General features: G+C 41.6%; 41 protein-coding genes and 2 tRNA genes (1 of these 43 running past the window's edge). 20 read left to right on the forward strand and 23 right to left on the reverse strand.

From position 1 onward, the window contains the following. Positions 1 to 153: the start of a DISARM system helicase DrmA gene (gene drmA, locus QUB80_RS21885; protein ID WP_289791703.1), read on the reverse strand. Its footprint begins 3,384 nt before the window's first position; the window shows 153 of its 3,537 coding nt (coding positions 1–153); the start codon lies at positions 151 to 153; the stop codon falls past the left edge of the window. Positions 154 to 488: 335 nt separating this feature from the next. Here drmA and QUB80_RS21890 point away from each other — a divergent pair, with 335 nt between their 5' ends. Together QUB80_RS21890 and QUB80_RS21895 are read left to right on the forward strand one after the other, a co-directional pair. Beyond that, positions 489 to 788 (forward strand): type II toxin-antitoxin system RelE/ParE family toxin, encoded by a 300-nt coding sequence (locus tag QUB80_RS21890; protein WP_152590399.1) that lies wholly within the window; start codon positions 489 to 491, stop codon positions 786 to 788. Between the two features lie 25 nt (positions 789 to 813). Then, positions 814 to 1,908, forward strand: coding sequence for a HigA family addiction module antitoxin (locus QUB80_RS21895; RefSeq protein WP_289791627.1), 1,095 nt, complete (start codon positions 814 to 816; stop codon positions 1,906 to 1,908). A 259-nt stretch (positions 1,909 to 2,167) separates the two neighbouring features. Here the strand turns inward: QUB80_RS21895 and tnpA are convergent, their stop codons facing one another. The 3 genes from tnpA to drmD form a co-directional block, all read right to left on the reverse strand. Further along, positions 2,168 to 2,584, reverse strand: a complete 417-nt coding sequence (tnpA, locus tag QUB80_RS21900; RefSeq protein ID WP_289791628.1) for an IS200/IS605 family transposase — start codon at positions 2,582 to 2,584, stop codon at positions 2,168 to 2,170. A 382-nt stretch (positions 2,585 to 2,966) separates the two neighbouring features. Further along, positions 2,967 to 7,124 (reverse strand): Eco57I restriction-modification methylase domain-containing protein, encoded by a 4,158-nt coding sequence (locus QUB80_RS21905; protein ID WP_289791629.1) that lies wholly within the window; start codon positions 7,122 to 7,124, stop codon positions 2,967 to 2,969. Between the two features lie 59 nt (positions 7,125 to 7,183). After that, positions 7,184 to 10,429 carry a DISARM system SNF2-like helicase DrmD gene (gene drmD / locus QUB80_RS21910; protein ID WP_289791630.1) on the reverse strand — a complete coding sequence of 1,082 codons (3,246 nt, stop codon included), beginning with the start codon at positions 10,427 to 10,429 and terminating at the stop codon, positions 7,184 to 7,186. A gap of 614 nt (positions 10,430 to 11,043) precedes the next feature. Between drmD and QUB80_RS21915 the strand changes: the two genes are divergently transcribed. Next, complete coding sequence (locus QUB80_RS21915; protein WP_289791631.1) at positions 11,044 to 11,871, forward strand: hypothetical protein; 828 nt, start codon at positions 11,044 to 11,046, stop codon at positions 11,869 to 11,871. Between the two features lie 88 nt (positions 11,872 to 11,959). On the opposite strand, the gene QUB80_RS21920 is transcribed toward QUB80_RS21915, so the two are convergent. Further along, a complete protein-coding gene (locus tag QUB80_RS21920) occupies positions 11,960 to 12,121 on the reverse strand; it encodes a hypothetical protein (protein ID WP_289791632.1) in 162 nt (53 codons plus the stop codon). 162 nt (positions 12,122 to 12,283) lie between these two features. On the opposite strand from QUB80_RS21920, the gene cas12k reads away from it, so the two are divergent. Next, positions 12,284 to 14,191 carry a type V CRISPR-associated protein Cas12k gene (gene cas12k, locus QUB80_RS21925; protein ID WP_289791633.1) on the forward strand — a complete coding sequence of 636 codons (1,908 nt, stop codon included), beginning with the start codon at positions 12,284 to 12,286 and terminating at the stop codon, positions 14,189 to 14,191. A gap of 514 nt (positions 14,192 to 14,705) precedes the next feature. Here the strand turns inward: cas12k and QUB80_RS21930 are convergent. Together QUB80_RS21930 and QUB80_RS21935 are read right to left on the reverse strand one after the other, a co-directional pair. Beyond that, a complete protein-coding gene (locus QUB80_RS21930; protein ID WP_289791634.1) occupies positions 14,706 to 14,843 on the reverse strand; it encodes a hypothetical protein in 138 nt (45 codons plus the stop codon). Between the two features lie 359 nt (positions 14,844 to 15,202). Further along, positions 15,203 to 15,276, reverse strand: a tRNA-Pro gene (locus QUB80_RS21935). Positions 15,277 to 15,462: 186 nt separating this feature from the next. Here QUB80_RS21935 and lipA point away from each other — a divergent pair. From lipA to QUB80_RS21955, 4 genes are all read left to right on the forward strand, one after another. Further along, positions 15,463 to 16,350 (forward strand): lipoyl synthase, encoded by an 888-nt coding sequence (gene lipA / locus QUB80_RS21940; protein ID WP_289791635.1) that lies wholly within the window; start codon positions 15,463 to 15,465, stop codon positions 16,348 to 16,350. A gap of 172 nt (positions 16,351 to 16,522) precedes the next feature. Further along, positions 16,523 to 17,449 (forward strand): NAD(P)H-dependent glycerol-3-phosphate dehydrogenase, encoded by a 927-nt coding sequence (locus tag QUB80_RS21945; RefSeq protein ID WP_289791636.1) that lies wholly within the window; start codon positions 16,523 to 16,525, stop codon positions 17,447 to 17,449. Between the two features lie 545 nt (positions 17,450 to 17,994). Continuing rightward, on the forward strand, positions 17,995 to 19,245 hold the full coding sequence (sigC, locus tag QUB80_RS21950) for an RNA polymerase sigma factor SigC (RefSeq protein ID WP_289791637.1): 1,251 nt from the start codon (positions 17,995 to 17,997) through the stop codon (positions 19,243 to 19,245). Between the two features lie 344 nt (positions 19,246 to 19,589). After that, positions 19,590 to 20,045 carry a Fur family transcriptional regulator gene (locus QUB80_RS21955; protein WP_016877311.1) on the forward strand — a complete coding sequence of 152 codons (456 nt, stop codon included), beginning with the start codon at positions 19,590 to 19,592 and terminating at the stop codon, positions 20,043 to 20,045. A gap of 128 nt (positions 20,046 to 20,173) precedes the next feature. On the opposite strand, the gene QUB80_RS21960 is transcribed toward QUB80_RS21955, so the two are convergent. Together QUB80_RS21960 and cobN are read right to left on the reverse strand one after the other, a co-directional pair. Further along, positions 20,174 to 21,388, reverse strand: a complete 1,215-nt coding sequence (locus QUB80_RS21960; protein ID WP_289791638.1) for a peptidoglycan-binding domain-containing protein — start codon at positions 21,386 to 21,388, stop codon at positions 20,174 to 20,176. Between the two features lie 10 nt (positions 21,389 to 21,398). Beyond that, on the reverse strand, positions 21,399 to 25,328 hold the full coding sequence (gene cobN, locus QUB80_RS21965) for a cobaltochelatase subunit CobN (protein WP_289791639.1): 3,930 nt from the start codon (positions 25,326 to 25,328) through the stop codon (positions 21,399 to 21,401). An 84-nt stretch (positions 25,329 to 25,412) separates the two neighbouring features. On the opposite strand from cobN, the gene QUB80_RS21970 reads away from it, so the two are divergent. Then, a complete protein-coding gene (locus QUB80_RS21970; RefSeq protein WP_289791640.1) occupies positions 25,413 to 27,629 on the forward strand; it encodes a GAF domain-containing sensor histidine kinase in 2,217 nt (738 codons plus the stop codon). Positions 27,630 to 27,841: 212 nt separating this feature from the next. Beyond that, complete coding sequence (locus QUB80_RS21975) at positions 27,842 to 28,522, forward strand: N-acetylmannosamine-6-phosphate 2-epimerase (RefSeq protein ID WP_289791641.1); 681 nt, start codon at positions 27,842 to 27,844, stop codon at positions 28,520 to 28,522. Between the two features lie 80 nt (positions 28,523 to 28,602). On the opposite strand, the gene QUB80_RS21980 is transcribed toward QUB80_RS21975, so the two are convergent. Beyond that, on the reverse strand, positions 28,603 to 29,070 hold the full coding sequence (locus QUB80_RS21980) for a GNAT family N-acetyltransferase (RefSeq protein WP_289791642.1): 468 nt from the start codon (positions 29,068 to 29,070) through the stop codon (positions 28,603 to 28,605). Positions 29,071 to 29,161: 91 nt separating this feature from the next. Beyond that, positions 29,162 to 30,070: a hypothetical protein gene (locus QUB80_RS21985; RefSeq protein WP_289791643.1), complete on the reverse strand. Its 909-nt coding sequence runs from the start codon at positions 30,068 to 30,070 to the stop codon at positions 29,162 to 29,164. Positions 30,071 to 30,196: 126 nt separating this feature from the next. Between QUB80_RS21985 and QUB80_RS21990 the strand changes: the two genes are divergently transcribed. Then, the gene (locus QUB80_RS21990) at positions 30,197 to 31,105 is read left to right on the forward strand and encodes a metallophosphoesterase family protein (RefSeq protein ID WP_289791644.1); all 909 of its coding nucleotides are present in this window, start codon (positions 30,197 to 30,199) and stop codon (positions 31,103 to 31,105) included. Here the strand turns inward: QUB80_RS21990 and mazG are convergent, their stop codons facing one another. Both mazG and QUB80_RS22000 read right to left on the reverse strand, forming a co-directional pair. Then, complete coding sequence (mazG, locus tag QUB80_RS21995; protein WP_289791645.1) at positions 31,106 to 31,933, reverse strand: nucleoside triphosphate pyrophosphohydrolase; 828 nt, start codon at positions 31,931 to 31,933, stop codon at positions 31,106 to 31,108. Between the two features lie 38 nt (positions 31,934 to 31,971). Then, a complete protein-coding gene (locus tag QUB80_RS22000; protein WP_289791646.1) occupies positions 31,972 to 32,577 on the reverse strand; it encodes a metal-binding protein in 606 nt (201 codons plus the stop codon). A gap of 89 nt (positions 32,578 to 32,666) precedes the next feature. Here QUB80_RS22000 and QUB80_RS22005 point away from each other — a divergent pair. The 4 genes from QUB80_RS22005 (at position 32,667) to QUB80_RS22020 (ending at position 37,668) form a co-directional block, all read left to right on the forward strand. After that, positions 32,667 to 32,739: transfer RNA gene (locus tag QUB80_RS22005), tRNA-Val, on the forward strand. A gap of 328 nt (positions 32,740 to 33,067) precedes the next feature. Next, positions 33,068 to 35,017, forward strand: coding sequence for an RNA/DNA-binding domain-containing protein (locus QUB80_RS22010; protein WP_289791647.1), 1,950 nt, complete (start codon positions 33,068 to 33,070; stop codon positions 35,015 to 35,017). Between the two features lie 390 nt (positions 35,018 to 35,407). Next, positions 35,408 to 36,814, forward strand: a complete 1,407-nt coding sequence (locus tag QUB80_RS22015; protein ID WP_289791648.1) for an NYN domain-containing protein — start codon at positions 35,408 to 35,410, stop codon at positions 36,812 to 36,814. 152 nt (positions 36,815 to 36,966) lie between these two features. After that, on the forward strand, positions 36,967 to 37,668 hold the full coding sequence (locus QUB80_RS22020; protein WP_289791649.1) for an HAD family hydrolase: 702 nt from the start codon (positions 36,967 to 36,969) through the stop codon (positions 37,666 to 37,668). A 93-nt stretch (positions 37,669 to 37,761) separates the two neighbouring features. Here the strand turns inward: QUB80_RS22020 and QUB80_RS22025 are convergent, their stop codons facing one another. Continuing rightward, positions 37,762 to 38,391: a CPP1-like family protein gene (locus QUB80_RS22025; protein ID WP_289791650.1), complete on the reverse strand. Its 630-nt coding sequence runs from the start codon at positions 38,389 to 38,391 to the stop codon at positions 37,762 to 37,764. A 686-nt stretch (positions 38,392 to 39,077) separates the two neighbouring features. Between QUB80_RS22025 and QUB80_RS22030 the strand changes: the two genes are divergently transcribed. After that, positions 39,078 to 39,797: a response regulator transcription factor gene (locus QUB80_RS22030; protein WP_289791651.1), complete on the forward strand. Its 720-nt coding sequence runs from the start codon at positions 39,078 to 39,080 to the stop codon at positions 39,795 to 39,797. 600 nt (positions 39,798 to 40,397) lie between these two features. On the opposite strand, the gene QUB80_RS22035 is transcribed toward QUB80_RS22030, so the two are convergent. After that, entirely contained in the window at positions 40,398 to 40,595 is a 198-nt protein-coding gene (locus QUB80_RS22035) for a DUF2811 domain-containing protein (protein ID WP_289791652.1), read from the reverse strand. Positions 40,596 to 41,121: 526 nt separating this feature from the next. Between QUB80_RS22035 and QUB80_RS22040 the strand changes: the two genes are divergently transcribed. After that, positions 41,122 to 42,378 (forward strand): MFS transporter, encoded by a 1,257-nt coding sequence (locus QUB80_RS22040; RefSeq protein WP_289791653.1) that lies wholly within the window; start codon positions 41,122 to 41,124, stop codon positions 42,376 to 42,378. Between the two features lie 284 nt (positions 42,379 to 42,662). On the opposite strand, the gene hisIE is transcribed toward QUB80_RS22040, so the two are convergent. After that, the gene (hisIE, locus tag QUB80_RS22045; protein ID WP_289791654.1) at positions 42,663 to 43,313 is read right to left on the reverse strand and encodes a bifunctional phosphoribosyl-AMP cyclohydrolase/phosphoribosyl-ATP diphosphatase HisIE; all 651 of its coding nucleotides are present in this window, start codon (positions 43,311 to 43,313) and stop codon (positions 42,663 to 42,665) included. 139 nt (positions 43,314 to 43,452) lie between these two features. After that, positions 43,453 to 43,641 carry a ChaB family protein gene (locus QUB80_RS22050; RefSeq protein WP_289791655.1) on the reverse strand — a complete coding sequence of 63 codons (189 nt, stop codon included), beginning with the start codon at positions 43,639 to 43,641 and terminating at the stop codon, positions 43,453 to 43,455. 108 nt (positions 43,642 to 43,749) lie between these two features. Here QUB80_RS22050 and hemL point away from each other — a divergent pair, with 108 nt between their 5' ends. Beyond that, positions 43,750 to 45,048 (forward strand): glutamate-1-semialdehyde 2,1-aminomutase, encoded by a 1,299-nt coding sequence (gene hemL / locus QUB80_RS22055; RefSeq protein ID WP_289791656.1) that lies wholly within the window; start codon positions 43,750 to 43,752, stop codon positions 45,046 to 45,048. A gap of 132 nt (positions 45,049 to 45,180) precedes the next feature. Here hemL and QUB80_RS22060 read toward each other — a convergent pair whose 3' ends face one another. After that, on the reverse strand, positions 45,181 to 45,342 hold the full coding sequence (locus QUB80_RS22060; protein ID WP_289791657.1) for a metallothionein: 162 nt from the start codon (positions 45,340 to 45,342) through the stop codon (positions 45,181 to 45,183). A gap of 305 nt (positions 45,343 to 45,647) precedes the next feature. Between QUB80_RS22060 and QUB80_RS22065 the strand changes: the two genes are divergently transcribed. Beyond that, positions 45,648 to 47,255, forward strand: a complete 1,608-nt coding sequence (locus tag QUB80_RS22065; RefSeq protein WP_289791658.1) for a serine/threonine-protein kinase — start codon at positions 45,648 to 45,650, stop codon at positions 47,253 to 47,255. A 275-nt stretch (positions 47,256 to 47,530) separates the two neighbouring features. Here the strand turns inward: QUB80_RS22065 and recA are convergent, their stop codons facing one another. The 5 genes from recA to nuoB form a co-directional block, all read right to left on the reverse strand. Continuing rightward, complete coding sequence (recA, locus tag QUB80_RS22070; RefSeq protein ID WP_289791659.1) at positions 47,531 to 48,607, reverse strand: recombinase RecA; 1,077 nt, start codon at positions 48,605 to 48,607, stop codon at positions 47,531 to 47,533. A gap of 257 nt (positions 48,608 to 48,864) precedes the next feature. Next, positions 48,865 to 49,821, reverse strand: coding sequence for a lysophospholipid acyltransferase family protein (locus QUB80_RS22075; protein ID WP_289791660.1), 957 nt, complete (start codon positions 49,819 to 49,821; stop codon positions 48,865 to 48,867). Between the two features lie 447 nt (positions 49,822 to 50,268). After that, the gene (locus QUB80_RS22080; protein ID WP_289791661.1) at positions 50,269 to 50,907 is read right to left on the reverse strand and encodes a Coq4 family protein; all 639 of its coding nucleotides are present in this window, start codon (positions 50,905 to 50,907) and stop codon (positions 50,269 to 50,271) included. A 263-nt stretch (positions 50,908 to 51,170) separates the two neighbouring features. Continuing rightward, complete coding sequence (locus tag QUB80_RS22085) at positions 51,171 to 52,472, reverse strand: alpha/beta hydrolase family protein (RefSeq protein WP_289791662.1); 1,302 nt, start codon at positions 52,470 to 52,472, stop codon at positions 51,171 to 51,173. A gap of 195 nt (positions 52,473 to 52,667) precedes the next feature. Continuing rightward, the gene (gene nuoB / locus QUB80_RS22090; RefSeq protein ID WP_289791663.1) at positions 52,668 to 53,360 is read right to left on the reverse strand and encodes an NADH-quinone oxidoreductase subunit NuoB; all 693 of its coding nucleotides are present in this window, start codon (positions 53,358 to 53,360) and stop codon (positions 52,668 to 52,670) included. A gap of 515 nt (positions 53,361 to 53,875) precedes the next feature. Between nuoB and QUB80_RS22095 the strand changes: the two genes are divergently transcribed. Beyond that, positions 53,876 to 57,664, forward strand: a complete 3,789-nt coding sequence (locus tag QUB80_RS22095; protein WP_289791664.1) for an eIF2A-related protein — start codon at positions 53,876 to 53,878, stop codon at positions 57,662 to 57,664. The last annotated feature ends 7 nt before the right edge of the window (positions 57,665 to 57,671 follow it).

The raw sequence follows: 57,671 nt of genomic DNA on the forward strand, positions 1-57,671 counted from the left end.
TGGAACAAGGAAACCTGTAAGATACCATTTTGATGGTGCTTGGTCGAGAATTTCTTCTGCGTGGTCAATATCATCAGGGGTGGGGCCTATAAGGTCGAGTTGTAAGGCTTCGATGAGGCGCGATCGCACTTCGCTAGGAGTGGCCGATATCATCATGTATAGTTTTTAACTCTTGTATAACAGATAAAAATAACTATTGTCCGTACATATTCATAAAGAAATTAAAAACTTGACCTTAATCGCGTCTAGTAGTACAATTGTTCTATATAAAAATTAGACTCAAAGCAAAGTGTTCTATTAAATAAAAACGCCAAAACCCTTGACAAAGTAGCTTTTAATTAAATTTCATCATTATCTGACAAACTTTTACAAACAGCTTAAAACTCTTGTCTCATTAAGATTTACAATTTAAATATCAGTGATTCACCCCAAGACTGAATCGAATCATAATATAATGCAGAATCCACTGCATTTACTTGGGGGGAGCTTTGCGTTTTATCTTTAAGAAAAAGAAACTCGAAGCACTTTATACAGAAGAAAAAGATGCTCATAAATACCCAGGTGTGGTTGATGACTTTTTTGAGGTCATGGCGATTATTGATGCTGCTGTAGACGAACGAGACTTATATGCTCAAAAGGGATTGCGATTTGAGAAACTCCAAGGAAAACGAGGGAAAGCAGGACAGCGTTCCTTACGTTTAAATGACCAGTGGCGCTTGATTTTGACAGTGGATAAAGATGAACAGGGTAATTACCTGACCATTATCGATATTGAGGATTACCACTAACCAATACAGCAGGGGAGACAAGAATATGAGCCAGAATTTAACACCAGCAAGAGTACCAACACCTGGAAAAATTTTAAGTCGAGAATTAGAAGCGCGTGGCTGGACGCAAAAAGATTTAGCTGAAATTATTGGTCGTCCAGTTCAAACTATCAACGAAATTATTCGGGGAACCAAGCAAATTACACCAGAAACCGCAATTGAATTGTCGCAAGCTTTGGGTACTTCTGCTGAGTTTTGGACAAACTTAGAAGCAAAATATCGGCTTCATCTAGCGGGAAAAGAAAAAAAGCAGGAGGAAAAGGAGCAAAGTATAACTCGTAAAAGTCAATTATATACAATTCTTCCCATGTCTGAAATAATCAAAAATGGGTGGATAAAAAAAACAGATTCTATTGATAGTCTAGAACAGCAAATATGCAATTTTTTCTCCATACACTCCTTAGATGAAATACCTAAGTTAAGTGTTAATTTTCGTTGTTCAGAACATAGAATACCAGAAGATATTTCTCGCATAGCTTGGGTAAAACGAGTTGAGAATCTAGCTAAACAACAGAAAATTAGAAGCTTTGACCGGACAAAATTAGAAAATGCCATACCAGAAATTCTTGCTTGTGCCGAAAAAGTAGAAAATATTGTGCTAATTCCTAAATTACTAGGAGATTTGGGTGTACATTTTGTAATTGTCCCGCATTTGAGTAAAACCTATTTAGATGGTGCAGCTTTTTATTTAGAGAGTAACCCAGTTATTGCACTGACACTAAGATATGACCGAATTGACTCATTTTGGTTTACTCTCCTGCATGAATTAGCACATATAGTTTTAGGCCATAAAGGCAGCTACTTAGACAATTTAGACGCTTTAGAAGAGAACGAAGAGGAAATAGAAGCGAATCAGAAAGCTGCTGAATGGTTAATACATCCTCAGCCATATAAGGATTTTATTATCAGGAGCAAAAAAGTCTTTTCTCGTAAAGGTATCGAAGAATTTGCTCAGACTCAAAGCAGGCATCCAGGTATAATTCTTGGTCGCTTGCAATATGACAAATTAGTTCCTCATAAAAATTTAAGAGTGTTATTAGTAAAAGTTAGCCCCTTTTTCCAAAATTCAATTGATAATTAGACAGAGCGACAGACAGGGATTTAAAATCCCTGTCTATTAGATAAAATCCATTAAAAATGGATTGTAATTGTGAATATTTTAAGATAGATATATTGTTTAATTCTGCTACCGCATATAGGAATCCGACTTGATTATTGAAACTACTTACGTGGTGCGCGAAGCGCGATAGGTAGGGAACAGGGTAAGAATCAATAAAAGTGTACTGATTTTTTTCATGAATCAAATATGATTCCTATATATACCCAATAAATTTGATAATTTAGTTCTCGGTGTTCTTTGGCTCTAAATAAGGATGTGTCGTTAGTTGAGAATGATGAATTTTTTGATTTTGTACATAGATAACTACATCTTTAAGCTGCTTATAGCCTAGAGAAAAAACACCATATCCTTCTTGCCAAGCGAATTTATCAGATGAAGCATTAGGACTATGATTTAGATGATGAGAACTACTTCCTTTGATTTTCTTGACAAATTCCGAAACTGCCAAACTTGGTGGAATAGTAACAACAACATGAATGTGGTCTTCAATACCGTCAATTGCATGAATTTGACAATTTAATACTTGTGCCTTGCCAAGAATATAATTATAAAGGTGCTGTTCTTTATTTGATGTGATGAGTGGTTGACGATTTTTTGTTGTCCATACCAAATGATAATATAGCCGCCACAAGGTCATAGATTATTTTAATAGACATCTATATTTCTTAAAATGCCCACTTTTATATAAAGCTTATCAACTATCTCAGAAATATTTATAAAAATAGCTATAGAGCTAATTATTCAGTAAATCAATCATTGACCCATTAATTAATCACCCAGCCAGCCAGGATTATAAATCCCTGTCTGAAAGCTGAAGTCGTCTGAAGATGACTATCTCAACCGCCAAGATAAAATTTAGTAATTTAGTCCTCTTAAAGAGGACTTCCGTTATTAGACAGAGATTATAAATCTCTGTCTGTCTGTCGGTTTGTCGGGATAGTTGGGATATTCGGGATAAAGACATCACCCCATATTAGAAAATGCGATCGCTATTTTTTATAAATGCAAAATACTGTAAATTAATCTACCTTCATCCCTGGAATAGTTACCCGTTCATGTTCATTTTTACGCTTTCTTTTAGCCTGTACTCCTTTCCCCTTACTCTTATTCGCAGCCTTACCGCCTAGAATTTCTGCTTCGGCGCGTTTTTGATTTAAATCAAGCAAGCGTGCTAAAACTTCATCATGAATTTCTTCGCGCCAACGATAACGCCAGGGTTTTTTCTTTTGTCGTCCACTGCTGTTTTCTGTGTCTTCTTCCTCTACCCTTCGGGAAGCCGCTTCCGCGTCTACGTAGTCGAGAATAAAATCGCAGTCGGTGGGGATATCTGACCAGCCGTAAGCGTCAAGGACGGCTTTATCCATTGCGGTGTGGAGTTCGCGGAGTTTGAGGATTTCGGGGTCGTATTCGTCGGGGTCGTGGAAGCGGTTGTAGGTGTCGGTGAGTCCTTGGTTGTTGCGAACCATTAAGGCGGCGCGGTATTCGTAGTATTCTTTGCCTATGGCTTCTAGGGTGGGGTTTGTTTCCCAATTTTCGTGGAAGGGGAAGGTTTCAAAACAATCGGAGGGAGTATAGCGGAGGTCATCTTTCATGGATGAACCTAAAAATCTTGCCCAAATTTCGTGAATGCGAGATTGAAGTATACCTAAGAATGAATATCGTTGGTCTGCAAACACTACTAAACCTTCAGAAAAAACAATGTTAGAAGGTAAAAATGTAAATGAACCATGTTGACCAACACGAGAAATAACTAACACACGTTCGAGAGATGCGATCGCTTTCACTAAACCAGGTCGTTTCTCTGCATATTGCCACCATCTAATACGGAGAGCATCTCTTTTTTGTGTATCCCGTTCAGGCTTAACTTTTTCCTTAACGAGCTGCATCAAATTAGGATATTCCCATGCTTCATCTTCGCTCATATCAAAAAAGTTAATCACATACCGATGATGTTCATGAGTCGGACTAGAGTTAACCTCTTCCCCACCGATATAAGGAAAAATTCGCTCTTGATTTTTAGGGTTTTCCTCAATCAAACGGTGCATTTCTGCAATAGATGTAGCGTCTGGGTTGGAATCATCAAATGTAAAACCCATACCCAACACGATGCTACCTTGAAAACTTTTATCAGCATTCGCTAACAATACAGCAGGGTTGTTATTACCACCAGACTTAAATAAAAATGCTGAGATGAAATCAACTTTTTTGCCGTCGAGCATTGGTTGTAAAAGTTTATTATTTTGATTAGCATCCACACCCGCCCGGAAATCAATTTCCGGTCTAATAGCAGAAGTCGGTTGAAACTGACTAGAATTTTCACCAATATTTTCATCAATCCTCTTCAGAGGATTTCCGCTTTGAGACGGGGAATTGATTCCCTGGCTTTCTTGTTTAATTTTTGTATGTTCTTGTTTAATAACATGAACCACACTCACAACAACGGCGGCTAAACCTGGCCACTTTAACCGCTTTTGAGCATTGTAAATAGTACCGCCATTCTCACAGATATATCTCAATCCAGTGCTACGAGTGTCACCTTGAGCAATAGTATTTGTAGCAATCAAACCAAAACAACCGGATTTTCGTAAAAGTGCAAATGCCCTGCGGTAAAAGTGAGCGACTAAATCAGAATTACCATGTGATTCTGGGTTAACCACTTTCAACCAATCCATATATCCATCCGCATGGGCATTTATTGCTGTATTCTTACCCGCAAATGGTGGATTACCTATAATTGCATCAAACCCTGGATTTTCTCTATCAAATACCTCTGGAAATTCAATCTCCCAATTAAACGGCTTCACAGATTTATCTGCTTGGCGTAATTGTTTACTAATACTTAAAGCCTCTGCACTCTCATCTGGATTTCGCCGCCATTTAAAATACTTCTGAAATAATCCATCTCTCTCCTCTTTCCTAGCTTTATCTTTCTCCGCAGCAAAGAAAGAAGCAATCACTAAATCACCTTTAAGACGAGCATCATGTAATAATTCCTCCGTTGCTTGATAAAAAGCACGCTTCGTATCGTAATTATCGTCACCTAAACTTTGAATTTCATCACGGTTAAATTTAACTTTTTTTATCTGTTCATTAAATAAAGGTAATTCTTTATCATCATAGGTAGTATCTTTTTCCCAGTTAAACTTAACAAGTTGGTCACGGGTTAAACCTACCAATGAATCACCGCATTTCAAAGCATGATCTAAAAATGTAAAAGGATGCTTTTTTGCTAAAGTTACCAACCACAAAGATAACTTCGCCAAATTCACCGCAAAGGGGTTTTTATCTACACCATACAAACAACGCTGCGCCACCAAACGCCGCGCATACAGTAATGGTTCTTCATCCGATGGAACCTCGGAAATCATGCCATGCTGATTCCAAGCTTCCACCAATTTTTCTGCCAACTGACGACAAGTTTCTACCAAGAACGCGGCTGATCCTACGGCTAAATCGCAGACCTTCAAAGCTAAAATTTGCTCTGGTGTAGGACGTTCGCCCAACGCTTCTAATACAGGTCTGAGGGTTTCTTTAACAATCGGTTCTGTCAACGCACGGGGCGTATAATGAGTACCACTGCGTCGCGGTTCTTCCCCTGGTTGCAAGTACAATGAACCAGTAGCCAGTAAAGCGGGTGTTTGCGGCGATATCTTCCGTCCTAAAGCTGCAATTAAATCCTCGGTGGTTTTCGCTTGCTTTAGCTCAGTCAGTGATTTACCAGAAATTTCACAACCTGCAACTTCTTTTAAATATTTCGCTCTGTCATTGGCTTTGGTGTTTAAAACCTCATCGACGCTAACAACGACAGTTACAGAGGTTTTCGCACCCTTGGGTTTACTCCATACACCAATTGATTTTGAAGTAGCATTATTGACCTCATAGCCCATTATCGCGGAGTACACTGACCCAATTTGTTCCACATCTAGAGAACGGTATGACAAACGTTCACCATCAAGAACGAGTAAACCTTGCAATACTTTGTGAATGACTCCATCAGAAATGCGTGGCGGTTCAATCAACTCCCATTCTTTATAGGTAGTATGGCGAGAACGACCTTCTAAAAATGCGTACTCATCCGGGTCAAAAAGCTGTCCGTGACGTGCTGGCAAATATAAGTCAGCATGACAGCCGCCATCGTAAACTAAGCGAAAAAGACTGAGTAACCACGCCCAAGCACCATAACGCTGTTCCATTGTGTCAGGATAAATACCTGCATCCTCGCGCAATCTCTCATAAAGTCCAGTTACCGAATAGTTGCGCGTGTAAATCGAACCTTGCGGCATTAAACCCTCATCTTCCGCATACAGCAGAAACACCAACCGCAGCAAAACTGTAATTAATCCACCGTAGATATGTTGGGGGTCGTTTTGGGCAATGTCATCAAGCAAGATTCCTTTAGCATGGTCATTCGCAGCTTGAAAACCCCGCAGTAATTCCCACAGTGCATCAAGTACCTGTTCTGATAACTTGGTAGAAACTTCGTTTTGGTACTTGCGGCTATTTTGCAGCAAGGCTACTAAACGGCGGTCTGTTGGCGCATTGAACACTCGCTGTTCTTCCAACAACATCTGCATTGCACCCAAAATCAACCGTCCCGATACTTCGCACATCGCCTGTACCGGAAAGGTCAGGTGTCCAGAAGATTCACCGCGTGGGGCATATACCAAACGTAATTCTGTACCATTACACAAAATACCTACAGGAATTTCTTTCTCCCGCAACAGTCGCTCAAACTTCGCCTGGGGGCTGGCGTGCCATCCTGTAGATTTGATATTCTCGCTGACTCTATCAAGGTCAGTACCAGGGGAAATGACCTGTACCAGCATCAACCAACCACCATTATCCGGGTCAGGTACGGCATAGGTTGGTTGTAAGGTTTCACCGTATTCTGGTAGCGATACCGCCAAATCCTCTGGACTCTCGACTAAATCTGTCGGTTGCCAACCCAGAATTTCAACTGTGAAGGTGGGAAAGTCAGAAATTACGCAGGTGTTGTTGCTGCCGTCATCGGAAGAATCTCGGCTGACTATTTCGCTTAACCGTTGCTGTAACTCAACAACGTTGCGATTTACCGACATTTGGGCATTATTTAACGCCGTTGGCGATACTACCAACCCCACTGGCTGAAGGAAGCCCAACCATTCCTTATGCGCTTGAATTTCCCTATCCTTAACCACGACCGCCTCATTTGTTAGGGTCGTTGTTAGTGTTCCCATTTTTGTAGGTATGATGCTTGTCAACCCGAAACTGGCCACAAATAAATCAATCCCACAGGTTCAACTCGCACCGCCCGCACTTCGTAGGAAGCTTCAATTCGGACAGGTTCTGAATTAATCTCTTCAGCCAGTGCTTTCAATCGCTTTTCCCAATGGCGGCGGTCTGCTTCTAACTGCCGTTTTTCCTCGGCTGGGAACTCTGCAAACGGAATCGATAGCTGGATAGCTTTGGTATCTTCAATTTCCTGCTTACGTTGGCTAATACGCTGCTGCTGCTGTTCGAGAATTTTTTTCATCTCCACAGCTTCTTTTTTGCCCCGTTCGGTTAACTTTTTCTCAGCCCTTTGAGCCAAAATATTGGCACGACGTTCTAAATGGGGAATCAAATCAGCAATATCTTGAGTAGCATTCTGTTTCAGCAGTTCTTTAACCGTCTGAGATGCTTTTTGCAAACGAGGGGAAGCTAAAGAATCTTCCAATAAAGCCAGTACGTTGTCTTTCTCCCCTTCGTTTAACGGTTGTAGTTTCTTGCGTCCCCTAGCGGCTGGGTCTGACCATTCCGCCGCGATCGCAATTACTTCGTCATGCAGCCGTGACGCACCCTGTCCGTAAACCGATAACCGTCCCAAGGCGAGAACTTTAGGAATTGGGTCATCAGTTAGACAAACGCAAGCGCGAGTTAATTCATCATGTAAAAACCCTTGCGCTAAAAATCTCCCTAAAAGACGCTGTACAACCCGATGTTCTAAATGCAGGTGAACTACATCCCCATCCAATGAACCAGGGTCACGAAATACCACTGGACGAATCGCTGCTTCCCTTCGCCATTCCCAAGGCTTTTGTCCTTTCTTGCGTGGCGGTCTTAAGGTATCAAGAGTATTCGCCCACGTCGGGTCTGCGCGTTGGTCAAGGGGTGGAAGCGTCCAGCGTGCAGTAGCCGAATCTTGACAAGCTTCTTGACTATCAACTGGGGCCAGAGGAGTTGCACCGAGAATTTCCAAAGAGGCGGAAATAGCATTGCGGAAGTGTTCATCACTCAGTCCCAACCAATCCCGCGAGGTTTTCAACATCTCTTGCAACTGAGATAATTCCTTGGTTAATTCTTCCTTCCGCAGTCGATTTTCTTCGAGTTCCTCGTTAATGATTGATAAGTTAGGTAAATCAGCTTGTTCGATGGATGCAGTTATACTATTTACCTGATTGTGGCGAATACCACCTTCCAGCAACCGCGATAAATTCTTCTGCACAACTGGCGAAAGCGTCCCCAATTCCCTTTGAATTGTTTCGGTCTTCTTCACCAGCACTTTCAATACTTTGTCCTCTGTCCGTTGCGCTAAAACAAAGTAGTAGCAGTGAACAACAGGCGATCGCTGTAATTTCCTGTCAATACGACCGTTGCGCTGTTCCATTCTCGACGGGTTCCAAGGCACATCAAAATGGAATAAGTCAGCGCAATTGTTTTGCAGGTTTACCCCTTCCCGCGCTGCATCCGTGGCTATGAGAATGCGGAGAGGGTGACGCGATGGGTCGGAGTTAAAAGCATTTTTAATGGCTTCCCGGCGTTCTTCACCAATGCCACCATGAAACACATCGATGCGATCGCGTTCTCTGTCTGAGCCTGCGATCGCTTCTTGGAGTTTTTGCTGTAGGTAGCGTTTAGTATCTGTGTATTCCGTAAATATAATGGCTCGCTTCTCTAACCAAGCAGCATTAGTTTTACCCAAATCAGGGCAGATATTTTGTTTAATCGATGCCACTAATTTTTCAACTCGTGGGTCTGCTTGATATCTAGCTTTGTTTGCTACATCGGTCATCTCTTCTAAGATTTCCAATTCCCTACTGCTTAACCCAAAGCTTGCAGCCTGTCCAGTAGCAACCGTTACCTGAGTATCTTCTTCTGCTTGTACTTCTTCTTCTGCTAGTTCCGCGCGTTCATCGTCAGCACCAGGGGGTTCTAACAGCAAAGGTAAATTTTCGATGGCGTTTCCAGAACGGCTAGCCCTGAGCGAAGCCGAAGGGTTAGCAGCTTGCTTTTCAATCGCCGCACGATGAACTTTCAAAGTTCGTGCAAAAGCTTCGATGGAAGACAATAGACGCTTTTGCAGCGAAGTGATTACCAGCATCGCCGCATTTTGGGTTGACTTCGATGCTTCCTTCAGCCGTTCTTCCCGCAGACTGCGATATTCTTGCAGCAACCGCGACAGTTTCAATTCGGGTGCATCTTCTGGAAGATTATCTATGACGATAGGAATTACGCGTCGTTCAGGAAACTCTTCGCCAATCTCCCGTAAATCTTGCTTTAATCGCCGTACCATCACTGTGTCCAGAAGCTTGCGATCGCGCACAGGGACACCTCGACAAAACCGTTGCGGATCGAGGATTTCTAATAAAGCTGCAAAACTATTGGAATGACCATTATGAGGAGTAGCAGAAAGGAACAGCTTATGTTCAAACCTGGGCGCTATATCGCGGACAGTGCGTGTTAACTGAGAATCTACAGCATACTTTGCACCACTAGCTGGGGCGGCATTGTGTGCTTCATCAAGAATCAGCATTGAGCCGCCTGCAAAATCTCCTAACCAATCACGCAAAGGAGCAGCATAGGTTTCATCGCGTAACAAAGCATGAGAAATAATGAAGCGGCTGTGAGTTGTCCAAGGGTTAATCCCATAACCCCGTTCTTGACGACGACTAGCTACAAACTCACGGTCAAAAATCACAAAAGTTAGCCCGAAGCGGCTTTCCATTTCTTCTTGCCATTGCCGTACAACTGACGGCGGACAGGAAATCACGACACGGCGAACTTTTTGCCGCATCAACATTTCTCTTAAAATCAGCCCTGCTTCAATGGTTTTCCCCAAACCAACATCATCAGCGATAAACAAACCAACTCTCGGCATTAACAAAGCCTTACGTAGCGGTTCAAGTTGGTAAGCTTTGACTTCAATACCTGCTCTGTAGGGTGCTTGAAAAAGTTTCGGGTCAGTTGAGGTAACGCAGTTCCACCGTAGAGTGTGGAGATAAGCCGAAAATAAACGGGGATTGTCAAAACCTCGGTTTACTATAGATTCCCAGGAAGTTTTACCTATGATTTTCGCGTCAACTTCCCTTTCCCAAAGAACTTCTAACTGTTCCCCTAACGCATCATCTTCTAAACATGAGAGGCAAACTAAAGTGTCTTCCTTCACAGAAGGTTTAGCCACTACATCTTCTACAAGATACTGCCGCGATCGCACCCGCACAATTTGCCCAGTAACAACACTCATCCGCTACAATCCTTTGCCCTGCTGAAACCCCTACACCAACCTCAGAGAAGCTACTTTTTGCATGAAAAATCACCTGTGAAGCGATCGCTTACAGTGACAAATACGTATATATTTATGAAAAGCTACCTAATTTATGTGTAATTTTACACTTATAAATTAGAGATCTAAAGAAGTTTATATAAAAAAGTACTTTTTTACACAAACTTTACATACGTAAAATTAGCTATTAAACGTTAAAGAAATATAAAATAAATAAGCATAAGCCTTGTTTAGACTATGCCAAGTTCAAATACCATTATTGTCTTAAAGGTGAAAAATCCTATATTTACCTAAGTCTAAAATATAACATTATAATTTTAGTTACTGCTAATTTTCCCACCTGTGATTTGTATCACTTTAAACTACAGTTACTATATTTGATTGAAACTTTAATCTACGAGAACGACTTCTTAGAGGATGATCTGGTAGCAAGTAACGATAGCAGGCTCAAGCCAGATAGCTTTTAAGTACTTTGTTTGCAGTGGTATCTAAAGAAGGAATAGTGATCGCATCACAAACAATCCTAACCTATTGGCGCTCGATCACTCATAATAGCTATGAAATAGTCACGATTCGTGAGTTACTGTGCCGTTAAGAACATTACTCATGTGCGTCGTCTGCTTGCCAGCATATCTTTGGCTTACCCGATTCAATTAGTCATCCTCAGCACCATTTTTACTATTTTGGGTGAGCGTTCCCGTTCTTCTCATATACGTTCTATGCTGGAACGCTGGTTATGGTGTGGAATGTTTGGTGAAGTATATACACGCTTCAATGAAGCAAGAGCTGGGAGAGACGTTATTGAAGTACCAGAATGGTTAGCAGGTGGTTCACTACCACTCACCATTGTGCAAGCGGATTTTTCTTTTGATAGGTTGATTAGCGTCAGAAAACGTTACGGCGCAGTATATCAGGGTTTAGCTGCTTTACTACGACGTGAGGGGGCAATTGATTGGTGTACTGGGGAAGAAATCAATGATGTGATTTATTTTGAAGAACAGATAGATTCGCACTACATTTTCCCTGTGGCGTGGTGTCGCAAGCAAGGCATTGATCCCAAAAAGTATAACTGCTTGATTAACTGCACACCTTTAAGCGCCAAAACAAACAAGAAGATTGGTAGTAAAGCGCCTTCAGTTTATTTAGAAGAGTTTGAACGTTCTGGTACATCAGCTAAAAGACTGGATGAAATACTGCAATCGCACGCTATATCTCCAAAAAGTTTGCGGCAAGATGACTTTGAAAGATTTTTTCAGATGCGGGCAAACAATTTATTGACGCTAATTGGAAAGGCTATGGGCAAAAGTTTAAGTTTTGAATCCTTTCAGGATTTTGTTGGAGAGCATCATAACGGGAATAGCAGAGAGTATAAGCTTTATCCCGAAATTATTACGAACTCTTAAGCTACCAGCATTAGAATCACCGACTTTACTCAATAGAGGAGTGTGTCACAGCAAACATAACTGATCGCAAACACATCCCTCAATTTTCTTATTGCTGCTTTTCTGAGGACTCTTTTTTTTGCAACCAATCTCGAATTGCTTCCTCCAAAGCCGCAGTTTGCGTCACTTCCAGACGCGCACAGGCGATTTCAAACGCGATTTTTAAGTCTTTAGGGAGCCTCCCCCTAACCTCTCTAGTTTCTTCTGCCATCCTAATTTGCAGCCAAAGCTTGCGGCTTTTATTTTTGCACAGCCTCTTAGTAAAAAAACGTTTGCGTCATTGCGCTATTGCGTCATTGCGCTATACTTAAAGAAGTAAAAAAACAATTAACAACCCTGTCAGTTTTACCGAACCCACAAAACTGAGGACACCATGAGCGTGATTACAATTCAATGTCGCTTGGTTGCTGAAGAAGACACCCTCCGCCAACTGTGGGAACTGATGGCTGAAAAAAATACACCACTCATCAATGAATTATTAGCACAGGTAGGAAAACACCCAGAATTTGAAACCTGGCTAGAAAAAGGCAAAATACCTACCGAATTCCTCAAAACACTTGTTAACTCCCTCAAAACTCAAGAGCGTTTTGCTGGTCAACCTGGACGCTTTTACACCTCAGTGATCGCTCTAGTAGATTATGTATATAAATCCTGGTTCGCTTTACAGAAACGAAGAAAGCGCAAAATAGAAGGCAAAGAACGTTGGCTGAAAATCCTCAAAAGTGATGAAGAACTGGAACAAGAAAGCCAATTAAGCCTAGATGTAATTCGTACTAAAGCTACTGAACTTCTTATCAAATTTACCCCCCAGTCCAAGCATAATAACAACCAGACAAAGAGCAAAAGAACTAAAAAATCTGCAAAGTTACAAAAATCTTCACTGTTTCAAATTCTTTTAAACACTTACGAACAAACACAAAACCCTCTTACTCGTTGTGCGATCGCATATCTGCTGAAAAATAACTGTCAAATTAGTGAACTCGACGAAGATCCAGAAGAATTTACTAGATATAAACGCAAAAAAGAAATAGAAATTCAGCGATTAAAAGACCAGCTTCAAAGTCGTGTACCTAAAGGTAGAGATGTAACAGGAGAAGAGTGGTTCAAGATTTTAGAAATTGCTACAGCCAATGTACCCCAAAATGAAAATGAGGCAAAAGCTTGGCAAGCAGCACTTTTAAGAAAAAATGCTGCTGTCCCCTTTCCTGTTGCTTACGAATCTAACGAAGATATGACATGGTTAAAAAATGACAAAGGTCGTCTCTTTGTTCGGTTCAATGGCTTGGGAAAACTAACCTTTGAGATTTACTGTGATAAGCGTCATTTGCACTACTTTAAACGCTTCCTAGAAGATCAAGAACTCAAACGCAATCATAAAAACCAATACTCAAGCAGTTTGTTTACTCTGCGTTCAGGAAGGCTTGCTTGGTCACCAGGAGAAGAAAAAGGTGAACCTTGGAAAGTTAATCAACTACATCTTTACTGCGCTTTAGATACTCGGATGTGGACTATTGAAGGAACTCAACAAGTAGTTGATGAGAAAAGCACAAAAATAACCGAAACTTTAACAAAGGCAAAACAGAAAGATGACCTCAACGTTCAACAGCAAGCTTTTATAACTCGACAGCAATCAACAGTAGATCGGATTAATAACCCTTTCCCTCGTCCCAGCAAGCCTAATTATCAAGGTCAACCCTCAATCCTAGTTGGTGTTAGTTTTGGTCTAGAAAAGCCAGTAACACTAGCTGTAGTGGATGTTGTTAAAAATGAAGTTCTAGCTTATCGCAGTGTCAAACAACTACTGGGTAAAAACTACAACCTTCTCAACCGCCAGCGACAACAACAGCAACGCCTATTTCATGAACGTCACAAAGCCCAGAAACGGAATGCGCCAAATTCCTTTGGTGAATCTGAATTAGGTCAATACGTTGATAGATTGTTGGCAGATGCAATAATTGCGATCGCCAAAACCTATCAAGCAGGCAGCATAGTTATCCCAAAACTCTGTGATGTGCGTGAGCAAATCAGCAGTGAAATCCAATCCAGAGCAGAGAAAAGATGTCCTGGTTACAAGGAAGCCCAACAAAAATACGCCAAAGAATATCGTATGAGCGTTCATCGCTGGAGTTACGGCCGATTAATTGAGATTATTAAATCCCAAGGTGCAAAAGTTGGAATTTCTACTGAAATTGGTACACAGCCAATCAGAGGCAGTCCACAAGAAAAAGCGCGAGATTTAGCCACCTTTGCATACCAAGAACGTCAAGCCGCTTTAATTTAATTCACTAATCCGAACCTTGAAAATATAATATTGTCATAACAGCGTCGCAGTTCATGCTCTTTTGAGCCAATGTACTGTGAAAAATCTGGGTTAGTTTGGCGGTTGTCAGATCGTCATGCTTTCTGACCCTGGTAGCTGCCCGCTTCTGATGCTGCCATCTGTAGAATTCTATAGATGGGATAGGTGCGCTCCCAGCAATAAGGAGTAAGGCTTTTAGCTGTAGCCGTTGTTCTCAACGGTGTGGGTTACCGCAGTGGTGGCTACTGAACCACCCCCTTCGTCGGGGGAACCCTCCAAAATATTTTTTTGGCGTGTCAAAGCGGGGGCAAAATCCCTGGAGTCCCGCCAAAACTTTAAAACCCTTGTGATGTCTTAATTTCAGAAACTAGTGTGTAAATTGATTTAGTTTTTTGATGCGAGACGAGAGAAGCTTTTTAAGGGATATGCCAAATTTGTATCTGAAAAGCTTTATTTGCAAGGGGTCTAGACGGCAAGGTTTCAACCACCATTCCGGCTAGGGGTGGGTTGAAAGAACCTGTTCGCGCTTACCAATGGCAACTACTAAAGTTTCAACCACCATTCCGGCTAGGGGTGGGTTGAAAGAATCCATCATTGAGCCAAAAAGCTGTGCCATGCAAGTTTCAACCACCATTCCGGCTAGGGGTGGGTTGAAAGGCGCGATAAAGAATTGACTGCTTTAGGACTTCTAAAGTTTCAACCACCATTCCGGCTAGGGGTGGGTTGAAAGCAAATTTTTGTTGTTACTATGTAAAATATTTAGTTTGAATAAGGAGGGTTGAAAGGCGCACTTCGTTCGGGAATATTCTGAACTTTTTAGCATATTCTACAAGTGTAGTAGAATCAACTCCACCACATCACTGTCGCGACATTAATTTGCGAGAACTCATTATAATTAGATTGACTCTAAAAAACAGTCAAACCGACACTAATGTGCAAAAAAACGACATTAATTTGCGAAATGCGACATATAATTTGCGAATGTACAAAAAATCGGGATGACTGGATTCGAACCAGCGGCCCCTTCGTCCCGAACGAAGTGCGCTACCAAGCTGCGCTACATCCCGGCACAGTAATGCCAATATAAATAGAGAGTATCATAAGCTTGGGGAAATTACAAATTAGGGGATAGAGGACAGGAAACAGAAGATTATTTCACACTTCATATTTCATACTTCACACTTCAGCTCCGCTTTTGTCGGAACTTGCTACCATTAACTTTGATAACTAACTTTAAGTGGTGAAGGCAAATTGTGACTGTAAAGCCAGACTGGTTGCGGGTAAAAGCGCCTCAATGGGAGCGTGTGGGTAATGTTAAGGAGATTTTGCGGGATTTAGCCCTGAATACGGTGTGCGAGGAAGCGTCCTGTCCGAATATTGGTGAGTGCTTCAATGCTGGTACGGCGACATTTTTGATTATGGGGCCAGCTTGTACGCGTGCTTGTCCTTACTGCGATATAGATTTTGAGAAAAAACCCAAACCCCTAGACCCGACGGAACCTGCACGACTGGCGGAAGCAGTACGCCGCATGAAGCTAAATCATGTGGTCATCACTTCTGTAAACCGTGATGATTTGCCGGATGGAGGTGCATCCCAGTTTGTTGATTGTATTGAAGGAATTCGCGCCATTTCACCCAACACTACCATTGAAGTATTAATTCCCGATCTGTGCGGTAATTGGGAAGCGCTGGAGTTAATTTTGCAAGCACAGCCAGAAGTTCTCAACCACAACACAGAAACGGTTCCGCGCTTGTATCGCCGCGTGCGTCCCCAAGGTAATTATGATCGCACGTTGGAATTACTGGAGCGTTCCCGCCAACTGGCACCGTGGATTTATACAAAATCCGGAATTATGGTGGGACTCGGCGAAAGCGATGAAGAAATTCGCCAAGTCATGAGAAATTTGCGATCGGTGGATTGTGATATTTTAACGATTGGGCAATACCTCCAACCCAGCCAAAAACATTTGAAAGTAGATGGATTTATCCACCCAGATCAATTTGCTGCCTGGAAAGCATTTGGCGAAGAATTGGGGTTTTTACAAGTTGTTTCTTCTCCATTGACTAGAAGCTCCTATCATGCAGAACAAGTCAGAGAATTGATGGCACGTTACCCCCGTAGAAGAGGACAAGGAGAGTGAGAGACGTGGGGACGAAGGGACGCGGAGACGCGGAGAGTGGGCGAGTGGGAGATTATTTTTACTACTAACCACTGTACGGACGGGTTTTATTAGTAATCTCTCAAAATAACGAAATATCTAAAATAAACCCGCCCCTACTAACCAATGAGTAATGACCAACGGCCAATGACCAATGACTAATTCCAAATCAGTAGTAATTCTGGGTACGGGTGCTTGGGGAAGTGCTTTGGCAACTTTGGCATCAACGAATGGTCACAAAGTCCATGTTTGGTCGCGTCGGGGTTCCAAAACTTTGGCGGAGGTATTAGAGGGTGCTGATATAATCCTTTCAGCAGTTTCGATGAAGGGTGTAAGAGATGTTGTTTCTGGGCTGAAGTCTTTATCCCTTTCTCCAGAAATAATTTTTGTCACGGCAACGAAAGGTTTAGATCCTCAAACCACCTGCACGCCTTCACAAATTTGGCAAGAAGCTTTTCCCCATCATCCAATAGTGGTGCTTTCCGGGCCGAATTTATCTGCCGAAATTCAACAGGAATTACCAGCTGCAACGGTAGTTGCCAGCAGCGTTATCAGTGCTGCTGAGGATGTGCAGCTAGTATTTTCCTCTCATCGTTTCCGGGTTTATACCAATACGGACACCTTAGGAGTAGAACTAGGGGGAACACTGAAGAATGTGATTGCGATCGCTGCGGGTGTGTGTGATGGTTTGCAGTTGGGAACTAATGCCAAAGCTGCTTTAGTTACCCGTGGTTTAACAGAAATGGTTCGTATTGGTGTGCATTGGGGTGGAAAAAAGGAAACATTTTACGGTTTGTCTGGTTTAGGCGATTTGCTTGCTACTTGTAACAGTCCTTTGAGTCGCAATTATCAAGTTGGTTATCAACTAGCCTGTGGTAAAACTTTGGCAGAAATTCTTGCTCATTTGCAAGGAACAGCTGAGGGCATCAATACGACTAAAGTATTAATGCAGCGATCCAAGCAGCAAAACATTTCCACGCCAATTACCGAGCAGGTTTATCGTTTACTTCAGGGTGAAGTTACTCCCCGACAAGCGCTTGAAGAACTAATGCTGCGAGACATCAAGCCGGAATATCACTAGTAAATTGCTAGTAGTTTTCAGGTGAATCGACATAAATGTTTTAGTCATTTGACTGAAATCTTAGTTAATTCCCCGTACAGTAACTATTTTTTGGTTATTTTCCCTTAATCACTATCCACTATCTCCTAGCAACTAACTACTATCAATTCCCAAGAAACCCTGACGAAAAATTGTTCAAACCTTCAGGAAATTACTCACATAACTATGTAGATATGACTATGCTTGTGAAAAACAAGTGTCTTACTGATGTGTATTTATACGAGGTTTAAAAATTAACAAATATGAGCAATTGAGGTTTAAACATTAACTAAAAAATTAATAATTTTAAGTCTAGCTAGGTCTTTGAACCGTTTTACTTCAACTCGGATGAAAGCCATAGCAGACACTTTTGTTGAATGTAATAAATAATACCTGTTTGGTTTTTTGAAAAAAAACCTCAAGGTTACTCAAAACAATGTTAGTTCTTCGTAAATCACGGGAACAATAGCAACAGTTGATTAGCTAACCGCAATCTATTGTTACCTGGAGTCATTGAGACGATCCTTATGCCAGCAACATCTTTTTACGCAGACGCCGCCTACGAAACCCAACAGTCACCCCAGATGTTTGACTCAGATATCACAATTGATGAGAGTGAACTGCCGCTAGACGATCTGGAAGAGTTGGAGATGGTTTCTACCGATCCGGCTAGTTTCGCTCCTAGCGTTAACCGTCGCAGCACAGACTTGGTACGTCTATATCTTCAGGAAATTGGTCGGGTTAGACTGTTAGGACGGGATGAAGAAGTTTCAGAAGCTCAAAAAGTCCAGCGCTACTTGCGGTTGCGGATAGTTTTGTCTAATGCTGCCAAGCAGGGAGATGAAATAGTTGCACCGTATCTGCGCATCATTGAAATTCAGGAGCGTTTGGCATCGGAACTGGGACATCGTCCTTCTATAGAACGGTGGGCTCGTGCTGCTGGTGTGGACGTGTTCGAGCTCAAGCAAACTTTAGGACAGGGAAAACGTCGCTGGGCTGAAGTGGCTAAGTTGACTGTGGAGGAACTGGAGAAAATTCAAAGTGACGGACTCCAGTCTAAAGAACACATGATTAAAGCCAATCTCCGCCTGGTGGTATCAGTTGCTAAGAAGTATCAAAATCGTGGTTTGGAATTATTAGATTTAGTCCAAGAAGGCACTTTGGGCTTGGAGCGAGCTGTGGAAAAATTTGATCCCACTAAGGGATATCGCTTCAGCACTTATGCTTATTGGTGGATTCGTCAAGGTATCACGCGGGCGATCGCTACTTCTAGCCGCACAATTCGTCTGCCGGTTCACATTACAGAAAAGTTAAACAAAATTAAAAAAGCTCAACGTAAAATCGCTCAAGAAAAAGGTCGCACTCCAACTCTGGAAGACTTGGCACAAGAATTAGAAATGACACCTGCTCAGGTGCGAGAAGTTTTGTTAAGAGTTCCCCGCTCTGTTTCTTTAGAAACCAAAGTTGGTAAGGATAAGGACACAGAATTGGGCGAATTGCTCGAAACTGATGGTGTGACGCCAGAGGATATGTTAATGCGAGAATCTTTACAAAAAGATTTACAGCACCTTTTGGCAGATTTAACCAGTCGCGAACGGGATGTAATTTTGATGCGGTTTGGCTTGGCAGATGGACATCCTTACTCGCTAGCGGAAATTGGACGCGCTCTTGACTTATCCAGGGAACGAGTTCGTCAAATTGAATCAAAAGCACTACAGAAGTTGCGCCAACCCAAGCGCCGTAATCTGATTCGCGACTATTTGGAATCCCTTAGTTGACAAATGGTCAATGCTCAGTTGTCAATAGTCAACAGTGAACAAACTCTCATTTATCTACTGTTGACTATGGACAAATCATTATTGATAGATTTGTCCCATCCCCGTTCCCAAAGTCTCTCATCGCTCTACAGCAAATTATTTGCATTTAAGTCCATATAAACTAAAAGTTGTTATCTCTCAAGATATTTTGAGTACGGGGATCGCATTTTAATCTATTGTTAATCGAGCTTCAATAGCTTTTACCATCATTTTTAGTAAATAATTGCAATAAGCATTCTTTGTTGCAAATTGGTCTAAACTTTTGCTATATTCTCAGCTGACAGGGTTTGTTGAGAAAAACTTGTATGACGGTTTACAGCGCTACTTCACTTAAGGCAGAATTGAACGAACGAGGCTGGCGTTTAACTCCCCAGCGAGAAACAATTCTACACATTTTTCAGGATCTTCCGCAAGGAGAACATCTCAGTGCAGAGGATTTGTATCATCGACTAGAAACCAAAGGAGAAGGAATTAGTCTGTCAACTATTTATCGAACTTTGAAGTTGATGGCACGGATGGGGATTTTGCGGGAATTAGAGTTGGGAGAAGGTCATAAACATTATGAATTAAATCAGCCTTACCCCCATCATCACCATCACCTGATTTGTATCAGGTGTAATACTACCATCGAGTTCAAAAACGACTCCATTTTAAAAATTGGTGCGAAAACTGCTCAAAAAGAGGGTTATCACCTGCTTGATTGCCAACTATCAATTCATGCTATCTGTCCGAAGTGCCAACGGTCTTTGATGCCTGTGTAACACTTAAGTTAAGATGATTGGGGCAAATGCTGATATAGATTTATAGGCAGTTTTTGAGCAGTTTAAAACTAACGGCGAATGGAGGTAGGCAAGCTGTTAAGCACTGTTACCAACAGAGAGTGTAGGTGTTAGAAGCGTCCGCTTCTAACATCACTCAAGCTAATACCATAAAACTCTTGAGCTAGTTTAATGGCTCGCTTGGTTTCATCTCCCATGACGCCATTGAGAACGCCTTTATAAAAGCCGCGATCGCGCAGTCGTCTTTGGATTTCCAAAACTTCAAATTCACTCTTAGCAGCAGTCTTGACGGTATTATGTAATTTGGCTCTGGTAGTTGGCCCTGCAATACCACTTACTGCCAGGAAATTATCAGCTTGAAAACGCCTGACTGCATCCGCAGTATAAGGCCCGTAGTAGCCATTTGGCTCTCCCTGCAAATAACCGGCTTGGATTAACTGTTCTTGAAGAACTCTAACTGGCTCACCGCGATCGCCTTGGCTGAGATTATCTCTTTGTTTAACTGGTTTGGCAACTTCTTGTGTGCCACCAACACCCAATGGGGGCAATTTGCGGAGAGTATTAGGTCCTACAACACCATCAACATCTAATCTGTAAGCTACTTGAAATCTTTTGACAGCTTCTTCTGTAATTGGGCCAAATATACCAGTAGATTGACCAAAATAAAAACCCGCTATTCGCAAACGTTCTTGCAAAATCCTAACTTGTTCACCTTCGTCGCCTTTTTGTAATAAATTGGGGCTACGACGCTTATTGTTAGTAGAAGCATTCAGAGTATTTACTGTTTGAGCTTTGTTGCTTACAGTTCTGGCAACTTGGCTTTGGGTTTTTACAGTGCTGGTTTTTTTGCTTTGGGTATTGGTATTATTAACTTTTTTAATTTGAGTACTTGCAGTACTAGTTTTTTTGCTTTGGGCTTTAACCGTACCTTTCTGCCAGTTCTCTAATTTTTGTAAAGTTGTTGATCCAGCGATACCATTTACTTGCAAACCAGCTGCTTTTTGGAAACTACGGACAGCAGCTTCGGTATCAAAGTCGTAGACTTGTGTAATTGAAGCTTGATAAAAGCCTGCATTCTTTAGTCTTTGTTGCAAAGAGCGGACAGAAGGGCCTTGATCTCCTCTTTCTAATGCTAAAACACTAGTGACAGCACTGAGAGTAGACAGGGTAACGAGCAAGGGCAGCATATACTTCCAAGCCTTACCAGAGAGTCGTCTCCAGTCAGGCGCTGGTGCGCTCTTTAACAAAGAATTGAAATTAATCAATTCATTCTGTAAGGGTTCTTCGTAGGCAGAAGCTACGTACAAATATGCAAGATTGTCCATATGATGTTTCCTACACCACGGATTTTTGTTCGATAACTGCTTCAGCTTGATGAATTAAGTTTCTCAAATTTTCCAAAGTTTGTATACTGACATCCTGCCAGAAGCCGCGTTTAAATGCTTCCAGTAATCTTTCAGCAATATCACGCAGAGCGTAGGGGTTTTTACTCTGGATGAATTCACTGACAGTAGGATCAAACAAGTAAGCTTGGGCTATTCCTTCATACATATAGTCTTCTACACATTTAGCTGTCGCATCGTAGGCAAATAAATAATCTACTGTTGCCGCCATTTCAAATGCACCTTTGTAACCGTGGCGCATGACTCCAGCTATCCATTTGGGATTGACGACACGAGAACGATATACCCTAGCAATTTCTTCTTTTAGTTGACGAACTCGCGGTTTGGCAGGAATAGAATGATCGCCAAAATAAGTTTGGGGATTCTTCCCTTGTAAAGAACGTATTGCTGCGGTTAATCCACCTTGAAATTGGTAATAATCATCCGAATCGAGTAAATCGTGTTCACGATTGTCTTGATTGTGCAGTACTATTTGCATTTGCTGCAATCGCCTCTCGAATGCTTCTGGAGATGATATTCCTTCTCCTCCTCCTATTGATGTGTAAGCATAGCAACTCCAGTTAATGTAAGCACGTGCTAAATCCTCCTCATCTGTCCAATTTTGCGATTCAATTAAGCCTTGTAGCCCAGCACCGTAAGCACCTGGTTTAGAACCAAAGATGCGGTAGTGCGATCGCGCTTGGGCTTGTTGTTGACTCAAACCCTGTGTTGTCCAAAATTCTGTTTCTTTTTGAATTTGTGCTGCTAAAGGGTTTTGTTCTGGTGGTTCATCTAATGCTGCTACTGCTGCCACTGCTTGATTAAATAAATCAATCAAATTGGGAAAAGCATCCCGGAAAAAACCAGAAATTCGCAAAGTAACGTCTACGCGGGGACGTCCTAATACTGAAAGTGGCAAAATTTCAAAATCTACTACTCGTCGTGCGGCACCATCCCAAACAGGCTGTACACCTATTAAAGCTAGTGCTTCGGCAATGTCATCACCTCCAGTCCGCATTGTAGCAGTTCCCCACACTGATAACGCAAGTGTTTTTGGATACTCTCCATTTGCTTGGGTATAAACCTCAATCAGAGTTTCAGCAGCTTTCCTGCCAATATCCCAGGCTATTTCTGTCGGAATAGCACGAATATCTACTGAATAAAAATTTTTACCCGTTGGTAAAACTTCCGGACGTCCCCGCGTCGGTGCGCCAGCAGGAGCGCTAGGAACATATTTACCATCCAGCCCGCGCAATAAGTGGGTGATTTCTTGGTGAGTTTGTTGCAGCGAAGGAATTAGACGCAAGCGTATCCAGTCGAGGGCGGAAGAGAGGGGGGGGGTAGGGGCAGTGCCTTGGGAGCGCCCTGAAGTGGGAGATAATAGATTTTCTATGAGTTCTGCGGCGTGTGCTTCTAAAACTTCAACCGCGTCACCGACGGTACGACAGGTGCGTTGATATTTTGCGAGTAAAACTTGCTGGCTAATTGCTGATAATTCTGTGCTGAAATCTGCTGTGAGAGGATCGAAATCTAAGCCTAAATCTTGAGCTAGAGCACGGGTGAATCCGATTTGATGGCGATTGGGATGACGAGCGATCGCGACAATTAAATCCCGCAGTTGTCTTCCAGTTGGACATTGCCCAAAAATATGCAAACCATCGCGGATCTGAGCTTCTTTTAACTCGCAAAGATAACCATCAATGTTGTTAATGGCTAATGGTTGATTGCTAATTGTTAATTGTTCTTGGCTATTAGCCATTAGTGATGAACTATTAGCCACTTTTAAATCGAGATGAAGATTTTCTTTGATAACTAGTTCCTGGATGCGATCGCAAATTGCAGGCAAACGTTCCGGATTTAAACTTTCTGCTTCATAATACTCATCAATTAAATTTTCCAACTGTTGCAAACCACCGTATAGTTCTGCTCGCGTTAGTGGTGGCGTCAGGTGATCCACAATTACAGCTTGAGCGCGACGTTTGGCTTGCGAACCCTCACCAGGATCGTTGACAATAAACGGGTACAAATGAGGAAGCGCTCCCAAAGCAACTTCTGGATAACAATCACCAGATAACGCCACACTTTTACCTGGTAACCATTCCAAATTTCCATGCTTCCCCACATGAACTACCGCATCCGCACCAAAATATTCTCTCACCCAATAATAAAAAGCTAAATAAGCGTGAGTTGGTTCCAAATCCGGTGCATGATAATTCAAACTGGGATCGACATCATACCCACGCGCCGGCTGAATTCCCACAAAGATGTTGCCGAGTTGAATACCGGGAATGGGGAATAAAGAGGACACGGGGACACGGGGACACGGGGACACGGGGAACTGTTTTCTCTCCGCGTCCCCGCGTCTGATTGTCTCTGCGTCTTCACAAGCTATTTCCCACCGCTCACAGATACTCTGCTGCACAACTTCCGGTAAAGAAGCAAAATACTCCTGATACTCTTGCCAAGAAACACTTTGTCGCACTTGACGTAATTCCTTACCTTCTGGATCGTTTGTTACTCCACTAAGAAGATTATGTATTAATTCATGACTAGACTTAAGTATATTTTCCACATGATATCCTTCCATCTGTAAAGACTTAAGGATTTCTACACAACTTGCTGGTGTATCAAGTCCTACACCGTTAGCCAAGCGTCCATCACGGGTGGGGTAATTCGCTAAAATCAAAGCAACGCGACGTTGTTCGGGTGGCTTGGAGCGCAGGCGTACCCAGTTGGCTGCTAAATCAGCGACAAATTCAATGCGATCGCGCACAGGTTCATAAACAACCACATCCGTTTCTAACTGCGGATGGCGTTTTTGTAGTGCCTTAAAAGATATAGCCCGGCTAATAATACGTCCATCGACTTCTGGCAGCGCCACATTCATGGCGATATCGCGGGGTGAAAGTCCTTGGAATGTAGACTGCCACTGTTGCACCGAACCACTGCTGAGAATCGCCTGTAAAACAGGCACATCCAATTTTTGCCACAGGGCAATTTGGGGTGTTTCTGTTTCTAAGCGTGCTAGAGAAAAGCTGGTTGTATTCAATAGCAGAGCTATTTGTTCAGAGTCTTTGGGTTGGAAAAACTCGCTCAACTCATCTTGAACATCGGTTTCACGCAACGAAGAAACAAAAACTGGCACTGGTTCTAAATTTCGCTTTGCCAATGCTTCGCACAGAGCATCAATGACTTTAGTATTTCCCGCGAGATAATGGGCGCGATAGAAGAGAATACCTACTTTGGGAAGAGTTGGGGAAGGGAGATGACTGGAACTTGGAATTTCGAGCTTGGAACTTATCTCCGTCTCTCCCCTATCTCCCCCATTTTCCTGCCATTCATATAACCCAACGCGGTAAACTGGCTGGGGAGGCGGTGGATTAAATGAACTAAATTGGCAAGTATCGGCAATAAATTTGAGAGCGTTAACAATATTTTCTACGCCACCTTCAAGGAAATAGCGCCATATTTTATTAACAGTATTCAAAGGTAGAGTAGAGTGAGATATTAAATCGGGATCTAAAGCATCATCCCCTGGTATTACAATTAGGGTTGTACCATGACGTTGGACAATTTCCCGCACTACTTCTAACCCATAAGCCCAGTAGGAACGTCCTCCTAATAGTCGCAGAATAATTACTTGGGCAAGCTCCAAAATTTGCTCGGCATAGGTATCTATATCTATTTGATGCTGCAAGCTTAATAGGTTTGCAACTCTTAATGCAGGGAAACTAGGAGGCAACTTAGAAACTGCCTGTGCCAAAGTTTGAATGTCGGTATCAGCCGCTGTAAGAAATACAATAGGAGCAGGAGTTTGTTCTAAAAATCTAACGCCTTCTGATTGAGGACTCCACCCTACCGATATGGCACTAATACGATGCATAATGCTGTATTACCGTCTTAAACTGTAGATTAGAACACATTGAAAAATTTTAATTAACTGGGTACAGCCCCTCTTACCTTGAATATGCTTAATTCTCCTGATTTGAGCTTTTCTCGAACCTTGCCTTTGGATGTATTTAATCAGCTTGGCGAATTGTTAGAACAGATGGCTCAAGCAGTGGAAAACAGAGCTTTGGTATTGACAGAAGCTGTACTTGCGACAATTCATACACCAAAGGAGTGGCAGACACAAAGATTTGCGGTTGTTATTTCTGAGGGGTTTAGTGTGTTGATGGTGGGTTCTCCACAACAGGAGCAGCAGGGGCAACCTCACCCCGATGCCACCCCCGTCAATGGAACGACAACTCGCTTCATCCAAGAGCAGTCATTCAAAGAGAATTTTCCACACAAAGAACCTCCGGATTTGACAGAATCAATAGAAATTCCCACGTGCCAGCCTTTTTCAGACTCTTTGTGGAATGTAGAGTTAACATTTGATATTGAGGCGATCGCCTCTTTTATGGTGGAATTGAGGGATGTGTTTGAGCGTGACTCTCAGACATACCAAAATATTGAACATTATCGTCAACTTCTCGCTCCAAATGATGGTAAGCTCCAAAGTCAGTTTACGCTATTATTGTTAAACTATTTTTTGCCGCAGCCAGGTCAAGAACTTACAAAGCCACAAGCTGCTATCTTCTCTTCTGTTTCTATCTGTCAGCCAGTGGAAGATGCTCTGCAAAAACAACTTGCTCAAGAGCGGCTCTTAAACCAGGTAACAACTCAAATCCGGCAAAGTTTAGACATATCTGTGATTTTAGTAACAGCAATTGAGCAAGTACGGGAGTTTTTGGAATTAGATCGATTGGTAATCTGTAAACTACCTTCTTTAAAAGGAGTTAAGCTTTTCAATCCTGCTGAGTGTTTTAATCCCCCAGTACTTCAAGCTAGTTCACAAAGTAACCCTCTTTTGGGTACACCAAATACTATCAATCACACTTTAGTTGGAATTAAGAAAGAGGTTTTTCCCAGTAACCAATCACCAATATCTAGTACGCAGTCTTCTTCCTCAACTCCGAATTTTAGTGAAGTTAACAAAATTTTAGAATTTTCATCTTTTTCTAGCTTATTTTCGCACTCAGGCTGTGTTATTTACGAGTCCCGTGCGAGTGATACCATTCCTTCAGTATTGTTGAGTAAACAAGACAATTGCTTTACACTGAATTCTTCATGTTGGAATAAGTATCAGCAAGGCTTTACTTTGGCTGTAGACGATGTCGAAAAAACTTACGCCCTAGAAGAGTGTCTTTTGAGCTTTTTAAGGAATATACAAGTACGGGCAAAATTTGTAGCTCCCATTGTATTCGAGGACAAACTTTGGGGACTTTTGATTGCTCATCAGTGCCATGCCCCATACTCATGGAGTGAGAGTGAAAAAAGTTTGCTAACTTCTGTGGCTGAACAATTGGCGATCGCTATTCACCAATCTGAGTTAACGCGATCACTCACTCAGGAAAAACAAACTTTAGAGCAACGAGTCATTGAGCGCACAGTAGCTTTGCACGATGCTTTAGTCGCGGCTGAAGCCGCCAGCCGCCTCAGAAGTGAATTTCTTGCTACCATTAGCCACGAATTACTCACACCTTTGACTTATGTGATTGGTATGTCTTCCACTTTACTACGCTGGTCGTTTGGAGAATTGAACGAGCGGCAACGCGATTATCTACAAACAATCCACGACAGTGGAGAGCATTTATTAGAAATGATTAATGATATTTTGGAGTTATCCCAAATTGAAGCAGGCAAGGCAGTCCTAAATATTACAGAATTTTCTTTAGTGGACATAGCAGAGACTACAATAGCATCGCTTTTAGAAAAAGCCACAAGTCAGCAAGTTAATCTTAGACTGGATTTACCCCTGGATCGACAACGCGATCGCTTTATTGCTGATGTTAGGCGAGTGGAACAAATATTGTGGAATCTTTTAAGTAATGCGATCAAGTTTACACCAGAAGGTGGTAATGTCACTTTACGGCTCTGGGTGGAAAATGATACTGCTGTGTTTCAAGTGGAAGATACTGGCATTGGTATTCCTAAAGAACAGTTGCCACTCCTGTTTGAAAAATTTCATCAACTCGATCCACCCTACCGTCGCCGTTACGAAGGTACAGGGCTGGGTTTGGCATTAACTAAACAACTGATAGAACTACATAGAGGTCGAATTGAAGTAGAATCTACAGTTGGCGTTGGCTCAATTTTTACTGTATGGATACCAATCCAGCCAAAACCAGTCTTGAGTTAGTTGGTAGGGGCGGGTTTTGCCGATGATTTTTCGGTTGAAACAGACAATTTATCTTCTAAACCCGCCCGTAAAGTTGTTGGTAGTTGGTGGTTATTTAGTTATTAGTTGATTATTTATTACTCTCCTTGTCCCCTTGTCCCCCCTTCCCCCACTCTCCCTCTCTTCCCCTCTCCACGTCTTTGCGTCTCCCACTCCTCATCTATTTCCCCTCTATGTCTCTAGAATCCTTACGCCGCGGACTAATTGTTTCCTGTCAAGCCCCAATAGAATCACCACTCCACGATCCATTCGTAATTGCAGCAATGGCACAAACTGCTGTCAATAATGGTGCGGTTGGAGTGCGTATTGATACGCCTGCGCATATATATGCTGTACGACAACGTGTTCAAGTACCAATAATTGGGTTATGGAAGCAAGTCATCACTGGATACGATGTATACATTACTCCCCAGTTTCACCATGCGGCTGCTGTTGCAGAAGCGGGAGCTGATATTATCGCCATAGACGCGACGACTAGAAAACGCCCTGGTAGTGAAAATTTAGCAGTTACTATTGCTCGGATTCATGAGAAATTAGCCAAACCAGTCATGGCAGATGTAGATACAATCGAAGCGGCAAAGGCAGCCGTAGACGCTGGTGCAGATATTGTGGGGACTACTCTTTGTGGCTACACTGCTGCAACCAAGCATCTTTCTCCCCCTGCTTGGGAACTTTTAACTCAGATGGTGGAAAAGCTACAAGTTCCCGTAATTTGTGAAGGCGGTATTTCTTCTCCTCAAATGGCGCGTAGGGCAATTGATTTAGGTGCATACGCTGTAGTTGTTGGTACTGCAATAACGGGAGTTGATTATTTAGTGAGAGATTATACATCAATCTTAAATACTGAGTCTTGAGTATGGGAGTATCCCAAATGTTTGAGTTTATTTTTCAACGCAGAGTCACGCAGAGGAGTACAAGCAAGGTAGCTGATGAATTACAACAGCAAAATCTCAAATCCAAACTCTACAGAGCGATTAGAATCATGCAGTTCTCGCATTCCAATTCGTTGAAAGCCAAGGTGCTTGTAAAGTTGATGGGCAGCAGTAAAACGAGTGTCGCTCCAGAGGATGAGACGGAGTTTCTCTGCGCCGCGGGCATGAGCGATCGCTATTTCTACCAATCGTCTTCCCCAACCTTGTCGGCGTAACGAGGGATGTACATATAAGCTTTTCAACTCGGCATGATCGGGGTGAAGCAGAACAGCTCCCGTTGCCAAGATGTTTCCTTTATCTTCAATTACCCAGAATTCTCCACCGTTAGCACGAAAATAATCTCCTGGATTAAGCAGATGAGTATCTTCATTTTCAGCATCCAGAACACAGCCATATTCAGCGTAAATTTCTGCTATTAGCTTCAGTATGTCAGGAACATCAGATGAGATTGTAGGACGAATAAAAAGCATTTGCACTGTAACTAAAACTAACTTTAGTTTTTGAGGGCAAAGTTGCAGTCAAAAGCCCTACATTCAGAGTTAATAGAACATTTGCTATTAATTATCTTCGTTTAAAAATTACCATTTCATTACCAACCACCGGGCTACGCGCCACCAGCCTGTTTTGAGAGTCGGTAATTTCTAGATGGGTGAAGTCTAATTCTTGAGAACGCTGGAAAATCTCAGCAGCTAGTTTGTTTTGTTGAGATTCTTTGAGAGTGTACCAGTCATCACTAATTTTCATAGTGAGAGTACTCGTGAGAAAGTTGGCTTGAATTGATTGTATTAGTCCGGAGGCAATGCGATCGCTTACTTGTGCTACTTGATTTTCAATTGCCGCAATCAAAGTTTGTTCTGGCGTTAATACTAATGTCGGTGTCGGTGTCGGTGTCGGCGTGGCAGTTATTTCGGGTTCTGGTTCTGGAGATGGAGGAGGAGTAATTTCTTCTGTTGGCGGCGGCGCTTCTTGTGTTGATGGTGATGGTGTCTGTGTTGGCAGTGGCTCTGGTGAAGTCGTTATGGTTGGTGAAGGTACTTCTTCTACAGCAGGAGTTTCTTGTGCCTGCTCTGAAGATGGCGGAACTGTTGCTATTTCTGTTGGTTTACTAGTAAAGATATTTGAAGTTGTCCAAATTAAAATTACGGTAGCAACAGCAATAACTCCTGTCAAAACAGTGTCGGATAAATTAGCAGACAAATTTGCTGGTAAAAAAGAGCGGATTTTGGCTAATAATCCACTCCACCCAGATTGAAGCGGCTGCAAAACACTGGAGGTTTCCTCAGTACCACCAGGAGGTTCTGTCTCCAACTTTTCAACCGTTGTTTCTAAAAGAGCGATCGCGCCTCTCAACATTTGGATAGTTTTAGCCTTCCAAAACGGTTGAGCTTTTTGGTATTGTCTTTGCCGAAGTCGATTTTCCTCCGGTTCTGGGGAAGAAGATGGTTGTGGATTTTGATTGTCTTGTGACATGGAACTTTCACCCAGAGCAGCTAATCAAAAACATACATATTAAATTCCTGCTTCAGCCTCCCCTGCCTTAATGTATCACTTCATTGCTTCGGCTAAACTTATCAAAATATTGATTTGGATGAGATTATGAAGCTAAAACGCCGTCAATTTTTATTTTTAAGTAGCCTCAGTGCTTTTGGTATAGGATTTTTAGGTGTTATCAGCCGTTATTTCAGTAACAATACTGATGAGCTAGAAACAGCAGTAGCCGCTGCTCCAGCTAAAAAAGACTTGTTACTACGCTTTGTTTCTGTTGCAGATACAGGCACTGGTGCAGGAGGGCAGTATGCTGTCGCTAGGGCAATGACTAATTATCACAGCAAAAATCCCTATAAATTAGTCGTCTTAGCTGGCGATAATATCTACAATAATGGCGAAATTGAGAAAATTGGTGCAGTTTTCGAGCGTCCCTATGCTTCTTTGCTCAAACGAGGTGTAAAGTTTCAAGCTGTTTTAGGCAATCACGATATTCGTACTGTCAATGGCGATTTACAATTAAAATATGTCGGCTTTAATATGAAGGGACGTTATTACACTTTTCGCCAAGACAAAGTACATTTTTTTGCTTTAGATACTAATGGTAATGCTGATTGGAAAAATCAGTTGATTTGGCTCGAAAAAGAATTAAGCCGCAGTAATGCACCCTGGAAAATTGTCTTTGGTCATCATCCAATTTATGCATCGGGTGTTTATGGCAGTAATCCACAGTTTATTAAAAATTTCACTCCTTTATTTCAAAAATATGGCGTTCAACTTTATATAAATGGTCATGAACATCATTATGAACGCACCCGGTCTATTAATGGTACGACTTATTTAATTTGTGGTGGTGGTGCAGGTACTCGTCCTGTAGGAAAAAATGAGTGGACAGAGTATTCTGCTGAGAGATTGAGTTTTGCAGCCTATGAAGTGTATCCAGATAGAATAGAGATTAGCGCTATTGGTACTGATAACCGCATTTTTGATCGAGGCATTATTCCACTGCGAGCAGCATAATTATCCTTTCTTCAATTGGGCTTTAGCTTGCTGCCACAGAGCTTCTAACTCTTGGAGAGTGTAATCAGAAAGGGGGCGATCGGCAAAAGCCTCCATTTTTTGTAACCTTTGAATAAAGCGTTGATTTGTTCCTTGTAATGCTTCGCTGGGATCGAGGTTATACCAACGGGCAAGTTGGAGAACAGAAAACAGCAAGTCGCCTAATTCGGCTTGTTGTTGTGCTGGTGTTTCATGGGCTAAAGCGTGCTGAAATTCCTGTAACTCCTCGTGAAACTTATCCCACACCCCATCAATATTTTCCCACTCAAATCCTACCGCAGCCGCCTTCTGGGAAATTTTCATTGTTGCCATCAAAGGGGGAAGTTTACGGGCATAGTTACTGAGCTTCGCACTGAGTTTTTGACTCTCTGGAGACGGTTCTCCTTTTTCTGCCGCTTTAATTTGTTCCCAGTTTTGCCGTACTTCTTCCACACTTTGTACTGAAACTTCGCCAAATACGTGGGGATGGCGGCGAATCAATTTTTGAGCAATACCTTGAGCTACTTCCTTAAGGTTAAATTGCTCATACTCATTGGCAATTTGTGCTTGCAGAACAACTTGTAATAGCAAATCCCCCAATTCTTCTGCGATCGCTTCTTTGTCTCCACTGTTTATTGCGTCTACCACTTCATAAGCTTCTTCAATCACATAAGGCGTCAGCGTTTGGGGAGTTTGCGCCAAATCCCACGGACAACCTCCTTCGGGCGATCGCAACTTTGCCACCACATCAATTAATTCTTGTAACGCTGCCAGAGTTTCAGCATGATTCTGGGTTTGATGAAATTCCATAATTAATAACTAATAAAAACTTTGTGGTTAATAACCTATTACTTTGTCCGGCTTTTGCCGATTTTCGAGCCAGATTGACGAGTGCGAGTTTTTGCTTTACGTTTCTTCATTTTCGCACGTGGTAGCAAACCGCGAATGCCTGCTGAGTGCAAACGTTTATATGCCGAGCCAGCCCAATCGCTCAGAGAATGGCTCATTGCACCGAGTTCCAGCCCCAAAAACAGTGCCAGAGATTCCGTTTTGTAATCCGTGAGCGATCGCCCCACATTTTCACTTAAAACCTGCCAACTCCACGCTTTATGTCCTAATTTTTCGGCAACTACCACACTTAAAAGTGCCAAAATTACAGCAATTATGCCTAAATAAACCACTCTTAAAGTTGTACCAATAATTGGACCATGGGATAAAAATGAACGATGACGCAGACTTTTTTGATAAGGAATCCAAATCCAGCGCAAGAAACCCCAGCGTTGATATTGGCGAGAGTATATATCTAAGTCAGGGCCAAACATTAACCCACCAAACATAAATGCACCAGCCACCAACAAAGTCAGGTTGCCGCTCTGAGTCTGAGTAAAAGTGAAACCAGCAACAAACGGCAAAGCCCACAAAGTAATGCGATCGTGCGTTTGACCAGAGGGCATCGAGAATGTCTAAAAAATTTTCAAAAATATTTCCCAAAAATACTAGCGCGACACGAAAATTTTTGCTATATTTAATTCTTGTGTGTGACGGGCGGTTAGCTCAGTTGGTAGAGCGCCTGCCTTACAAGCAGGATGTCACAGGTTCGAGTCCTGTACTGCCCATATTACCAAGTATTTCACCCATCTCACTTAGGTGTTTGACAACCCTGTACACAAGTATAGAATTTTGGTTGCAGCCTAAAAGGGCTTGAAGATTTTCCTATCCATGACTTTGAAGCTAAAACCGCCAATTCTTTAGCTTTTTCCTAGAAGCTACCTTTGAGCGTTGAATCTTCAGACTTAATAGAAATACCAATCTTTAGCGATCTGAGCACGAATAGTGTCAATTAATCTAGAATTGACTAGGCTTTATTATGTGCCACTGTTAACTTAATTAATTAACAGACTCTCCCGAAAGCGGTGCGGTTATATTTTGGCAGTTTGAGGATTGATGATGGCAAGCCTATCGATACTAGATATCGAAGAATTAGCAGAGGGCTATGATGTTGAAGCCAAGCAAGCATCAGGTCGGGATGGACAAGGTGAGTTGCCCAAAAGTTTTTTTGAATCTTATTCTGCAATGGCTAACACCTATGGTGGTGTCATTTTTTTAGGAATTGAAGAAAAACCCAAAGGAAAATTCAGCGTTACAGGTATTGCCGCTCCAGAACGTATTCTTAAAAACCTTTGGGACGGGCTTAATAATCGCCAGCGAATTAGTGTTAACTTGCTAACCGATAAAGCGGTGGAAGTTATTGAGGTACAAAGCAAGCAAGTAATCCGTATCCAAGTACCGCGAGCGCGAAGGCCGCAACGCCCTGTTTACGTAGGACAGAATCCTTTAACAGGTACTTATCGTAGAAACTACGAGGGTGACTACTTGTGTGATGAAGAAACTGTTAAACGGATGCTTGCAGAACAAGTAGAGGAAGTGCGGGATGCCCGGTTATTAGAAAACTATGGCTTCGATGATATTGACCAAAATACCCTTAAAGCATATCGGAATCAATTTAAAGCCACCAAACCAGATCATCCTTGGCTAGATTTGGATGACCAAGAATTTCTTCGATCTATCGGTGGCTGGCTACGTGATCGGCAAACAGGAAAAGAGGGACTAACAGTAGCAGGCTTATTAATGTTTGGCAAACTCCCTTCAATTCTTGAGGCTGTACCTCACTATGTAGTAGATTATCAAGAACGTCCCGAACCGAGAACAGAGGCTCGATGGGTAGATCGTGTCACTACAGATGGAACATGGTCAGGAAACCTTTATGATTTTTACCGTCGGGTAATTCAAAAACTTTTCTCAGACCTCAAAGTTCCCTTTAGGCTCAAAGGTGCAAAACGAGTAGACGAAACACCAGTACATGAAGCTTTACGCGAAGCATTAATAAATACGCTAATTCATGCAGATTACACTGGGCGCATACCAATACAAATTATAAAGCGCCCTGATATGTTTGTATTTCGCAACCCTGGCATCATGCGACTGCCTTTAGAAGATGCCCTCCGGGGCGGTACAAGTGATTGCCGCAATCGCAAGTTACAGAAAATGTTTCAGCTTGTGGGTATTGGAGAACAGGCAGGTTCGGGTATTCCCAAAATTTATCGTAACTGGAGTCAGCAACACTGGCGACTGCCCGCATTGTTAGAAGAAGTCGAGCCAGATCAAACATTACTGGCAATGCTAATGGTTAACTTGTTGCCAGAGGAAACCCTTAGAGAACTTGACGAACGATTTGGTTCTGAATTCCGAGAGTTATCAGACGATCAACGCCTTGCTTTAGTTACAGTAGCACTTGAGGGGAAAGTTACTCACGCTCGGCTCAAGTGTATGAGTGCTACTCACCCACACGATCTAACAAAGGCTTTGTCTGCTCTTGTCAGAGATGGCTTCCTAGAATCAGGTGGTATTGCTCGCGGAACTTTCTATTTTTTCCCAGGAGAGCCACCTGACGTAGAAGCTGACTTAGTTGCTCAGAACTATAAGTTAGTAGAAAAAACTAGTCCAGAAGATTTTTTATCAGGATTAATACCAGATAAAACCTTTGATGATTTGCAGCCAAGCTCCGATGATTTGCAGCCAAGCTCCGATAATTTGCAGCCAAGCTCCGATAATTTGCAGCCAAGCTCCGATGATTGGAAATCACTAAAAGCGATCGCAGCAAATGTCAGAAACAAGGGAAAGGTATCAACAGATATTATGGAAGCAATAATTCTTAAGCTTTGTGAAGGAAGGTTTTTGAACCATAAGCAGCTTCAGGAATTGTTGGGTCGTTCTCATCACACACTACGGCTTGGCTACCTTAGCAGGATGCAAAAGATAGGTCTACTCGAATTACGATATCCTGATAAACCCACCCACCCCAATCAAGGATATCGTACAAAACAATTAACCTAGATGATACTTTTAAATTTGACTTTAGCCATTTTTTAGGGCTGCTGCATACCACCATAATTTCTAACGGTTAAGCTATCATGCTTCAAAAATACAAGGTCTTGCGATCGCAATTTAGGTAAATGGATAAAGTCGAGCTTAAATCTCCAATTAAAAAGGTGTGAGCGCGATCGCAATTGATGAAGAAATCGGGTTGTCAGGATGTAGCTTAGTCAATTATTAGCCATCCAAACGGTCAGTTCGTGCATCTTACCAGAGAATAAGCCAAAATTAATGTTGCTTTTCCTCAGCAGTTTTACTGATCCCAAATCATTGGTTATCTAGGTATAAATTTGTAAATCACCATCTTTGGTGATCGTCTGAGCGAGGATGCCTTACTGTTGTATTTGAGCTATGCCCAATGATAACCTTTCACCTAGTAGCAATGATAATGCCTTTGTTAGTAAAATCAGCTACTACCTTCACCAAGCAATTATTACCATTCAAGAACAGCAACCTGAATTATTGCTAGAGAAGTATAGAAATATAAACTGGCATAGTAGTCGCAATCAATCTGCATTGAGTTTAAAACTAACAAACTTACTCAGCCAAACTCAAGACCAAAATACATTACTTCAAAATTTACAGTGGTTTCTCAAAGCTCTTTTTACTCCCGAATCTTTCAATTCACCTATATTAATAAAATTTTTAGAGACAATTCGGCAATTATCTTCTCCAGATTATGAATCAAATGTCTCATCTCATTCTCTAGAAGTAGATTTATCAAAGAAAGTTTTAACAGCAATTACTGCTGTATCAAAACAGCAAACTGGCATGGCAATTTTACTTCTAGATGCAGAAAATATTCAACTCAATTCCGAAACTGAAAAGTTTTTAACCACAGTTTGTCATTATCCTCTGCAAGTAAAAATTGCTTTTGCTAATTGGTGCAGCATGGGTAAACAAGATGTTGAATTCCATCAACGCAGCTATGATTTAATTCATGTACCTGCTGGTAAAGATAATGCCGATGGTAAAATGATAGCCTTCGGCTCATCTATTCACGAACGTTACCCACAAGTTCAAGAAGTTTTAGTCTGTTCCTCAGACAAAGTGATGACTAATCTATGCAATCGTTTACAGCAAAATGGATTAACAGTTTATCAGGTTAGTCAGCAAGGTACTAATCTCAAAATCTTGAACAGTAACACTGGTGAAACTCATACTCGTAGCATATTAGAACTACCTGATTTTGAGAAATTTATTAAACAAATTCAAGGCATAATTGTATCTGAGGAAAAACGCACTTCTAATCAATGGTTTAAGTTATCTCAAATAGCCCAAATATACGAGCGTAAATATAAACTTGACATTAATGAAGTTGCATCCTATCACTATCCAGGTAAAACAGCAAAGGATGTTTTGATTAAATATCAATCTGATGTTGTTATCTACCAACCCGTAGAAAATTTAGAAGCATATGTAGCTTTATTTAGAAAACCTCAACTCAATAATTTAAATAGCAATAATTCTACGCTGAAAAAAGAGGTTACTTCTAAAGTAGATTTAGAAAAGGCATTAGTTGCTATAATTTCTGTCCTAATGAGTAAATTTCCCAACAACTATGTTCCTATAGAAATTTTAGGTAGCCATTTTAATAAACAATATGGTTTAGGAGTTAATAAAATGCTGGGAAACTTGGGTTTAACCCGTAATTTCCGAGCTTTTTTAGTAAATGATTGCAATTGTTTCGATGTTCACAGAATAGGCGATCGCTGGCAAGTGGCTTTAAGAGAAGTTCTTGTCACAACCAAAAACTAAAGGCTTGCATACGTCGCTATCCTCAATAGCAAACCCATCCACAATTGTCAAATTAGTAATCTAAAACGCACCTATCAAATATTTAAAACTGAAACACACTGAGAACAGTAATATCTAGGTTAGTCTGTAAATAAATATTACGTTTTAGAAAAATGTTAAGGATTATTACAGATTTTGACGGCCCTATTATAGATGTTTCAGAACGATATTACCGTGTTTATCGATTCTGTTTAGAGAGAACTCGACGTCCAAACCAAAAAGTACGAGAACTCTCGAAAGCAGAATTTTGGCAAATGAAGCGATCGCGTGTTGCCGAAAAACAAATTGGTATGATCTCTGGTTTAGATGAACTTCAGGCACAAGCATTTTCCCAACTGCGGCGGCAAACAGTACATACAGAACCTTACTTTGAGTACGATCGCCTTGCTAATGGTGCTGTAGATGCACTGTTAAAAATTCAACAGGCTGGCGTTGATTTAGCAGTAATGACTATGCGGCGAGTGCGAGAACTAGATTATGCTTTCAAAAAGTATGATTTAGGTAGATTTTTCCCAGAAAATCGCTGTTACTGCTTGAGTAACGATTATGTTAAAACCCGCGATATTGATGACAAGCCTTTATTAATGGCACGTGCATTAAGCGAACTACCATCCGCCACAGACACATACATGATTGGTGATACTGAAGCCGATATCACAGCCGCTAAAAAGCACGGCATCAAGGTAATTGCCATAGAAAGTGGCATTCGCGATCGGGTACAACTAAAGTTTTATCAACCCGATATGATTGTTCAAGATCTTAGCGTAGCTGTTAATCTCATCCTAGAGGAAGCACTGCAACCAGTTAGAGGTTAGGGGCTAGGGGCTAGAGGCTAGAATATTGAAAATTTTGTATTCTGCATTTTCAATGGATCTGTTCCTAGCCTCCTGTCCTTAATTCCTAAGCTCTTAGCGCAAAAAGCTAGTAATTAACCACAACAATATAAATGTCACTACAGTAGAAAACTGATTTTGCGTTAAAGGAATCAGTTGTTGTACTTGTGGTATAACCCAATTAGCAACCAATCCTCCAGCAATCAAACCTATTATCAAACCGCTCAGAGTGAATAAAACCGCTCGACCAAACTTACCTTCCTTACGGTTGATAAAGTAAATACTAATACCTACTCCAACTACCAACGCCAACTGTAAAACCTGATCCGCTCCAGTTGGGTAAAATATACTGATAGCACTCAAACCCAGATACCAAGCTCCAGGTAACAATACATCTGCTGATGTAGGTTTATCTAGTATTCTTTGCAGCCATGCAGGTGACTGCTCGCGAGGGGCTGGACTTTCTTTAGGAGGTGCTTGTACGAGACGCTCTGGAAAACGGATGCGTTCAGGCACTTTAATCTTACCTTCTTGGCGCAACCGTAAACGATCCATTAAAACTGCATCATAGGCAGCTTCGATCATTTCTAGACGTTTAGCATCGCCACTGTATTGTTGTAAGAGGCGATTGCGAACATCCTGGATTTCATCGAAGCTAACGTCTTCTGGTACCCCAAGTTTTTCGTAGGGATTTTGCTCACTCATGGGAATTTATTTGTCTAGCCTAAAAGTCGGCAGCAGTCTTTTGTTGTAAAAATAATAAATTTAAGTTTTATCTTTGGTGATAACCAATGTTTGAGTCGATGTTACATCCTATCTGTATAGTAACAGGGGTAAGCATAATCGACATGAGAAATTTAACTATAGACACTTTAACACAAGGTAAGAACTCCGTGTATCCCCTCATGCCGTTCCCAATTTAGAGCTTTACTCTAGAACTTGAGCTAAAAATACCTACAAGGCTTTTTTATGAAAAAATTATGTTTTTCTGTTTCAGATTTAGCTGTTGACTTTGCCTCAAATCGGTTTTACTCAAAAAGCTTCAGAATTTATCATTCCACTGAGTCACTTGTAGATTTAAAATAAAAGCGTTTGAATTACTTAAGTAATAGGGGTAAAAAATCTCCTGATTTACTTAAACTTTAGCGGTGCGAGTATAGCATCTGCACACTGGACACAGGGTTAACAATTCCTATACCTAAACTGATTAAAGTGGCATTATGTAAATTAATCGCGCTTTAGTTGCTGAAATTCCAGATTAAACTAGTATTTTAGATAATCAGGGAATTTTTAACTCAACCTTGTAAATTTTGATTTCCTGTCAAACGGAAACTGCGTTTTTGACGCAATCTGTACGTTAATCCTATAAATTTTTGTGCAAAGTGATGGTCATGGCTCCTGCCAAGATTCTTGTAGTTGATGACGACCCTGCGGTTCGGAATTTAATCCAACGCTTTTTGATAAAGCAGAACTACCAGGTGGAGGCTGCCGAAGATGGAAAGACAGCCTTAGCTCTGTTTGAGCAGTTTAATCCCGATTTGGTAATTTTAGATGTCAATTTACCAGACGTAATTGGGTTTAACCTCTGTCAAGAGATGCAAAGCCGTAATGGTGTTTTTGTTCTCATGCTGACTAGTCGTGCAGACGAAGCTGACAAGATTCGCGGCTTCTCTAAAGGTGCTGATGATTATCTCACCAAGCCTTTTGGTTTGGGAGAACTAGAAGTTAGAGTAGCGGCTATTTTACGGCGTCAACGAATTGTAACCACAGCAGAACAAAAACGCCTTGTTTTTGAAAAGCTGATGATTGATCCTGTAAGGCGAGAAGTAACTCTCAACAGTCAACCTGTACCCTTAACGGCTTTGGAATTCGACTTATTACATTTTTTAGCTAGCCATCCGGGTAGAGTGTGGCGTAGAGCAGAACTGATCCAAGAAGTGTGGGATTATGAATATGTCGGTGACCAACGAGTTGTAGATGTACACATCGGTCAAATTCGTAAGAAGATAGAAATTGATGCCAGTCAGCCAGCACTAATTCAAACCGTTCGTGGTGTTGGTTATAAATTTGAGTGTCCGACTGCTCCCTCCCAACATCCGGACAAATCGTAATAGTCGATCATTAAATCTCAACAGAAATCCAAGTGTATGGCGAGTAACTCTGCAGACAGCCGATGAAATGTGAATAATTACGAATTTTTTGGGATAGTTTTTCATCCTGTAGACAGCCATTGATTGGAGATAGCTTTATTAACCCTCCTTCATCGAGATTTAGTAAAAACAAACAGCAAGCGGCAATAGTCGCCGCTTAAATCCAAATTTCTGATTTTTTTGCTAGAGATACTTTGAGCTTAACTTTATAGGTTGTTATTAGGTTTCATTCAATGGTTCTATAAAAACACCTAGTAACTGTCAAAAGATTTCTATAGTTAGCTTTTATATTAAATAAGGTCTTTACGAGCAAAACAATTTTTTGATATTTGTGACTGAAATATTAAAAATTGGCTAGAAACTTGAGAATATAATCAAGTTTGCTTGTATTTTCAACTCCAGTAGTTCTTGTGAGTCTTGGAAATCTGGTTATGGGGTACGGTATATACCATGCCGTACCCTAATGGGGCATTAAACAAAATAGCTCCATAATATGGAAGCACCTACAAATATGGTGCATAGGTGAGCAATTAGGCATGAATCGAGGCAGCGTATTTAGGCTTAACAATGATGAAATAAAGTTTCCAAATATACGCGAGCAGCACGGCGATCGCTATCTCCATTTTGCAGTAAAAACAACGACAGCGCTGCTGTCAAAACTCGGTTTTGATCCCAATCAGGATGCTTTTCTAAATAAATTTTGAGCGATTCGTGCAGGGTTTCAGGAATTTCTGTAAAGATGCTTACTGTTGCGTTCATGAGATTTTTCTCCTTTACAGGCTATTAATAGGGAATTTTCGCTTGCAGTCAAAGCCTCTAGGGAAGACAAAGTTATTTTGTCTTCTCATCAATCTGCTGTGGCAAAAAGTGGGGTTATTACACGCATACAAGTGCAGACTATAAAGGCAAGCCGCCTTATTGTGCGTCAAAAGGGGGTGGTGTTGTCAATGCTGCGAAATATTAAGACATAGTTTATAAAGAATATATATTTACGGAATTATAAGCTTTTTAGGCAGTTTTTTGTAACATAACTTAACTAAAACTCAGTTTTGTCAACCCTTAATTGCTATAAACACAAAATCCCCAGTAATACGGCAAGAGCTTGTGACATCAACAAGTGGCTGTGGAAAACTGCAAAAGTGCTTGTGGAAACTCTGTGGAATCAGTGAGGAAAATTTCAGGAAATGATAAGAATTACAAAATGATAAAAATTACAAAATAAGTGTTAGGGGAGTGGTGGAGATGGGAAAGACAAGGAAGAACTTTCTCCTTGCCAAGGAAATTTGTGTCTAAATCCCAAATATTTTCATGGTTTTCCCTTATCCATCGCCAAGTTTGGATCTTGATGTTTGGTCGGTTCCTCTCAACGATTGGCACTGGTTTAACACTGTTTTATGCTCCCATCTTTTTTGTCAATCAAATTGGTTTATCAGCGACTTCGGTTGGTTTTGCTTTGGGTTGCGCCTCAATTTCAGGGGTAGTAGGACGGATTTTAAGCGGTTCTTTAGCTGATTCTCCTCAAATAGGACGCCGCAATACTTTATTGTTAGCAACAGCAATTTCAGCATTGGCTTGTTTCGTTTTGGCTACAACCCACAATTTTTTTATTCTGATTATCGGTCAGTTGATTAGTGGCTTAGGGGTTGGTTTATACTGGCCTGCAACTGAAGCAGTTGTTGCCGATCTAACACCACCTGAAAATAGTCATGAATCTTTTGCCCTTACCCGGCTAGCAGACAACTTAGGATTGGGGATGGGAATTATCTGCGGAGGATTTTTAGTCAGTACAACTGGCAATTTTCGCACCCTATTTATTATTGATGCTGTTTCATTCATCGTATTTTTTGCGGTGGTTTATGTAGCGATCGCAGAAACTTATCAATCACAATCAACCCAACAAGAATTATCTGCGCAGATTAAGGTTTGGATCTGGGCATTAGGCGATCGCCGATTTCTTACTTATATTGCAGTCAATATTATCTTCACAATTTATATTTCTCAATTGCACACTACCCTTCCCCTCTACCTCAAAAATTTTGTGCCAGTTGGATTTTCTGCAACAGGATTTACAGCAAGTACCATTAGTACCCTTTTCGCTTGGCACTTGATAGTTGCTATTTTCGGACAGTTACCAGCTGTTAGTTTGGTCAAACACTTTTTTTACCCCCAAGCGCTTGCAATTTCAGCTATTTTGTGGGCGATCGGATTTAGTTGTATCTGGTTTACTGGTTTGTGTACTACTGGGCATCTATATTGGGCGACTTTAGCATTAGGAGTATTAGCAACTGCTGTAATCTGCTACACACCCTCAGCTTATTCTCTAGTCACCTATTTGGCACCTGCATCCAGGCGAGGGGTTTATTTCTCCATCAACTCCCTATGCTGGGCAATTGGTTATTTTATTGGCCCTTTGCTTGGAGGTTGGGCATTAGATCAATCACAATTATTAGTAAATTACTTCTGGCTGGGGTTAGCCTTGAGTGTTTTCATCGTTCTGGCTATTTTGCTGTATCTGAATCGGATATTGCTTCCTAGTCAATAGCTTCCGTTTACAAATACAAGAGTGGAAAACATATCTTGAAGATATCTTCACCCCTGCCTGCCTTACTTCGGCAATATTGTAAGCAACAGGTGTAGGGTATATGGGATGTCGCTTAATTTTGCTCACTAAACGTAACTAGGCTGAAACTTGGGAAAGCATTGATTGAGGCTCTGCCTGATGAAGAGAAGGCGGAGCCTCGCAGTTTTCATCACCATGAAGAGCATGGTAATGAGAAACACCCTACACCTTAATTTTGGTCACCAAACATAAACTTACTTTTTTCTCTAGCGGCGACGCTCTTGCAATTTTCGGTACACAGATTTCAAATCAACTTGATGATGAGCAAGAGCAACGAGAGTATGATACAGCAAATCTGCGACTTCAGAGGTGATCGCATCAGCGTCGTCATCCTTACATGCCATTACCACTTCCGCACTTTCTTCACCAATCTTTTTCAAAATTTTGTTATCACCACCTGCAAATAATTTGCAGGTATAGGAACTGTCATTTGGGTGATCGCGGCGATCGCAAATGATTTCAAACAATTGCGATAAGGTATCACCAGGTGGTGGAGCAATTTTTCCGTCTACTTGATGAAAACAACTGCGCTCACCAGTATGGCAAGCGATATCTCCCACCTGCTCAACTCCGATTAGCAGTGCGTCACTGTCACAGTCATAACGAAGACTTCGCACTTTTTGAATATGACCAGAAGTCGCACCTTTGTGCCAAAATTCCTGACGAGAACGACTCCAAAACCAAGTTTCTCCTGTTTCCAAAGTCTTTTGTAGTGATTCCCGATTCATCCACGCCATCATCAAAACAGCGCCATCCAGATAGTCTTGGACAATTGCTGGAACAAGACCGCGTTCATCGTAGCGAATTTTATCAACAGGGATAGCGTGGTTTTGTGAATTATTTGCAGAAAAAAACATACCAGCTGCTTTCAAAATAGCGAGAATGATTCATGGGTTCACGATACCATTCTATCTATGCCAGTCGGCACATAATTTTAGAACTAATAAGTAATTTCCTAAATTTATAATCTAATTTAACGTTATTTAAAATTCAGACTTAAACATCAGAACTCTTATGTATGACAGCCTGCATCTTCACAGCACTCAAAGCTACCTTATGAGCTTTTGCCTCTTCACCATACCAATCGATTGCCGAGTTATAGGCAGCCCGGTAAACATCTTGGTAAGTATCGGATAAGCCACTGCGAATTTCAGCAGGCAAGTCTTGATTTGACTTGTATAACATATTGTTATTTTCTTGGTTCAGGTAATTTTATACGATAGAAGTTCTGAGAAGAGTTGACTCCTATCTTAGGATATAGCTTTTTACTTCCCACTCTTTTAGGAGAGAACCTTGGTAAATACAACGATTAAAACTACCAAATCACAAGAAATCTTCGCCGCTGCTCAAAACCTAATGCCAGGAGGGGTAAGTTCCCCAGTTCGCGCCTTCAAATCTGTGGGAGGACAACCGATTGTTTTCGACCACGTCAAAGGCGCATACATTTGGGATGTAGATGGCAATCAGTATATTGACTATGTAGGAACTTGGGGCCCAGCTATTTGCGGTCATGCCCATCCCGAAGTCATTACGGCACTGCATGAAGCTTTGGAGAAAGGCACCAGCTTTGGCGCACCTTGCCTGCTGGAAAATGTCTTAGCTGAAATGGTCATTGATGCTGTACCTAGCATCGAAATGGTAAGATTTGTGAATTCAGGCACCGAAGCTTGTATGGCAGTGCTAAGGCTGATCAGAGCCTTCACTGGGCGTGACAAAGTGATTAAGTTTGAGGGTTGCTATCACGGTCACGCTGATATGTTTTTAGTGAAGGCAGGCTCCGGTGTTGCTACCCTTGGTTTGCCCGATTCCCCTGGAGTACCTAAATCAGTAACCAGTAATACCCTGACTGCACCTTTCAACGATTTGGAAGCTGTGAAAGCTTTATTTGAGGAGAACCGCGACCAAATCGCTGGAGTTATTCTTGAGCCTGTTGTAGGTAATGCTGGTTTTATTCCTCCTGATGCTGGCTTTTTAGAAGGGTTACGAGAACTTACCCACGAACATGGGGCGTTGCTGGTATTTGACGAGGTGATGACAGGCTTTCGTATTGCCTATGGTGGTGCTCAGGAAAAATTTGGCATTACTCCCGATCTCACAACCTTGGGTAAGATTATCGGTGGCGGTTTGCCTGTAGGAGCTTATGGCGGTCGTCGGGATATTATGTCTATGGTTGCTCCTGCTGGCCCAATGTATCAAGCAGGAACTCTTTCTGGTAATCCTTTGGCAATGACTGCGGGAATTAAAACGCTAGAATTGCTGCAAAAACCGGGTACCTACGAGTATCTAGATCAAATTACTAAAAAGTTAGCAGATGGTTTGTTGCAAATTGCTCAACAAACAGGTCACGCTGCTTGTGGTGGTCAGATTAGTGCTATGTTTGGTTTGTTCTTTGCATCTGGCCCTATCCATAACTACGAAGACGCCAAAAAATCGGATTTGGGCAAGTTTGCTCGCTTCCATCGTGGGATGCTAGAGCGTGGTATTTACCTGGCACCGTCGCAGTTTGAAGCTGGATTTACCTCTTTAGCTCATACCGAGGAAGATATTGAGCAAACTCTAGAAGCGGCAAGGGATGTAATGTCCAATTTGTAATGCAATCATGACATTTTTTAACTAGGCAATCTAGGAAATTACTAATAAATTCCCTAGTTAGCCTGTAAAAATAGCAACCCTGTCCATTAATGGACGGGGTTGAAAATTTATCAGGGTAAACATGGGAAGTGCTTAACAACCACAGCCACCGTGACCACAACCTTTCATTGTTTTATGACCTTCAGCACAAGCTTCAGAGCAATAATATTTACCCTCTTTTTGAATTGCATCTTCTAGAGAAACAATACACAAGCAAGATTCACAAGCACATTTCATTTGGGTGACGGTTGTCATAATTTTCTCCTCTTCTTCCTGTTATTAACCTACAACATTTGAACAATTATTCATATATTTAATTAATAAAATTTAAAAGTACCTAGCAATTTAGTATCTACTTAGTATCGCCATCGCCTTTGGTTTCGAGAAAAATACGGGAAATTACGTGAGTTTACGATTGCTTTACGCAACACGAGCCTAACTTTAGCAACTCTTCAAAGCATTTCCAGCGAAAATTACCTGGTGAAAGTAACTTTTGATTTCAATAATTGGATCAGGGTGTAGAGCTACCCGTAATTTTTCGTGCAGCGAGTTGACAGCGCATGAGCTACTGCTTAAATCCTAACTGTCCGAATCCAGAAAATCTAGCTTATAGCGATAGGTGTCAGTCTTGTGGCTCACAACTACTGTTGCGCGATCGCTATCGGGTACAGAAAGCTTTAGGACAAGGTGGCTTTGGGGCAACCTTTCTTGCCTTTGATGAAGCCTTACCAGGCGAACCGAGTTGTGTGATTAAGCAATTACGTCCGTCGGGAACCACACCCCACGTTTTGCAAATGGCACGCGAACTGTTTGAGCGAGAAGCTGTAACTTTGGGCAAGATTGGCAATCACCCCCAAGTACCTAGATTGCTAGATTACTTTGAAGAACATCAACAATTTTACTTAGTTCAGGAATACATTAGTGGTCCCACTTTACAGCAAGAGGTCAAACAAACTGGAATTCTTAGTGAAGCCGGAGTTAAGCAATTCTTAAGTGAGATCCTGCCATTACTGCAATATATACACGAGCATAAGGTGATCCATCGTGATATTAAGCCAGCCAACATCATTCGCCGCGCTCAAGATAGTAGATTAGTTCTCATAGACTTTGGAGCTGTCAAAAATCAAGTTACCCAAGCAACAGTCAATCAATCAGAACAAACGGCATTAACTGCATATGCGATTGGAACACCTGGGTTTGCACCCCCAGAGCAAATGGCAATGCGACCGGTCTATGCTAGTGATATTTATGCTTTAGGGGTAACGTGTATTTATTTACTAACTGGTAAATCTCCTAAAGATTTGGAATACAATCCCACAACAGGCGAGCTGATTTGGGAATCTCATGTGCAAGTAAGCGATCACCTCGTAGAGGTACTGCGGAAAATGCTGGAGATATCAGTACGCAATCGCTATAAAACATCCGAAGAAGTACTTAGAGCACTAGATCTCGAACCATACCTGGAAAGTTTATCAAAAAGTATGATGGTTCAATCTTCTGGAGATGCTAAAGACCAAATAAATCAATATCCGGAAGATTCTGGCAACTCTTGTGCTAATGTTTCTGGTTTAAGTGTGGCACAGATAGCAGCAGCAATTCGCGCTAGACGAGCTAAAGCAACGGAAGGTACTGGTATTGTGCATATGGGGAAGACGCAGCAACGAGTTGTAACGACAAAAACGTCAACTTTGGCTAGCAAGTGCAATGATTCCCAACAGCAAAAGTCTAAAGTCATGCGACAGTTAGATAACCAAAGCCTACTGACAGCTTATCTCAAAGGTAGACGGGATTTTGCCCTTCACAATTTAAGTCTAATTAATTTGCAAGGTGCGAATTTATCAGAAATAAATTTCCATTCTTCTCAATTGGAAAGAGCTAATCTCCAAGGAACTAATCTCCACAGTAGTGATTTTGGGCAAGCTAGTCTCAATAGAGCTAATCTTAAGGATGCAAATTTAAGCAAAGCTTTTCTTGGTAATGCCGATTTAGAAGGAGCAGATCTACGAGGTGCAGATCTCAGCTATGCTTATCTCCAGAATGCTAACCTTCGAGGAGCTAATTTGTGTGGTGCTAATCTTACTGGTGCAAAACTTTCTGAAGAACAACTAGCACTGGCAAAGATAAATTGGATGACAGTACGCCCGAATGGTAAGCGAGGTTTGTTATGATACTTCTCCTCTGCTTGTGACTTAAAAAAGCCAGAGGACAGAAGGAATAAATAGGGACTAGAGGATGGGGCTTAGGGCAATGCCCAATTCCTTATTCGCGCTTGCCCAAACTAAATACCCAATCCCCAATACCCTTTTGGTGTATGCAGTTCATGAAGGCTACCTAACTAAAGGTAGCCAAACCTTACAATGTGTACGGTAGTTGCTACAATGTCGGGAACCCTCCGAAGTTCTGAATATCTCTTTGTATTTACAACTGACAAAACAATAAGGTTTTATTCTTCTTCAGAATAATCCTCAATATCTTCTTCATCTTCGCTTGTCTTTCTGACAGAATTAGCAGAAACAACAGCTCCCATTTCTAATTTTTCCCGTACTAATTGCTTAATTTGTTCGGCAAATTCTGCTTTTTCTTCTAGATACTTAATCGCGTTATCTCGACCTTGAGAAATATTATCACCGTTGTAGCTATACCAAGCTCCCTTTCGTGTAAGTATGCCAGTTTCCTCTGCCAAGTCAACAAGACAACCTAAGGTAGAGATACCCTTACCAAAAATAATGTCAAATTCTGCAATTCTAAAAGGTGGTGCGACTTTATTTTTAGCGACTTTGACTTTGACGCGGTTACCAAATTCCTCCGAGCCTTTTTTAAGGGTTTGAATCCGGCGAATATCCAAGCGTACAGAAGCGTAATATTTTAAGGCGTTACCACCAGTAGTTGTTTCTGGGTTGCCATAAGTAACACCAATTTTTTGCCGCAACTGGTTGAGAAAAATAACTGTGCAACCAGATTTACCAATGTTGCCAGTAATTTTACGTAGAGCTTGACTCATTAATCTTGCTTGAAGACCAACGTGAGCATCACCCATTTCGCCTTCAATTTCCGCACGGGGAACTAGTGCTGCCACTGAGTCAACGACTACAATGTCAACCGCAGCAGAGCGCACAAGCTGATCAACAATTTCTAAAGCTGCTTCTCCAGTATCTGGTTGGGAAACTAGCAAATTTTCGATATCAACACCCAAAGCTCCAGCGTAGGTAGGATCTAAGGCATGTTCTGCATCTACATAAGCAGCAATGCCACCATTTTTTTGCACTTCTGCGACTGCATGTAGCGCGAGTGTCGTCTTACCGGAACTTTCCGGCCCATAAATTTCAATTACCCGTCCTTTGGGCAAACCACCGCCTAATGCCAGATCGAGAGTCAGCGCCCCACTGGGAATGGTTTCTACTCGCATCCGGGTGGCATCACCCAAGCGCATGATTGTTCCTTTGCCAAAAGTACGCTCTATTTGGTTGAGTACCATATTAAGCGCTTTTTGCTTGCCAGCATTTTCAGTATTAACAGCCATTCCTACCTCTATCTATACGGATTTAGGGAGTTTTGCGTGGGAAGTTTTAATAGAACAGATATACTATTTTGACATTTTATTGCCGCTAACCGCTACATAGTTTAGCGCGGGCTTGCCAACATTGCTATCAGACATAATGCTTGTCTGGAGGGGTTTATATATAGTTCCATAGATACCCTTGGATTATACTCTACTGAATCTCTTCAGGCTCTTGGAATTGGGGAAGCCGGAAATAAGATTTCACACTTACTTAAGAGTCACCAAAACATATGATTGAGAAAGTGATGTAAAAACTTTGGTTCTTCTGGTTCTCGGTAGTCTTTGGGCAAAAGTTCGATTAGTGCTGCTTCTAATTCATCAGTGGCTTTTTGTGATTCTTGTGCTTTTGGACGGTTAGCTTGGGGAAATACTAATGGTTTGCCAATACGTACTGTTAATTTTTTACGAAAATACAAGTCTTGAGTCCCAATGAGTGCTATGGGTAAAATCGGTACTCCAGAACGCAAAGCGTAAATTGCAGCACCACGTTTGAGAGGTACAGACAACTGCCCTTCAATATTGCCAAGTCTTCCCTCAGGAAACAAAATAATTCCCTCACCACGAGCAAAAATGTTTTGGGCAATGCGATCTACACGTCGTAAAGTTTCTATCGAGTTACCTTGAGGAACATATTTTTCAATATTTGTTGCTAATTCAGCCAAATCGTCTCGCCCTGCCTTTGCAGCTTCAATGACAGCTATTTCTTCTTTCCAGATACGTTCTATAGGTATGACTCCTTTTGCAAGTCTAAGAAATTGGCGCTTCCACCATTGGTTATAAAGTGTGCGAGCGTCACCTAAGATGTGATAGTAAGGATGCGCTGGTAGCTCCGACAGCAAAAGAAATGGATCTATGTGGTTAAGATGATTCGCTACAACCAAAGCTGGGGTTGTGGGAATTAGTTCTGGAAACTCTAAATTGACTTGAAATAAGGCGTGAATTAAACTTCGTAGTACTCTGCGTCGAACTTCACCGCTAATTTTGCGTTCTGATCCACCCTCAATAACTGCTTCTTGTGACAATAGTGCTTGACGGATCATCTCATTGGCATGGCGATCGCGTGCATAGGCAACACCGTCTATTGCCCTGTTGATTGTTTCTTCGGTGACTGGTGGCAAGAGTGATGCTTGTGTTTCACTTTGCTGTGGTTGGGGTATTAGGGGACTTTTCGACATAGGCTTGATTGGCAACTTCGCAAAGCCAATGATTGAATATAGTAGTTGTTTTAAATGTAATTTGAAGCTTGCCCAGGTAGTAACTTCATGTAGGCAGTTAATTCAATGTCTGGAGTAATTCATCTGCACAAGGCAAGTATGACAGCAATATATGTATGTTTATAGTAGACAGTTCATTAAATGTCACAATCTAATTGATTTCAAGCAGGTATCTGGATTGCTTATCATAACTCAATAAAAAAGCTCCCTTGCCTTTAGCACACAAGAGAGCGGCGGTGTGGTGTGAGGAGCATAATTGAACTTTTGCTTTCAGCAATCTTACCAGACTTAGCTAAAAAAGTGTAAATTAAATTATCATCAAATCATGAAAAATTTTTATCAACAAGCAATTTGTCTCTGATTTGATTGCTAGTAAAGAAGCGATCGCAATCTTACCCAGGGTGATTGTCAACTGACTGTACTCAATGGCTGTGAAATCGATGAAATTTGCGGTAATTTTAATCTTTTCCTAATCTCTTCAATCGATTCTTCCCAGTGTTCTTCAAAACGATACCCTAATAAAAATTCTGCTTTTTTACCTAATTCTTGTCCTTTTTTCAAATTTCCAAAAATTGCTTTGATTTGCCAAGGAGCGAGAATAGGATAAAGCAACTTGGCAAACCACAAACTAATTTTTAATGATTTGCTATAGTTTTGCTCGGCAGCAAAAGCAAGAACACCTATTTCTCCAGCGTAACTAGTATCAAAGCCTAACAAAACATGAAAAATATCATGCGTAACTACATATCGAAGCGCAAATGTATTGCGTTTGGCTACATCCTCTAGTTCAGAACTAATTTTCAGTGGCTTGAGGTTATTTTCTCTCATGTGATTTGCATATTGTCGTCCAAAAGTATTTTGGGGATATTGGCTTAATTTTTCTAAATCAATTGGAGGATGGTATCCTACCACCTGTTGCAATTTAGATGCAACAATAGGATTAATTTTAGCACCAAAAAAATCAGATTTGAGAATAGCAAAATCTCCTAAGTTATCAGAGGTTTTATAATTTATAAGTGTTTTGATTTTCTGGAAAATATTTAACATACATATCTTTTTATTAACTAATAATTTCTTTTAAAAATGAACATATGTTTTGTAGAGTTAAATCCTGATAGACATTCACATGATTCATATAGCAATTCTAAATAACATAGTAGCTCTTTCATTTCTCTTTTCTTCTTTTCTTTGCGCTCTTTGCGGTTTATTAAAAATAAATACACAACTCAAATAGGATTGCTAAAGTAAACCTTCTTAAATATTTACTATGAACTCCCAACCATCCACTTCATCAAATTCCTATGCTGCCGCTACTTGCGAGATTCAATCAGTACTTCCGGATATTCAGGTGAAGCCTTCTTAAGCAAAGGTTTACTCTTATTTTTTAGATACTGGTCGAAGAATGCTAATGTGTAGGCACTGATAATGTTGGCTGCTCGTTCAGGTTCAATTGAACCGATCGCTTGCTTAATTTGCGATTCTACTTGAGTTGTCGAATACGCTGAAAATGCAGGCAGGATTAACCCACAATCCGTAAATGTGGTGTGTTTGCTGCCCTTTATAGTTAGCCTGTAAGCGTTATTTTTTTGGCGTTGATAAAACAATCGCAACGCATCATCTGCGCCATCATGAGATATCCCTAGAAAAGGGCGATTCAAACTGTCTTTATTTCCAATGCTCAGAAGCCTACCATAACTACCACCGTCTATATTGATGCCTGCTTGTAAGCGGCGATCGCGCCACATCGCCTCAATTGCCGTATCTCCACCTAAAGAATGTCCAAAAATACCGACTCGACTTAAATCTAAACGTTGTGTAAAAAGTCTTTGCGGATCTTTGACATTGAGGCGGTTTAATTCATTCAGCACAAAAATAATATCCTTTGCCCTGATTGCAACTGCCTGATTAAAAGTTCTTTGTTCGGTTTGTTTATTAGCAGATGAAAAATTAAACACGGAAGATTGAGTAATCACCTGCCCATCTGGAAACAAAACTGGTACTTCATAGGTGGGATTGACTGCAACAACGATATAACCGTAACTAGCAAGCTGCTCAAGCTGTGTTGTGTATAACTTAGGCGTTGCTCCAAAACCAGGTGAGAAAATTACAACTGGATATCGTTTTGATGCATTGGCAAGCTCTGCTTTTGGAACAGCATTTGTTTGAATAGTGCGAGTGACTAACTCAACAAATTGTTCTGGCGACACACCAAAATTTGCTCCCATACCATCAGCAGTCGCGAGAGCAAAGCCTTCATCAATATAGGGAATTGTTTTAGCTGCTGGTTTACTTTTAGCAGGATACCAAATATAGACAATCAACTCTCGACGATCCGTGGCTCGTGGAGTTGTAACTGGCTTTTGTGTCCGTAAGTTGTAAATCTCTGAACTATAGGTTTCTTTGCGAGAGGAATCAACCAAATAGTAAGTAGTTGCACCTACTGAATAAGTACCACTGGGAGCGGGCAATCGGAAACTTGAAGCTTGTTCTGTAGGTTTTGTTAGAATTGGCGATCGCTGGGCTGAGAATGTTTCAACTTTTGCCAACAGAGGATTAGCTCCCGCAATAGCGATCGCACCAAGGATGATAACGGCTCCACAAAAAGTCTTCATCTGGTGGTTTTAGATTTTAGGGCTTGTGACTGTACAATCCAGTCTTTGTTCCGACTGTAATGCGATCGCATCCCACCAAAAAATTTCCAACCACACTTCAATATTTTAGGACTTACGCAAAATCTCTCTCAAATCCTCTTGACTCCGTGCCTGGAGCAGTTTATTATTCCATAACTCGCGCGTAAGTTCTGATTTTTATGCTTCCTTGGTAACAGTTTCTTGTTGTAACAAAGGCAATGGCAATCCCACTGCTTCTATTAACTCCTTGGGTGGAGCCTCTCTTTGGGGACTTTTCAAATATTGCCCATCGTTAATTGGAGGTACTACCTTCATTTGGTGATAAATACTGTGGTAACGGTGAGTTTGTTGACTTACCTGCCGCTCTTGGATACTTTCATTAGCAATTTTTTTACGCAGCTTAATTATTCCATCAATCACTGCCTCTGGTCTAGGTGGACATCCTGGTATATAGACATCGACAGGTATTAACTTATCTACACCACGAACAGCCGTGGGAGAATCAACACTAAACATCCCACCCGTAATTGTGCAAGCTCCCATTGCCATGACATACTTAGGTTCTGCCATTTGCTCGTAGATTCGCACCAAAGTAGGAGCATATTTCATCGTCACAGTACCTGCGGTAATAATTAAATCTGCTTGCCTGGGAGTAGTACGGGGAATCATCCCAAATCGCTCCATGTCGAAGCGAGAAGCATAAGCAGACATAAACTCAATAAAACAGCAAGCTGTGCCAAACATCAAAGGATACAAACTGGACATTTTCGCCCAGTTGTAGAGGTCATCTACAGTAGTTAAAATAATGTTTTCAGATAATTGTTGCGTTACTTGTGGACGTTCTATGGGATTGATGATTGTGTCAGTCATCGTTTGAGTCTCCAAAAGTTGGAAAAAGGCAGAAGGGAATTAGGACACGGAGACACGGGGAAAAGGAGTTGAGGAAGTGATAAGAGTAAATTCTTCCCCATCCTCCCCATCTTCCCTATCTCCCTCATCTGTTCCTTTCCCTTATCTCCCCATCTCCCCCTCTCCCACTCCTCTGCTGATAGCTCTAGTTTCTGACGTTTTTTGGAGACGTGCCAGTAAAGATAAAGGTTTTAAGGTGCTAACTTAAGTTGGATATTTCGCTTATGCAAGTAAGCCTAGCCGCTTGCCGTTATCGTGAGCTAAACGAATCAGATATTGGTGAGCAGGGCGATTAATGGTGTTAAGCTATAAGTTAACTTTTGTTACATACAAGCAACTAAAAGGTCTGCAATCTTTGGAAATACAGACAAAATCGAAATTAGCAGTGGTTAGGTTGTATAAAATTTAGGGCAAGTTCATACCTTGCCTTAAAACCAATAAAATTAATATCAACTTGGCGTTAGCCTTGTAAGCCAATGGAAGTGTACAAGCAAAGACGCAGACGTGGTGTTATTCTTAATCTCCAAGGATGGAATAAGCTGCAAACAGCTAGACATCAAGTAGAGATTGTAGAAAATGACGGAGCCAAATTAACTCTGGAAGAGTTGAGCTACCGTACTCAGCTTGCTCCCTTTACTGTCTCTAAAGTTTTAGCAAGGGAAGAGGGAGTTGATAAGCAAACCCTTGAATACTTCTTTAGAGCCTTTGGGTTGCAACTGACGAAAAGTGATTTTGTGAGAGCAGGAAATGAAGGAGACGCGGGGAATCAAGAAGACGCGGAGATAGGAAGTAGGGGAGAAATCCAAAATCATGCAGATTGGGGTGAGGCACCTGATGTCTCGATTTTTTTTGGACGTACGGAGGAGTTGAGTAAATTAGAGTATTGGGTAGTAAATGATCGCTGCCGACTGATCGCTTTGCTGGGGATGGGTGGCATAGGCAAGACTTCTTTAGCAGTAAAGTTAGCACAGCAACTTCAAAAGCAGTTTGAGTTTGTAGTCTGGCGAAGTCTCCGCAACAGCCCGCCACTGAGAGAATTGTTGAGTAATTTGCTTCAGTTTTTTGCCGACGGGCAACCTGTTAACTTATCAGAAAATTTAGGGGATATAGTACTTATCTCTCAATTTATGGCACACTTGCGATCGCATCGCACGCTTGTGGTATTAGACAATGCAGAATCGATTTTGGCAAGTGGCGATCGCACCGGGCATTATCAAGCTGGATATGAAGATTACGGACAACTGTTACAGCAAATTGGAGAGACGGCACATCAAAGCTGTGTGGTACTGACAAGTCGAGAAAAGCCTCAAGAAATCGTAGCCTTAGAAGGAGAAACACTACCAGTTCGTTCTTTGCAATTATCGGGTTTGAGCGCGATCGCTGCTCAAGAATTGGTGAGAACTAAAAGTTTCTTTTACAGCTGTGATTCTCGTTGCCAAGAGTTAATTCAACATTACGCAGGCAATCCCCTCGCTCTCAAAATCATAGCTACTACAATTCAAGAGTTATTTAATGGAGATATTGCAGAATTTCTCGCTCAAGACACTAAAGTTTTTGGTAGCATTTACGAACTCTTAACACAGCAGTTTAATCGACTTTCAGCAGTTGAAAAAGACTTAATTTACTGGCTGGCAATCAATCGAGAACCAGTAAATCTAATAGAATTGCGTGCCGATTTAGTTTTGCCCGTAACTTCCATGAACCTGCTGGAAGCTTTAGAATCTTTGGCAAGGCGAAGTTTAATCGAAAAAATCTCAGTTCCTCACTCCCCTATACAATTTACCCTGCAACCTGTAGTGATGGAGTATGTCATAGACAATTTTATTCAACAGGTGTGTGCAGAGATTGAACAGTGGGGAACAGACGAGAAATGCTTGTTCAACAGCTATGCTTTGATGAAAGCAACTGCTAAAGATTATATTAGGGCTGCCCAAACAAAACTTATTCTGCAACCAGTCATAGAGCAACTACTGATTTTAGTGCGGAGCAAACAAGCGATCGCTACTCTACTCGCTCAAATTACAAATCAATTACGAGAACAGACTTTCAAAACATGGCAGCAGGAGAATCAAAAACAAGAAAATAAACCAATCATTCCTACCTCCTCACTTTTGGGCGAACCTGGTTACGCAGCAGGTAATATTATTAACCTCTTGTCTTACCTCCAAATTGATTTAACTGGCTATGATTTTTCCTATTTGACAATTCGGCAAGCCTATCTTCAAGATACTTCTCTCAAGCAAGTTAACTTTGCCCATGCCAATATCTCTCAGTCGGTGTTTGCCAAAACCTTCTCAACAGCAATGGGTGCGGCATTTAGCCCCGATGGCAGAACAATGGCAACCACACACACCGATGGTTATATTCGCTTATGGGATGTTGTTAGCAGCCAACCGCTAATGACTTATCAGGGACATTTGGGCATTGTTTGGGGAGTTGTATTCAGCCCAGATGGTAGGATGCTTGCTACTGCAGGAGAAGACAGAAGCATTAAAATTTGGGATATCAAGACTGGACAGTGCTTAAAAACCCTTCTTGGTCACAGCGATGGAGTTCGTACTGTAATATATACCCTTGATGGTGACAAATTAATTAGCAGCAGTACAGATTCTACAATCCGAATTTGGGATACAAGTACGGGAGAATGCATCAAAGTCTTGCAAGGACATACTAGCGGAGTTTGGGCTGTAGCTTTGAGTCCTTTGCCCACGCCAGTTGCTACAACGGGGGAAACCCTCCGAAGTCGCCCCAACGGGGGAAACCCCCGCACGGCGCTTCTCTCCGCAACGCACTGGCTCCCCTTAATAAGGGGGGTTGGGGGGATCTTAGCCAGTGGCAGCGATGACAACACAATTAAGCTCTGGGATATTACTACTGGACGCTGTATCAAAACTTTGCAAGGGCATACTGATTGGATTAGATCTGTCGATTTTAGTACTCAAGGTATGCTTGCCAGTAGCAGCTTAGACGGTACTGTGAGAATTTGGGATGTAGAAAAAGGTATATGTGTTGACATCCTCAAAGGACACACAAATGGAGTGTATACAATTTGCTTTATCGGTGACGGCAATATTCTTGCTAGCTCCAGCTTAGATCGAACAGTACGGGTGTGGAATGTTGCTACAGGGGAATGTCTGAAAACTTTGCAAGGACATACTAATGCAGTTTATGTCAATGCCGTCAATCCCCAAGGAACATTACTCGTTACTGGTGGCGATGATTTTTCGCTCAGGCTATGGGATATAGCTAGCGGAGAATGTGTGCGAATGCTTAAAGGCAGGCAAAACTGGTTCTCTTCAGTGATTTTCAGTCCCGTTCGTCATGCAAATTTTGCATGGGTACTTGCCAGTGGTGGTGAAGACGGCATAGTGAGGTTATGGACACCAGATGGCAAATGTTACAGTTTAGGCAGTCACGCAGATTTTATCTTTGCAGTCAACTTTAGCCCTGATGGACGTATCTTAGCAAGTGGCAGTGCTGACCAAACAATCAGGCTATGGGATGTAGTAAATGGTCAGTGTATGAAGGTTTTGCATGGACACACAGGTATGGTAACAAGCGTAACTTTCAGTCCAGATAGTCGTATTCTGGCAAGCACTAGCTATGACCATACAATTAAATTGTGGGATGTAGCAAAAGGTCAACTTTTACATACCTTTGCAGAACACATCACCATGTCAACAGCCTTTAGCCCAGATGGTAAAAAATTGGCAGTAGGCAGTTTCGACAAAACAGTAAGGATATGGGACTTAGAGACAAAACAGTGCTGCCAAACCTTTGAAGGACACGATAGTTGGACTTGGTGGGTTGCCTTCAGCCCAGATGGTTTGCTTCTCGCCACAGCTAGTAGCGCCGATCGCACAATTAGACTGTGGGATGTCAACACAAGTGAGTGTATTCATATACTTAAAGGGCATCAAGAATGGATTTGGGCGCTCGCTTTTAGTCCAGGTGGTGCTACTCTTGCCAGTTGTAGCAGCGACGGCACAATCAAACTTTGGGATGTCAAGACAGGTTCGTGCATTGCTACTTTAACAGGACACGATACTTGGGTAATGTCTGTTGACTTTAGTCCTGAAGGTAACATCCTAGTTAGTGGTGATGGCAATGCTGTAATTAAATTATGGGATGTAGAAACGCAAGAGTGCATCCAAACATTGAGAGCAGAACGTCTTTACGAGGGAATGAATATTTACGGTGTTAGAGGTTTGACAGAGGCACAGAAATCAACTTTGTTCGCTTTAGGTGCGGTTGAGCAGAGATAATAAGTAA

Source organism: Chlorogloeopsis sp. ULAP01 (genome assembly GCF_030381805.1).
In the GTDB taxonomy this organism is placed as follows: Bacteria; Cyanobacteriota; Cyanobacteriia; order Cyanobacteriales; family Nostocaceae; genus Chlorogloeopsis.

What these genes read in the sequence shown, in the direction of transcription:
- QUB80_RS21895 (WP_289791627.1), top strand. Translation starts at nt 814, where the DNA reads ATGAGCCAGAATTTAACACCAGCAAGAGTACCAACACCTGGAAAAATT.
- tnpA (WP_289791628.1), bottom strand. Translation starts at nt 2,584, where the DNA reads ATGACCTTGTGGCGGCTATATTATCATTTGGTATGGACAACAAAAAAT.
- drmD (WP_289791630.1), bottom strand. Translation starts at nt 10,429, where the DNA reads ATGAGTGTTGTTACTGGGCAAATTGTGCGGGTGCGATCGCGGCAGTAT.
- QUB80_RS21920 (WP_289791632.1), bottom strand. Translation starts at nt 12,121, where the DNA reads ATGGCAGAAGAAACTAGAGAGGTTAGGGGGAGGCTCCCTAAAGACTTA.
- cas12k (WP_289791633.1), top strand. Translation starts at nt 12,284, where the DNA reads ATGAGCGTGATTACAATTCAATGTCGCTTGGTTGCTGAAGAAGACACC.
- QUB80_RS21930 (WP_289791634.1), bottom strand. Translation starts at nt 14,843, where the DNA reads ATGGTGGTTGAAACTTGCATGGCACAGCTTTTTGGCTCAATGATGGAT.
- QUB80_RS21945 (WP_289791636.1), top strand. Translation starts at nt 16,523, where the DNA reads ATGACTAATTCCAAATCAGTAGTAATTCTGGGTACGGGTGCTTGGGGA.
- sigC (WP_289791637.1), top strand. Translation starts at nt 17,995, where the DNA reads ATGCCAGCAACATCTTTTTACGCAGACGCCGCCTACGAAACCCAACAG.
- QUB80_RS21955 (WP_016877311.1), top strand. Translation starts at nt 19,590, where the DNA reads ATGACGGTTTACAGCGCTACTTCACTTAAGGCAGAATTGAACGAACGA.
- QUB80_RS21960 (WP_289791638.1), bottom strand. Translation starts at nt 21,388, where the DNA reads ATGGACAATCTTGCATATTTGTACGTAGCTTCTGCCTACGAAGAACCC.
- cobN (WP_289791639.1), bottom strand. Translation starts at nt 25,328, where the DNA reads ATGCATCGTATTAGTGCCATATCGGTAGGGTGGAGTCCTCAATCAGAA.
- QUB80_RS21970 (WP_289791640.1), top strand. Translation starts at nt 25,413, where the DNA reads ATGCTTAATTCTCCTGATTTGAGCTTTTCTCGAACCTTGCCTTTGGAT.
- QUB80_RS21975 (WP_289791641.1), top strand. Translation starts at nt 27,842, where the DNA reads ATGTCTCTAGAATCCTTACGCCGCGGACTAATTGTTTCCTGTCAAGCC.
- QUB80_RS21980 (WP_289791642.1), bottom strand. Translation starts at nt 29,070, where the DNA reads ATGCTTTTTATTCGTCCTACAATCTCATCTGATGTTCCTGACATACTG.
- QUB80_RS21985 (WP_289791643.1), bottom strand. Translation starts at nt 30,070, where the DNA reads ATGTCACAAGACAATCAAAATCCACAACCATCTTCTTCCCCAGAACCG.
- QUB80_RS21990 (WP_289791644.1), top strand. Translation starts at nt 30,197, where the DNA reads ATGAAGCTAAAACGCCGTCAATTTTTATTTTTAAGTAGCCTCAGTGCT.
- mazG (WP_289791645.1), bottom strand. Translation starts at nt 31,933, where the DNA reads ATGGAATTTCATCAAACCCAGAATCATGCTGAAACTCTGGCAGCGTTA.
- QUB80_RS22000 (WP_289791646.1), bottom strand. Translation starts at nt 32,577, where the DNA reads ATGCCCTCTGGTCAAACGCACGATCGCATTACTTTGTGGGCTTTGCCG.
- QUB80_RS22010 (WP_289791647.1), top strand. Translation starts at nt 33,068, where the DNA reads ATGATGGCAAGCCTATCGATACTAGATATCGAAGAATTAGCAGAGGGC.
- QUB80_RS22015 (WP_289791648.1), top strand. Translation starts at nt 35,408, where the DNA reads ATGCCCAATGATAACCTTTCACCTAGTAGCAATGATAATGCCTTTGTT.
- QUB80_RS22020 (WP_289791649.1), top strand. Translation starts at nt 36,967, where the DNA reads ATGTTAAGGATTATTACAGATTTTGACGGCCCTATTATAGATGTTTCA.
- QUB80_RS22025 (WP_289791650.1), bottom strand. Translation starts at nt 38,391, where the DNA reads ATGAGTGAGCAAAATCCCTACGAAAAACTTGGGGTACCAGAAGACGTT.
- QUB80_RS22030 (WP_289791651.1), top strand. Translation starts at nt 39,078, where the DNA reads ATGGCTCCTGCCAAGATTCTTGTAGTTGATGACGACCCTGCGGTTCGG.
- QUB80_RS22035 (WP_289791652.1), bottom strand. Translation starts at nt 40,595, where the DNA reads ATGAACGCAACAGTAAGCATCTTTACAGAAATTCCTGAAACCCTGCAC.
- hisIE (WP_289791654.1), bottom strand. Translation starts at nt 43,313, where the DNA reads ATGTTTTTTTCTGCAAATAATTCACAAAACCACGCTATCCCTGTTGAT.
- QUB80_RS22050 (WP_289791655.1), bottom strand. Translation starts at nt 43,641, where the DNA reads ATGTTATACAAGTCAAATCAAGACTTGCCTGCTGAAATTCGCAGTGGC.
- QUB80_RS22060 (WP_289791657.1), bottom strand. Translation starts at nt 45,342, where the DNA reads ATGACAACCGTCACCCAAATGAAATGTGCTTGTGAATCTTGCTTGTGT.
- QUB80_RS22065 (WP_289791658.1), top strand. Translation starts at nt 45,648, where the DNA reads ATGAGCTACTGCTTAAATCCTAACTGTCCGAATCCAGAAAATCTAGCT.
- recA (WP_289791659.1), bottom strand. Translation starts at nt 48,607, where the DNA reads ATGGCTGTTAATACTGAAAATGCTGGCAAGCAAAAAGCGCTTAATATG.
- QUB80_RS22075 (WP_289791660.1), bottom strand. Translation starts at nt 49,821, where the DNA reads ATGTCGAAAAGTCCCCTAATACCCCAACCACAGCAAAGTGAAACACAA.
- QUB80_RS22080 (WP_289791661.1), bottom strand. Translation starts at nt 50,907, where the DNA reads ATGTTAAATATTTTCCAGAAAATCAAAACACTTATAAATTATAAAACC.
- QUB80_RS22085 (WP_289791662.1), bottom strand. Translation starts at nt 52,472, where the DNA reads ATGAAGACTTTTTGTGGAGCCGTTATCATCCTTGGTGCGATCGCTATT.
- nuoB (WP_289791663.1), bottom strand. Translation starts at nt 53,360, where the DNA reads ATGACTGACACAATCATCAATCCCATAGAACGTCCACAAGTAACGCAA.
- QUB80_RS22095 (WP_289791664.1), top strand. Translation starts at nt 53,876, where the DNA reads ATGGAAGTGTACAAGCAAAGACGCAGACGTGGTGTTATTCTTAATCTC.